We start from the raw sequence: 53,964 nt of genomic DNA, 5'->3' as shown, positions 1-53,964 counted from the left end.
CATCCAGCTCGGCACCCGCACCCCGGTGGCGATCGCGCAGACCGCGCTGACCCTTTCGGAGCTCTCCGGCGGCCGGTTCGCCCTCGGGCTCGGCGCGTCGGGGCCACAGGTGATCGAGGGGCTCCACGGGGTTCCGTTCGCCCGCCCGCTGACGCGGATGCGGGAAACGGTCGCGATCATCCGCCAGGCGTTCGCGGGGGAGAAGATCTCCTTCTCCGGCAAGGAATTCGAGATCCCGCTGCCGGGCGAGAGCAGGCCGATGCGGCTGTCGGCGGCGCCCAATCCGGATATCCCGATCCATCTGGCCACGCTCTCGCCGAAGCTGCTGGAGCTGACCGGCGAGGTCGCTGACGGCTGGCTGGGCACCAGTTTCGTCCCCGAGGGGGCGGAGGCCTACTTCTCGCATCTCGACGCCGGCCTGGCGAAAGCGGGCCGATCGCGGGCGGACCTCGAAGTGTGCCAAGGCGCCGAGGTCGCCTTCGCCGCGGACGAGGACGAGTTGCGCGGGATGGTCGCGGGCCGCAAGGCCGAACTCGCCTTCAGCCTCGGCGGGATGGGGTCGGCGAAGACGAACTTCTACAACAACGCCTACAGCAGGCAAGGCTGGGCCGAGGCGGCCGCGGCGGTGCGGGAGTGCTGGCAGGCGGGCGACCGGGAAGGCGCCGCCGCACTGGTGACCGACGAGATGGTGCTCGGCACGACGCTGATCGGCACCGAACCGATGGTCGCCGAACGTCTGCGCGTCTGGCGGGACGCCGGCGTCGACACGGTCCGGCTGTATCCGGCGGGCGAGACGGTCGCGGACCGGCTCGCCACGCTCGGCCGTGCGCTGGACCTGGTCCGGGCACTGGGCTGAATGTCGGCGCCGGTTGGGGTGACCGGCCGAGCGCGGCGGGTCCCGCCTGCTCCAAGCGGGTAGAACTTGTTTCACTTTTGCCGTCGGCTGGAGAACATGACCTCGCTCGATCCCCCACGCGAGGAGGATTCATGGGTCCCGATTCCGGTCTGTCCCGGCGCCAGGTCCTGCTCGGCACCGGGCTCGCGCTCGCTTCGGGACTGCCGTTGGCCGGGACCGCCGCGGCCGCCTCCGCGGTGCTCGGTGAGTACGACGTCGTCGTGGTCGGTGCGGGCGCGGCGGGGATGACCGCCGCGCTGACCGCGGCGAAACGCGGGCTCAGCTGCGTGGTGGTGGAGAAGGCGGCGAAATTCGGTGGTTCGGCCGCCCGGTCCGGGGCGGGGATCTGGATTCCGTGCAATTCGGTGCTGGCCGAGGCCGGCGTCCGGGACACCCCGGAACAGGCCGCACGGTACTTGGCCGCCGTGGTCGGCCCGTCGATCCCCGCCTCGCGGCAACAGGCGTTCCTCGCCAACGGCCCGGCGATGCTGTCGTTCGTGATGGCCAACAGTCCCCTGCGGTTCCGCTGGATGGAGGGCTACAGCGACTACTACCCGGAACTGCCCGGCGGGATGCCCGGCGGCCGCTCGATCGAACCCGACCAGCTCGACGGGAACGTCCTCGGCGCCGAACTGGCCAATCTGAACCCGCCGTACCTCGCCACGCCCGCGGGGATGGTCGTCTTCAGCGCCGACTACAAATGGCTCGCGCTGGCCGCGGTCAACCCGAAGGGCGCCGCGGTGGCGGCCGCCTGCCTCGCCCGGGGCACGGCCGCCGCGCTGGCCGGGCAGAAACCGCTCACCATGGGGCAATCGCTGGCGGCGGGATTACGGGCCGGGTTGCAGCGCGCCGGGGTGCCGGTCTGGCTGAACACGCCGTTGACCGATCTCGTCGTCGAGAACGGGAAGGTCACCGGCGTGACCGTCGCGGCAGGCGTGGTTAAGGCCCGGCGCGGCGTCATCGTCGGCTCCGGCGGGTTCGAGCACAACGCCGCCATGCGGGCGGAGTACCAGCGCCAGCCCATCGGTACACAATGGACGGTCGGCGCCCGGTCGAACACCGGGGACGGGATCCTGGCGGGAAAGCGTGCCGGAGCGGCGCTGGACCTGATGGACGACGCCTGGTGGGGGCCGGCGATCCCGCTTCCTGGCGAGCCGTACTTCTGCCTCGCCGAGCGGACCCTGCCCGGCGGGCTGATGGTGGACGCGGCGGGCAAGCGCTTCGTCAACGAAGCGGCGCCCTACAGCGACGTCGTGCACACGATGTACGACCGGAACCCGACGTCGCCCGCCATTCCCGCGTGGCTCGTCGTCGATCAGCACTACCGCAACCGGTATCTCTTCCGCGACGTCGCGCCGCTGTTGCCGTTTCCCGACGAGTGGTATTCGTCGGGAGCGGTCAAGAAGGCGTGGACCGTGGAGTCGCTCGGCAGCGCGATCGGTGTCCCGCCACAGGCGTTGCGCGCCACGGTCACCCGGTTCAACGGCCAGGCACTGTCCGGTGTGGACAGTGATTTCCGCAGGGGCGCCAGCGCTTACGACCACTACTACACCGACCCGTACGTCCTGCCGAACTCGTGCCTCGCACCGCTCTGGGAGCCGCCCTTCCATGCCTTCAAGATCGTCCCGGGCGATCTCGGCACCAAGGGCGGGATGCGCACCGACGCACGGGCGCGGGTCCTGCGGGCGGACGGCTCGGTGATCCCGGGCCTGTACGCCGCCGGGAACGCCAGCGCGGCGGTGATGGGCAACAGCTACGCGGGGGCCGGGTCGACGATCGGGCCGGCGATGACCTTCGGGTATGTCGCGGCGAACGATCTCGCGGATCAGCCCGGCTGAGCCGCGAGGACGCGGTCGGCGAGCTTGAGCCGTGAAACGGCGATGACGAGCACGAAAGCGGCGAGCGCGGCGACGGTCCGGACGACGTTGTAGGTCTCCCAGCGATCGAGGATCGCCACGTGGTCGGCCGGTGCGGAGGTGGCCGCCCAGATCTTGATCTGGCCGTTGATGGGCACGTTCCCGAAGCGGGTGACCAGGAACGACGTCACCGCCAGGGCCGCGGCGACACCGGCCAGTCGTCGTGCCCGCCCTCGGCTCAAGACGGCGAGTGCGAGGGAGCTGATCGCCGCGAGGGTCATCGCGGTCTGCATGACGACGCCGTTGCGCTGCATGAGCGCGGAGTGGAAGGTCAGCCGCACGTCGAGCGGGACGACGTCGAACGTGGCGGCGACGTTGACCATGCCGTACCCGAACGCCCCCGCGAGTAGACCTGTCGACAGGAGAGCGACACCGGTTACGAGGCTTATCTTTGACATGCTGTCAAACATAGTGGGCTGGGTTAAGGTTGACAACATGTCTGAGGTAGCCGAGGGACGGCAGAGGCGACGGCGGACCGACGCCGATCGCAGTGTCGCTTCGATCCTCGCCGCGGCCAAGGAAGTCCTTGGCGCACAAGCCCAGGCGAGCGTCGAGGACATCGCGAAAGCGGCCGGGGTGAGCAGGCAGACCGTCTACGCGCACTTCAAGACCCGCGAGGCGCTCCTGAGCGCGGTGATCGACGCGGTGTCCGAGGAGGCCGCGAGTGAGATGGACGCCGCGCGGCTCGGCGAAGGTCCCGCCGCCGACGCCATGCTGCGCCTGCTCGACGTCGGCTGGCGGATGTTCCGGCGCTACCCGCTGCTGCCCGCCGGCGCCGCCGAGGAGAACGACCCCGAGGCCGACCGGGAGCGCCATTCGGCGGTGGCCGATCATCTGGACCGGCTGCTCACCCGGGGCAAGGCGTCGGGCGAGTTCGACCGGCGATTCGAGAACCCCTGGCTCGTCAGCGCGATCGTGGCGCTCGGTCACGCCGCCGGACAGGCCGTGGACGCGAAACAGCTGACGCTCGAAGACGGCGTCGACTCGCTCGCCGAGAGTGTGCTGCGGCTCTGTGGTGCCGCTCGGCGGGACTGACGGACACGGAACGCCCCGAAGCGCTCACGGCCGGTTCCGCACCCGTTAAGGTGGGGCGTTCGCGTGGCATCAAGGGCTGGGGGGTCCGCCATGATCATCAAACGTGCCTATCACCACGGGGATCTTCGTCGTGCGCTCGTCCTCGCCGCACGGGAGCTCCTCGTCGAACGAGGTCCGGAGGGAGTGAGTCTGCGCGCGGCGGTCGCGAAGGTGGGTGCGTCCACCGCGGCGCCGTACCGGCATTTCCGCGACAAGGACGCGCTGCTGGTGGCGGTCGCGCTGGAGGGGCACGCCGAGGTGCAAGACCGGCTGCGTGACTGCGGCACCGGGACCGTCACCGCGCTCGGGCGGTCCTACCTCGGCTTCGCGCTGGAGCATCCCGCGCTGTACCGCTTGATGGCGGGCGCCGGCATCGGTGACCGCGCCGCGTATCCGGAACTGGCCGAGGCCCACCGGGTGACCTGTGCGCTGCTGGCCGACCGGGTGGGGGAGCGGAACGATCCGGATGGCTTCGCCGTCACGCTCTGGTGCCTGCTCCACGGGCTGGCGACGCTCGTGATCGACGGTCACGTCGAGCGTGAAGCCGCGGTCGCGGAAGTGGAGCGCAGCCTCGGGCTGCTGGTGGGGTAAGGACAGGTGGGTGCTTCCGCCTAAGGGGGCACTGTGTGGATTTTGGGGCGTTGGAGTGCCCCAGTGAGACGTGGAGGTGTGTGGAAATAGGGACGTTGAACGTCCCTATTTCCACACACCCCTCACCCGCGGTAACACCTGTGCGCCCACCGGTCACGTCGAGTAATCATATGGGGTGAAGGGGTGGGCCCTCAGCGATCGGTCGTGGGTGATCCGGAGCCCGGGTCACCCACGACCCCCGGTTCAGCCGATGGACGGGATGAAGGTCGGCAGCCGCCGTACCTTCGTGTCCTGCTCGAAGGCGTAAGCGATCGCCAGCAGCGACGGTTCGCTGAACCGCCCGCCCATGATCGACAGCCCCAGCGGCAACGGTCCGGCGTACGCCATCGGCACGGTCATGTTGGCGTAGCCCGACACGGCCGCCGGGCCGGACGAGTCGATCAGCAACGCGCCGTCGCCGACACCGAGCTGCGTCTTCCACGCGGCGTTGTTCGTCGGCGCCACGATCGCGTCGAGCTTCTCGCCGCGCAGCGTTTCGTCGAGGCCTCGCCGGGCGGCGCTCGTCGCGGCTTCCCGCATCGCGCGGTACGCCGGATCGTTGAGATCGCCGGTGGTCGCCTGCGACCGGTCCCAGAGGTTGTGCGTCCAGTACGGCATTTCGATCGCCGCGTTGTCCAGGTTGTACTGGATCAGTCCCGCCAGGTCGGCGGGATGCTTGCCGCCGGTGGAAGCGAGGTAGGCGTTGATGTCGTGTTTGAACTCGGTCCTGATCGCGGGGAACTCGTTGGCCGCGATCACGTCCAGATAAGGGATGGTGATCTCGACCGTGGTCGCGCCGAGCTTCCGGAGCCTGCTCAGTGCCTGCTCGAACGCCGCCTTCGTCGTGTCGTCCGGGGTGTAGACCTCGCGCCAGACGCCGATCCGCTTCCCGCGCAAAGCGTTGGGGCGCAGGAATCGCGTGTAGTCGTCGAGTGACTGGCGGGCGGCGTCGACGGTGATCGGGTCACGACGGTCGGCCCCGTTGAGGGCCGCGAGCAGGATCGCGGCGTCGACCACGTTGCGCGCCATCGGGCCCGCCGTGTCCTGTTGTTTCGACACCGGCACGATCCCGCTGCGGCTGACGAGCCCGAGGCTCGGCTTGACCCCGACGATGCCGTTGGCGCCGGACGGGCAGCTGATCGAACCGTCCGTCTCGGTCCCCACGGCGACGGTCGCCAGATGCGCCGCGACGGCCACGCCCGGGCCGGACGACGAGCCGCATGGGTTGCGGTCGAGGACGTAGGGGTTGGCGGTCTGCCCGGCGAGCGGGCTCCAGCCGTTCGACGAGCTGGTGGAGCGGTAACTCGACCATTCCGAAAGGTTGGCCTTGCCGAGGATGACCGCCCCGGCCTCACGCAGGTTTTCGACCACTCCGGCGTCGCGGTAGGGGCGGGATTCCAGCAGCGCCGTCGAGCCCGCCGTGGTCGGCTGCCGGTCCGCGGTGTCGATGTTGTCCTTGAGCAGCACCGGAATCCCGTCCATGGGGCCCTTCGACCGGTGCCGGTACCGCCGCACGTCGCTCTCCGCGGCGAGCCGCAGCGCGTCCGGGTTCGTGGTGAGCACCGCGTGGAGCGTCGGGTTCAGCTTGCGGATCCGCTGCAGGTAGAAGGCGGTCAGCTGGACCGAGGACAGCCGTCCGGAGCGCATCGCCCGCTGCAGATCGGGGATCGTCGCCCGCTCCAGGTCGATCCCGGCCACCACGGGGCGGCCGGAAGCGCCCCCGGCCGACGCCGGGACGGCCGTGGTGGCGGATGCCGCCGACGCCATGACGAGAAACGCGGCGACGGCCACGCCCCGCCTTTTCCAGGAATGTCTTCTCAAGGAATTCCCTCCTTGTCCGAAAGAATTCCTGAACAGTACGTGCGCCGCTCCGGTTCGGAACCACCGTGGAAAACGGGGAAACGGTGATTTGATCGACGCGGGGACGCCGGTCCCGTAGGCGATCGCTTACGGAAACAGCCTGTGGATCTTGGTTTCGGCACTGTACGGCGCCGGTCGCGGACGCACGGTGAGACGATATTCGTGATCCCGTCGGAAATATTCCGCCCGATTTCGGTTCGCCCCCCGTTTTCGCGTTGATCGGCTTTTGTTCGCGGTTCGCCGATCATCCGGCCCGCGCGCATTCGGCGAGCGCGGCGCCGAAGGAGCGTGCGGTGCTCGCCAGCCCGGCCACCGCGGAAACCGGGTCGCGGCGGGCGGGCAGGACGGCGGCGAGTGCCGCACCGACCCGGCCGTCCGGGGTTCTGATGCCGACGGCGGCGCAGCCGAGCCCGGCGGTGATCGTCTCCGATTCGGCCGCGTATCCGGCCTCGCGGATCTCCAGCGCGTCCGTGGCCGGTTCGGCGAGCGCCGGGTGATGGGCGGCGAGGAGCCGTCCGGCGGCGGTCCCCGGCGGAAGCGGGCGGCCCGGCCACACGGGGACGTCGTCGGCGGGCAGGACGGCGCCCGCGGCGACCAGCGCGCGACCTTCCCTCGGGACCACGAGCACCAGGCTCGCGCGCATCCGCGCCGACAGCGCCGGCAGCCGTTCCTTGGCCAGGTCCCGGAGTTCGGGCTGCCAGAACCGTCCGAGACGGAACACCCGCGAACCGATCCGGTAGCCGCGGCCCGCCCGCTCGACCGCGCCCAGGCCGGCCAGCTGGTCCAGCAGCCGGTGCACGGTGGTCTTCGGCAGCCCGGTCGCCCGCACGAGCTGGGTCAGCCCGGCCTGCCCGCCGTGTTCGTCGAGTGCTTCGAGCAACGCGAACGCGCCTTCGAGCACGCCGCGTCCGCCGATGGTTTCCCGCATCGCCGCCCTTTCCCGGAAACAGGTCACACCGGAGAAGTAAAGTGCGCCCACGGCGGGACGGGATACGAACTTCCGGGCAGCCGATGGGGCGGGGTTCCGCTGAACGGTCCAGCGGGCGACGTGACCGACACCGCCCCGGAAACCACCCTGCCGGGTCCTGCCCCCCGGCGCGTTCCTGGCATGCTGGCAAGGTTCGCGCGAACACCACAGCTCCAGGGGGACGTCGATAATGGAGGAGATCCGCCGCCTCGCCGACCGGTTCGATCTCATCGAGCCCGTCGGCGGTGGCTCCATGGGCACCGTGTGGCGGGCACGCGACGAGAACCTGGAGCGCACGGTCGCGGTCAAGGAACTCCTTCTGCCGCACGGGGCCGGTGAGCAGAAGGCCGACGAGGCCAAGAACCGCGCGCTGCGCGAGGCGCGGATCGCCGCGCGGCTGGTGCATCCGCACGCCATCACCGTCTTCGGCGTGATCGACGAGCAGGACCGCCCGTGGATCATCATGGAGTACTTGCCCTCGACCAGTCTCGCGGACAAACTGCGCGAAGGGCCGATGGAGGTCGACGACGTCATCCGCCTCGGCATCCAGCTGTGTTCGGCGCTGGCGGCCGCGCACCGGGCGGGCATCGTCCACCGCGACATCAAGCCCGGCAACGTCCTGCTCGGCGAGGACGACACCGTCAAGATCACCGACTTCGGGATTTCGCGGGCGATGGGCGACGTCCAGCTCACCGCGACCGGCGAGATCTCCGGGACGCCGGCGTTCCTGGCGCCGGAGGTGGCCCGCGGCGAGGACGCCACGTCCGCCTCCGACGTGTTCTCGCTCGGCGCGACGCTGTACACCGCTCTCGAAGGCGGCACGCCGTACGGCACGGCCGAGAACCCGATCGCGTTGCTGTACCGGGCGTCGAGCGGCGAGATCACCCCGCCGGCCAAGTCGGGGATCCTGACGCCGCTGCTGAACCGGCTCCTCGACGTCCGGCCCGACAGCAGGCCGACGATGGCCGAGACCGAGCGTGAGTTGCGGGCGCTCGCGGCGGGGGAGCCGACGACGCTCGTCGCCGAGGAACCGCCGCCGAAGGCGCGCAAGGGAATGCTGGTCGGTGTGATCGCCGTGTTCCTCGTGCTCGCGGCGGCCGCCGCCGCGGCCGTGGTCGTGGTGCTCAACCGCGACGAGGACACCCCGTCCGGCCAGGCGCCGCCGCCGGCCTCCCTGTCGCAGTCCGCCGCCCCGACCACGTCGGAGCCGGCCGCGCCACCGCCTCCGCCGTCTTCCTCGCCGCCCTCGACACCGTCGTCGTCGGCCGCGCCGCCTCCCGCGCAGACGCCGGGGCAGGCGCTCGCGGCGTACTACGCGCTCATCCCGGGGAATCTCGAGGCCGGGTTCGCGACACTGAGCGGCAACTTCAAGCAGACCAGGAACCAGAGCTTCGAGCGGTATTCGAACTACTGGAAGCAGTTCAGCGCGGTGACCGTGTCGAACGTGACCGAATCCGGCAACACGGTGACGGCGACGCTCACCTACGTGCGGGCCTCCGGCGGGACCACGACCGGCAGGGAGACCTTCGTCCTGGTCCAGCAGGACGGCCGGTACCTCATCGACTCCCAGCGGGCAGGCTGAGTTTCCCGGCGAGGCGCTGAAGCCAGGCCTCGACCTCTTCGGGGGAGCGGTCCGGGAGGCCGAAGATCGTCTCGGTGACTCCGGCCGCCTCCAGCTTGGCCAGGTTCTCCGGATCGGGGCGGACGCCGAGCGCCGAGATCTCCGGCTCGCCGGCGCGGCCCGCTTCGCGCCAGATCTCGCGTAGCCGCCGGGCTTTGTCCTCGATGCCGGTGTCGCCGGGCGTGGTGAGCCAGCCGTCGGCCGACTTCGCGATCCAGCGGAACGTCTTCTCCGTCGCGCCCGCGCCGACGATCACGGGGATATGCGCTTGAGCGGGTTTCGGCCACGCCCAGCTGGCGCCGAACGAGACGAACTCGCCCGCGTACGAGGCTTCGTCCTGGGTCCAGAGCGCGCGCATCGCCTCCAGGTACTCGCGCAGGACCGTTCGCCGCTTGCCGCCGGGGACGCCGTGATCGGCCAGTTCGTCGACGTTCCAGCCGAAACCGACGCCGAGGGTGACCCGCCCGGCCGAGAGGTGATCGAGGCTGGCGATCGTCTTCGCCAGCGTGATCGGATCGCTCTCGACCGGGAGGGCCACCGCCGTCGCGAGCCGGATCCGGGAGGTCACCGAGGCCGCGGTCGCCAGCGCGACCCACGGGTCCAGCGTCCGCAGGTAGCGGTCGTCGGGCAGCGACGAATCGCCGGTGCGCGGATGCGGAGCCTCCCGTTTGACCGGGATATGCGTGTGTTCCGGCACGTGGAAGGTATCGAAGCCCGCCGCTTCGGCCGCTCGAGCGGCCGCCGCCGGACTGATCCCCCGGTCACTGGTGAACAGCACTATCCCGTGTCTCACAGCCGCTCACGCTATTAGAACGTGTTTCAGTTCGCAACCGTGGCGTGCAGGGTGACCGGCAGGGCGTTCAGTCGCCAGGTGCCCGGGTCCGGGATCCGCAGCAGGCCGTCGGCGAGGGCGAGATCGGGGAGTCTGCGCAGTAGTACGGTGAGCGCGACCTCGACCTGAATCCTGGCCAGGGAAGCGCCGAGACAGAAGTGCGGCCCGTGAGCGAAGGCGAGATGCCATGCCGGTCCCGCCGCGCGCCGGATGTCGAAGACGTCCGGGTCTTGGAACGCTCGGGGGTCCCGGTTCGCCGCCGCGATCGCGACGGTAACAGGTTCTCCTTCGGGAATGAGGACGTCGCCGATCCGGACGTCCGTGGTGGCGAACCGGGGGATCGTCAGCAGCTGCGGGCTCTGCCAGCGCATCACCTCCTCGACCGCGCCGGGCATGAGCGCCGGGTCTTCGCGGAGCTCGGCCAGCTGTGCGGGGTGGGAGAGCAGGATTTCGACGGCGTTGGCGATGAGGTTGCCGGGCACCTGGCCGCCCAGCACGAGTTGCCAGACCAGGGCGACCAGTTCGGTTTCGCTGAGCCTGTCGCCGTCTTCGGCCTGGATCCGGAGCAGTTGCGAGACGACGTCCTCGCCCGCTTCGAGTTTCCGGTCCGCGATGGCGGCGAGCGCGCCCTCGACGATCCCGGGGACCGCCTTCGCGAGACCCGCGCCGTCACCCGCCGAGACCAGGGCGCCGTACTCGCGCCACCGCGGACGGTCGGCCGCGGGGATGCCGACCAGCGCGCAGATCACGTCGACCGGCAGTGGTCGCGCGAAGGCGGTGACCAGGTCGATCCGGTCCTCGCCGGAGAGTTCGTCGAGAAGCTCGTCCACGAGCCGCTCGATCCCAGGGCGTAGCGCGGCGGCCTTGCGCGGGGTGAACGCGGGGGCGACGAGCCGCCGGAGCCGGAGGTGTTCCGGGCCCTCGACCTCCTGCATCGTCCGCATGTACGGGCGGCAGTGGTCGGGGATGTCCATGTGCTGGTAGCTGTTCGCGCTCAGGGCGAATCGCTGGTCGCTCAGCATCTTCCGCGCCTCTTCGTGGCGCAGCACCGCCCACATGGCGAACCCGGGTGCGCTGAGCTTGGCGATCGGGGAGCGTTCGCGGGCCGGTGCGTAGGCGGTGAACGGATCGCGCAGGACCTCGGGGTCGGTCAGGAGGATCTCGGGAACGTCGGACAAGGTGGCTCTCCCAGTTCGGATGTTCAAATCAGATGTTCTCATCATCTGAATGGTCAAGGTATCTTGATCCGGGTCCGAGGGCAACGTGCCGGCAGACGGGAGGCCGATGGTCCGGCTGAGCAGGGCGGAGACACAGGAGCGCAATCGCGCGAAGGTGCTGGCCGCCGCGCGTGACGAGTTCGCGGAGCAGGGCTTCCGGGACGCCAAGATCGACGTCATCGCCGAGCGGGCGGAGCTCACCCGCGGCGCGGTCTACTCGAACTTCCCGGGAAAACGCGCGCTGTACTTCGCCGTCCTTGCCGAATTGGCCGAGCGGTCCGCGGGCGCGCCCCACGCGGCGCCCGGCGAGACGCTCCAGAGCGCGCTGGGCGCAGTGGCCAGGTCGAGAGTGGCCGCGTTTCCCCTGGACGACGACCAGGCGGGCCTCTCGCGCGACCTGATGCCGGAGGTGCTGGCGGACGAGCGCGTCCGGCGGCCGTTCGCTCAGCTGGTGAAGCTCAACGGCCTTCTGCTGGGGCTCGCACTGGAACGGCTCGACCCGCCGGAGCGGCCGCCGGGGTCGCCGATCCCGCGCCGGGTCCGGCTCGCGGAGACCGTGCTGACCACGCTGCACGGCGCCGGCCAGCTGGCGGCCACCGCGCCGGGGCTCATCGAGCCCTTCGATGTCGTGAGCGCGTGCGAACGGCTGGCTGGGCTGGCCTTCAACGACTGGTGGGCGCCGCCGGTGATCGCTCCCGTGGCGCAGGCGGCCGACCGGCCCTGGTCACCGCCGGGAGCTGTCGACCTCGTGCGCGCCGAATCCTTCGTACCCGCCGACGGCGTGGTCGTCGTCCTGGGCACGCATCGGCTGGCCGCCGCGGAAGAGGCCGTCCGGGCTCACGACGGCGATGTCACCGTCGTCGTCGTGACCAGTGAGCCCGCCGAGCTGGTGCCCTTGACCCGGCTGATCGTCGCGGAAGTCTGCGGCGGCCTGCGGCAGGCCTTCCCGGAGCCGTCTTGGCCGCGCCTGCGCGTGGTGTGCGACGCGACCGGGACACTGGCGGCGGCCGCGGGGGTGCTCGCGGTCAGCGACGAGACCGAGGCCGCGATCCGGGCCGAACGGGGCCGCATCGTCGCCACGGCGGACGGGCGCGGCGCGGGACACGCCGTCTCGGGCGAAGTGTCCCGTGTGGACACGGCCTAGACGATGTCGGTGTGCCGGATCCGGTACACCTGCAGGCGAAGCCCGTAGTACTTGTCGGTTTCCCCGACCCAGACCATCCCGAGCCGTTTCGCGGTCGCGATGGCGCGGGTGTTGTTCGGCCGCGCGACGGCGAAAAGCTCGTCCGTGTCCTGGGTGAAGGCCCAGCCGATCAGCGCGCGGGCGGCCTCGGAGGCATACCCCTCGCCCCAGGCGTCCGGATGGAGCTGCCAGCTGATCTCCAGGTCCTCTTCGTACGGTGGCAGCAGGTGGATGCCCAGCCCGCCGACGACAACGCCGTCCTCCTTGCGCTGCACCGCCCATCTCCCGCGCGGCGGTACGAGATTCGGCTGCGCCTGTTGCCAGGCCTGCAGAACCGAACGCATGGCCGCGGCGTCGGTCACGCGGTCCATCGCCGGGGTGAGCCAGCGGGTCACGTCGGTGGTGCCGTAGATCGCCAGCGCGGCTTCGGCGTCGTCCTCGGACCACTCACGGACGACGAGCCTTTCGGTGGTCAAGTCCATAACAGAACGTTACGCGCCCCGGCGCGGCCGTGGGGTGTCCGGATCATGACAACTCGGCAACCCGGCGTACCTTGGCCCTATGCGCGCCGACGCCTCGACGACCCCCGAACAGGCTTGCCCGATCGCCCCGGTGGTCGACCTCGTCTTCAGCCGCTGGACCACGCCGATCCTGTGGGCGCTCAACGAATTCGGCAGGCAGCGGTTCGTCGAACTCGAACGGCGCATCGGTTCGATCACGCCGAAGGTGCTGACGCAACGGCTGCGGCAGCTGGAACGCGACGGTCTGCTCACCCGGACCTATCACGCCGAGGTCCCGCCCCGGGTCGAGTACGAGATCAGCGACCTCGGCCGGAGCCTGGCGCCGCTTTTCGCGACCCTCGCGGACTGGTCGACGGAGAACCTGCCGAAGGTGGAAGAGGCCCGGTCGGCCTACGACTCCGCTTCCTGAGCCTGGCCGCTGGCTTCCTTGCAGGCTCCCTGAGCCCTTCACTTCGCCCGGCGTGAAGGTTGCGAAAGCCACTTTCGCAACCTTCAACGTTGCGAAAGTGGCTTTCGCAACGTCGGCCGTGGCCGGGCCAGGCACCGCCCTGGCGGCACCACCCGCGCTTCATCGACCGGGCTGGAACCAAGGCCAACAGAAGGTCGCTTTCTTGACCGATCGGTCCAGATGCGGCTAGGCTTCTCTCGTGTCCCGGGTGAAGGAATTCGACGTCGACGCGGCCTGCGAAGCCGCACTGGAACTGTTCTGGCGGCAGGGGTACGAGGCCACCTCGGTCAGTGACCTGGTCGCCGAGCTCGGCATCGGCAAGGCGAGTCTCTACGCCACGTTCGGCACCAAGCACGAGCTGTACCTGACGGCCTTGAACCGCTACATCGCCCGGGGCAACGAGCGGTTCGTCGAGGACTTCGCCGGCCCGGGGCCGGCGCTCGCGGGTGTGCGGCGGCTCATCGACCGGTTCCTCGCCGAAATACTGGGCGAATCGGGACGCAAAGGCTGCTTCGTGGTCAACGCCGCCATGGAGATGATGCCGAGGGATCCCGAGGTCGCGCGGGTGGTCGAGCGCAGCTGGGACGCGCTCGAGCTGGCCGTGCGGATGGCGTTGAGCCGCGCGAAGGCGCAGGGCGAACTCGACGCCGCCGCGGATCCGGAAGAGCTGGCGGGCTTCCTGCTCACCGTCCTGCAGGGGATGCGGGTGCTGAGCAAGGGGCCGGATCCCGCGGCGCGCGCCAAGGCGACGGCGAAGCAGGCCATCGCGGTCCTCGAAGCCGCTCGCAAACGCTGATAATGGAACGATCGGACCAGAAAGTGGTAGCTATTGTGGGGAAGCGATTCAGCGGCAAGGTCGTCCTGGTCACCGGAGGAGGTTCCGGGATCGGCCGCGCCACGGCGGCGGCCTTCGCGCGCGAAGGCGCTCAGGTCGTCGTCTCCGGGCGTGACGGCGAGAAGCTCCGCCAGACGGTGAAGGAGATCGAGGCCGACGGCGGAACCGCCGTCGCGGTGACCGCCGACGTGAGTGCCGGCGCGGAAGTCGAGCGTCTCGTGGCCGAGACCGTGCGGCGGCACGGCAAACTCGACATCGCGTTCAACAACGCCGGTGTGCTCGGCAGTCCCGCCCCGACGGCGGATCTGGACGAAGAGGGCTTCGACGCCGTCGTGCGGACGAACCTCGCGGGCACCTGGCTGTCGATGAAGCACGAGATCGCCCAGATGCGGGCGAGCGGCGGGGGAGTCATCGTCAACATGTCCTCCAACATCGGCTCGCACCACCGCCTGCCGGGAATGGCCGCCTACGCCGCTTCGAAGGCCGCCGTGGACGTGCTGACCCGCACCGCGGCCCGTGACCACATCGCCGAGGGCATCCGGATCAACGCGGTCAGCCCCGGCGCCACCGACACCGGGATGTCGTTCCGGCCCGGCGAATCCGAGGCCGACCGCGCCGAACGGCTCGGTTCGGTCATCCCGCTCGGCCGGATCGGCGCGGTCGAGGAGATCGCCGCGGCCGTGCTCTGGCTGGCTTCGGACGAGTCCTCGTACGTCGTGGGGCACGACATCGTCCTCGACGGCGGAGCCAGCGCCTGAGCCTCAGCGGCGCGAGGGCAGCAGCTCCTGCATCTTCGTCTTGATCCCCTGCGTCACCAGGTGCCAGGCGTCGGGCTCACCCTTCAGGACGGCCTCGGTCATGGCCCTCACCTGCTCGAAGGTGGCGTGCGGCGGAATCGGTGGCACCTCGGGATCGCAGCGGACGTCGAGCACGGTCGGCACGTCGGTCGACAGCGCGACGTCCCACGCCTCGCCGAGCAGGGCGGGATCGTCGACGGCGATCCCGCCGAGGCCGATCTCCAGTGCGAAGTCCGAATAGGACACTTCCGGCAAGGACTGCGACGGTTCGAACTTCGGCGAACCGCCCATGGCGCGCAGTTCCCAGGTGACCTGGTTCAGGTCGCCGTTGTGAAACACGCAGACGACGCAGCGCTGGTCGGCCCACAGTTCGCGGTACCGGGCGATGGTCAGCAGTTCCGCCATCCCGTTCATCTGCATCGCGCCGTCGCCGACCAGGGCGATCACCGGCCGGTCGGGATGGGCGAACTTCGCGCCGATCGCGTACGGGACGCCGGAGCCCATCGTCGCGAGGGTGCCGGAGAGGGTGCCCCGCATGCGGCCGCGCATCCGGAGGTTCCTGGCGTACCAATTGGTGGCCGAACCGGAGTCCGCGGTGACGATGGCGTCCTCGGGGATCCGCTCGGACAGCTCGTGCACGATCCGCATCGGGTTGACCGGTTTCGCGTCCAGCATCGCCTGGCGGGTCAGGGTCTCCTGCCATTCGCCGACGTTCTTCTCGATCTTTTCGCGCCAGCCGCGGCCGGTTTTGCGCTCCAGCGAAGGGATCAACTGCTGCAGCGTGCCCTTCGCGTCGCCGAGCAGGTTGACCTCGGTCGGATAGCGCAGTCCGAGGAACCGGGGGTCGATGTCGATCTGGACCGCCCGCGCCTGACCGAATTCCGGCAGGAACTGCGCGTACGGCATGTTCGAGCCGACGATCAGGAGGGTGTCGCAATCCCGCATCATCTCGTACGTCGGCCGCGTGCCGAGCAGCCCGATGGAGCCGGTGACGTACGGCAGGTCGTCGGGCAGGACATCCTTGCCCAGCAACGCTTTCGCCACTCCGGCGCCGGTGAGCTCGGCGATCTCGCGCAACTCGGTGACGGCGTTGCGCGCGCCCTGCCCGACCAGGATCGCGACCTTTTCGCCCGCGTTCAGCACCTCGGCGGCGCGGGCGACCTCTTCCGCGGGCGGGATGACGCTGGCCCGCGGATGATCGGGCGGCGAGGACGGCACGTGCTTGAACTCGTGCTGCGGCGGCTGATAGGTCTCCTCCTGCAGATCCGCCGGGATGATCAGCGCCGTGGGCGCACGCTGCGCGATGGCCGTGCGGAGGGCGCGGTCGAGCGCGTTCGGCAGCTGTTCGGGGACGTTCACCTCGACGAGGTACTCACTCGCGACGTCCTTGAACAACGCCTGCAGATCCACCTCCTGCTGATAGCTGCCGCCCATCGCGCTGCGTGCCGTCTGGCCCACGATCGCCACCACCGGCACGTGGTCGAGTTTGGCGTCGTAGAGGCCGTTGAGCAGGTGGATCGCCCCCGGGCCGGACGTCGCCATGCAGACCCCGGGCCGTCCGCTCAGCTTCGCGTAGCCCACGGCCGCGAACGCCGCCATCTCCTCGTGCCGCGTCTGCACGAAACGGGGTTTGTTCTCCGCCGCGCCGAACGCGCCCACCAGCCCGTTGATCCCGTCCCCGGGATAGGCGAAGACCTGCTCCACGTCCCATTCGCGCAGCCTGGTCAGAACATGGTCCGCAACGGTTTCGCTCATGGTCGCCGGATACCGCGGCCCTCCGGCGGCTAAACGTCCTCGAGGATCTTGGTGATCCCCGCGACGACGTCCGGATGCCCGAGCGGCAGCGGCGGTGGCACCCGGTTGTACGGTTCACCGGTGCTGTGGGGGAGCACGGCCACGGCGGTCCCGGCCGAGCGCACCCGTTCGGCGAGGTTGGACGACCCGTCCGGCACCGGGTCGACCAGCAGGACATGGGACGCGGCTCCGGGATGGCGTTCGGCCAGCCGCAGCGCGTCCGCGGCCGAGTCTCCGGCGGCCACGACGTCGATCGGCGGGCCACCGGGTTCCGCCTCGCCGAGCACGTCTTCGGCCTGGCTGAGCGCGCCGTCCACCGGCAGCCTGCACCAGATGACCTGGCGCTGGGAAGCGAGCGGGCGCCACGTCGCCGGGAGTTCACCGTGTTTGCCCTCGCCCGCCGGGTCGAGGACCAGCAGCTTCGCCCCTTCGTCGCCGCCGTCGATGACGACCGAGGGGCCTTCGGCGCGGACAGGATCGGATCCGGTGGTCATGGGCGTCTCTCCTCTAGCAGTTGGTGCGGGGGAGCTCGGGGGAATCCGTGTCCAGCGGCACCGAACCCGATCGAACGAGTCCTAATTGGACTGTCTGTCGCTTCGTCACCGCTTCGAGCGCCCAGTCGGTGGCGGTGCGCAGCCGGTTGCCCGGCATGGCCAGCAGGTGGTAACCGCGGGTCACCGCCTTGGCGGCGAACCCGGAAAGCGGGATGTGCAAGGGATTCGCCGCGGCCTGGCGGGCGCCGAGGTCGACGACGAAGCCGAGGTCGTGGTGCCGGTAGGTGCCGTGCGACCCGTACCCGAGCGACGCGGCCACGTTCCGCCCGGCGAGTTTGCCCTGTCGTTCGGCGTGCTGGGCCGTCATCGGCGTGTATTCGCCGGGCCTGGTCAGATCGGGGACGGCGGCCGCGTCTCCGCACGCGTAGACGTCGCGCCGTCCGGGGACGTTCAATTGCGCTGTCACGACCAGCCTGCCCTTGACCGTCTTCAGCCCCAGGTCCTCGATGAGCGGGTCCGGCCGGACCCCGACGCACCACACCAGGGTGTGGGTCGGCACGGATTCACCCGAGGTGAGCGTGACCCCCTTTTCGCCGGCGTCGTCGATCGACGTCTTCATCAGTACCTCGACGCCGCGTTCGCGCAGCACCGTGTCCGCCGTGGCGCCGAGCCGCCGGTCGAGTTCCGGCAGGACCCGCTCGGCGACGTCCAGCAGCAGCCACCGGATCTTCTGGTCCTTCAGCTCGGGGTGCCGGGCGGCGAGCGCGGCCGTGAACGCCGGCCCCTGCGCGGCGACCTCCGTGCCGGTGTAACCGGCGCCGACCACGACGAACGTGCAGCGCGCGTCGCGTTCGGCCGGGTCCTGCGCCGAGGCGGCGAGTTCTATCTGCCGGGTGACGTGATCCCGCAGGTAGAGGGCCTCGGGCAGGCCGCGGAAGCCGTGGGCGTACTCGGGCACGCCGGGGATCGGCAGCAGTTTGTTCACACTGCCCGCGGCGAGCACGAGCCGGTCGTAGCCGAGGGAGCGCTCGCGGCCCTCGGGGTCGGTGTAACCCACGCTGCGATCTTCGAAGTCAACCGATTTGGCCGTGCCGAGCACCAGGCGCACGCCGCGCAACGTGCCGGGGATGGACACCGAAATCCGCCGCGGTTCGAGGATCCCGGCGGCGACTTCGGGGAGCAGGGGGAGATAGAGGAAGTAGTCGGTCGGGTTCAGCACGACTACTTCCGTGTCGTCGCCTGCCGACTTGAGGAGGGTTTTGGCCGCGTTGTAACCGGCGAACCCACCTCCGATGATCACCACGCGCATGGTCAGTCCTCCGTGGGCCAGTCGCCGGTCGCCTTGCGGTAGCCGACCGCGCCCGCCCGTTCGGTGGCGGCCTTCACCGCGCCGAAGATCGCCCCCTGCGCGGCGGCCGCGACGATCACCTGGGTCCAGGTGAAGTCCCGGTCGGTGGCGTCCGGCGCCTCTTCGTCCCCGCTCACGCGTTTCCAGATCTGCTTGAACGCGATCCCGGCGAGCACGCCGCCCGCGGCGCTCACGACCATGCTGAGCGGCTTGTAAAGAACCTTGTTCACGAGGAAGACCTCTTTCGCATGATGAGCCGGATGGTGACGAGCAACGCCAGGAGACCGGCGAAGATCGGCACGGGGTTCGCGCGGACGACTTCGGTGCCCTGCCGGAACTTCTGCGCCGCGGGCTCGGAGACCTTCTCGGAGATCTTGGCGCTCGCCTCGTCGACCTTGGCGTCGAGGTTGTCGTTGACCCTCGCCTTGACGTCCATCTTCTTGCCCAGCGCGTCGAGGGTTTCGGTGAGTTCATCCCGCGTCACGTCGCGATCGGCGCGGGCTTCTTCGGCGTTCTTGGGGAAATCGGTCATGACCGCACTCCTTGCTTGACGGTGTCGACGTCCTCGCGGACACCCTCGATGGCCTCTTCCGGCACCGGCGGGGTCGCGCTGGAGACCTCCTTCTTGCCGACGACGGCCGAAAGCCCGGCGATCAGCAGCAGCGCCGCGCCCGTCACCACGGCCGCCAGCCACGCGGGCATCACCAGCGCGAGTGCCAGCACCACCGCGGCGATCAGGGTCGCCAGCCCGAAAAGCGCGAAAACACCCGCGGCGCCGAACAATCCGGCACCGAAGCCCATCTTCTTCCCTTTGCGCTGCAATTCGAACACGGCCAGCCGCATCTCGTCGCGGACGAGGTGTTTGACCTCGTCGCTGAGATCGGAAACCAGTTCGCCGACCGACTTTTCTCCGGACGGCTTCCGGTGGGTCTCTTCGATCATGGGGCACCTCCTCGGAGCGTTCTGCCCGCCGGGTACCCGGCGGCCCGGCCGGTCAATCACAGCGTGTTTCGCCCCGCTGAGCGCCGGGTAGCCGGGGGGTGCCGGCTCGAAAAGCACCCAACCGACAGGAGGATGCATGAGCACGATCACCGAAATGGTGGACGTCGAAGTCCCGGTGAAGACCGTGTACAACCAGTGGACTCAGTTCGAGAGCTTCCCGCAGTTCATGGAAGGTGTCGAGGAGATCCGTCAGATCGACGCGACCCACACCCACTGGGTGACCAAATTCGGTGGGGTGAGCCGGGAATTCGACGCGACGATCACCGAACAACATCCCGACGAGCGCGTCGCGTGGACGTCGGACTCCGGTCCCGACCACGCGGGCGTCATCACGTTCCATCGCCTGGACGACAACAAGACCCGGGTCACCGCGCAGATGGAGATCGATCCGGAGGGTTTCGCCGAGAACGTCGCCGACAAACTCGGCGTACTCGACCGCCGGATCAAGGGCGACATGAAGCGGTTCAAGGAGTTCATCGAGAGCCGCGGCCACGAGTCCGGCGCCTGGCGCGGTGACGTGGACCGCCCCGGCAGCTGACCGATGACCCGGGACCTCCCCTGGAAGACGCGTTTTCCCGGGGGAGGTCCCGGGTATCTCTCGGGGTGAGGTCCATTACGAAGGGAGCGTTCCGGCATGACTACCAACGCATACGTGGCCTTCCTCGTCATCGGGGTGGCGCTGGTCATGCTCGACGGTCTGATCATCTACCAGAGCGGTAAGCGCTACCTGCGGGGTTCCCACGGCGATCCGGCCGCGGGCGCTTCCATGACGTGGCTCGTCACGGTGCTGTTCCATCTCGCGACGCTGGGCGTTTTGGCGCTGCTGTCGACCGTCGACATCGGGGGCAGCGACCTTCCTGGGGTGGTGGGCAGGCTGGGTGTCCTGCTGCTGGTACTGGCCGTCGCCCACGCGATCACGCTCAGCGTGCTTTCGCGGATCCGTGGTGAGCAGGAGGCCGAAGCGGTCATCAACCGGCCGAGGCGCGTCGAGCCCGAGCAGCAGGGTACGACGGTGACGCCGGTGCCCGGGCAGGAGGGCCGCTACCCGACCACGAGCCCGTCCATCGAACAGCAGGCTCCGTACACGACACCGTAAGAAGTCGAGTGCTGGCAGGAGGTTTCGCCGTGCACGAGATCGATGACGAACTATGGGACGAATTCCATCGCGTGGTCAACATGACCTCGCGGGAACTGGCCGACTGGCTGCGGACGAGGTCGGCCGACGACGAGGACGAGGCATTGCCGGACCAGGCGGGCACCCCGACCGGACGGCATGTGCTGGGCATCCTCGGCAAGCGCAGGACCGACCTCACGGCCGAGGACGAGCGGGTGATGCGCTCGGTCGTCCGGCGGGTCGAGGACCAGCGTCGTGACGACCTCGAACCGGTCGCGGGCGAGGCGCACTGGCGGCACAAGCTGATGTCGATGGGACACGACCCGCTGAAACCCGTGTGAGCCCGAAGTACGTGAAGGCCCCCTTCACTGCGCTGGACGCAGTGAAGGGGGCCTGGCTCGTTCTCGACTGTCCACAGGGGACATTGACGTGTGTGTGGGCGTCCGGTGCCCCCAATGTGGCATTGGGGACGCTCAGTGTCCCCAATGCCACATTGGGCGCAGCATCGCGACCAGCAGATATGCGACTTTGTCCCTTCGCGTAACTTCAGGGCCGGGTGCGAAGCCGTAACACGCGCGGGCTGGACGACCGTTACTCCGAGAGCTTCCCGCGCAGCTGGTCCAGCGTCTGCGACAGGAGCCGCGAAACGTGCATCTGCGAGATGCCGATCCGTTCCGCGATCTGGGTCTGGGTGTAGCCCCCGAAGAAGCGCATCACGAGGATCGCGCGTTCCCGCTTGGGGAGCTCCCGCAGCAGCGGTTGCAGCGCCTCGTGGTTTTCCACCAACGCCATCTCGTGGTCTTCCTCGCCGATCGTGTCGGCGAGCGAGAGGGCCTCGGTGGCGTTGTCGTGGACCGGTTTGTCGACCGACAACGTCTGGTACGCCTGGCCGGCGAGCAGTCCTTCCCGCACGTCGTTGACCTCGAGCCCGAGGTATTCGGCGAGTTCGGTCGGAGTCGGCGCACGGCCGAGTCGCTGGGACAACGCGGCCGTGCCCTGACTGAGCGAGACGTGCAGCTCCTTGAGCCGCCGCGGCACCCGGACCGACCAGCCGGTGTCCCGGAAATGCCGCCGGACCTCGCCCATGATCGTGGGCACGGCGAACGAGAGGAAGTCGTGCCCACGGCCGGGATCGAACCGGTCGACCGCGTTGATCAGGCCGATCCGCGCCACCTGGACGAGGTCTTCGCGAGGCTCACCCCGTCCGGAGAACCTGGTGGCGATGTGCTCGGCGAGCGGCAGGAGTTCGGTGACGAGGCGGGCGCGCAGCTCCCGGCGGCCCGGCGAATCCTCCGGCAGGGAGGACATCTCCTCGAAGAGCGGTTCGCAATGGGCGTAGTCGTCCGCCTGCCGGGTGAGAGTCTTGCGCTCCCCACTCACCCGTCGCTCGTTCCCGGGGCCAACACGAGATCGATCGTCGTCGTGCCCCCTGCCTCCCCGGGGATCGGTTCGCACCGCGCCCGGACCGAATGGGTCAGCGTCGTCAGGACGTGCCAGCCGAACGTCGTCTCGCTCGGCAGGTAGGGCCTGTTCGTCCGCGTCGAGATCGAGACGGCGATTCCTTCCGGTATCTCGTGAAAGACACAACAAAGAACGGCTCCCAGTTCAGCGGGCTGGACAAGTTGGGAACAGGCTTCGTCGACGGCCATCTTCGCGTCTGAAATGGCGTCCAAGCCGAAGTCCGCACGGGCCACCACACCATGGGTGAGCGTGCGGACGAGAGGGATCTGCTCCGCCTCGGCGGGAAGGCAGAGTTCGACCCGGTCGGACAGACCGTCCGACTGAGGCCGGGTCTGGGGGGTGAGGCCGCCCCGTCCGTGTGCATCCATTACGAAACCCATCCGTCCGTGGCCGTGGGGTGACCGCGGCGGTGCTCCGCCGCGTGACGCGTGATCAACGGCCCAGGGCTCGCTGAAGCTCCTTTTTGGACATCTTCGACCTGCCCTCGACGTTGCGCTGCTTCGCTTCGTTGTAGAGCTGGTCCTTGGTCGGGCCGTTCGGGCCCAATCGGTTCCCCGACCGCTTGCCACCCCGCCGCTGAGGTGACATGTCCTCGAGGGACGTGCGGCTCGCTTCGCGTGATTCGCCGGCCTGCGCGCGGTTCTTGTTGACCGTGCGGGCGGCGATCTCCTCGGCCCGGCCGGTGCTCGCGCCCCGCTCCTCCGTCGAATCCTTGATGTGTTCGTACTGACGTTCTCGTTTGTCGCTCCAAGCCTGCTGCGGCATCGCGGCTCCTTCCTTTCCCCGGTCAGGTACCCCGTTCGATTCGCCGGATAAACGTCCGGTTGATCCCGGGCCCGGGCGGGTACGCGGGGGTCGACGCGAAGGAGGCATCGATGCGCATCGGCTACACCCTCATGACCGAACAAGCCGGGCCGAAAGACCTGGTGGGATACGCCGCCGGGGCGGAGAAGGCGGGTTTCGACTTCGAGGTCATGAGCGACCACTTTTCGCCCTGGCTGGACGAGCAGGGGCATTCGCCGTACGCGTGGAGCGTGCTGGGAGCGGTCACCCAGAGCACCGAACGGGTCGAACTGATGACCTTCGTGACGTGCCCGACCATGCGTTATCACCCCGCGGTGGTGGCGCAGAAGGCGGCGACCGTCCAGGCGTTGTCGGACGGCCGGTTCACCCTGGGTCTCGGCGCGGGGGAGAACCTCAACGAGCACGTCGTCGGCCGCGGCTGGCCACCGGCGAACGTCCGGCACGAGATGCTCGCCGAAGCGGTCCAGATCATCGGCGGGTTGTTCGACGGCGGCTATTTCAACTACAAGGGTGACCACTTCCGGGTGGACTCGGCGAAACTCTGGGATCTGCCGGAGCAGCGGGTGCCGATCGCGGTCGCGGTGTCCGGGTCGCAGTCGGTGACCCGGTTCGCGCCGATCGCCGACGCGATGATCGCGGTGGAACCGGACGAGGCGCTGAGCCGGGAGTGGGACGCCACCAAACTCGGCCCGCCCAGCAGGAAGATCGCCCAGCTGCCGGTGTCGTGGGGTGAGGATCGCGACGCCGCGGTCCGGCGCGCGCACGAGCAGTTCCGCTGGTTCGCCGGCGGCTGGAAGGTCAACGCCGAACTGCCGGGCCCCGCGGGGTTCGCCGGGGCGACGCAGTTCGTCAAACCGGAGGACGTCGCCGAGGCGATCCCGTGCGGGCCGGACGTCGACCGGATCGTGAAGCAGGTGGGCGAATTCGAGGCGGCCGGATTCACGGATCTGGCGCTGATCCAGATCGGCGGCGACCAGCAGGAAGGCTTCCTCCGCTTCGCGCGGGAAACGCTGCTCCCGGCGCTGCGGAGCTGATTCACACGGACGGAGTAAGGACTTTTGTGTCTCCGCCCACCCGAACGGGGGCACCTGTGTTCAAATCCGCCAACGCGGGTACCTGAGCGGCACATCCTTCAGCCAAGGGGGACCAGATGAGCAACGAACTCGGCCTTCATCCCGTACCGGACCTGCTGGAAGGCCACGACACGCCGGAGCAGGAAGCGATCCGGCGGAAGGCGGCCATCGCCGTCGCTTCGCGGGCCAGGAGCCCCGAAGACTGCGCGACCCTGCTGGAGATGCTGGGCCTGCACGACGGCGGCCGCAGCTCCGAAGTAGCGTGATTCAGCGGTCGCCGCGCGCCGCCACGAGATCCGCGACGAAGGCCCGGTAGGCCTCGTCGCGGTCCGGCGCGCGTAGCACCGCCGACGGGTGCACGGTGGCGACGGCGGTGGTGGCGAACTCGGCGAGGTCGATCCGCTCGCCACGGCTGCGGGTGATGCGGAAGTCGTCGCCCAGCAGCGCCTTCGCCGCCGTCGCACCGAGGAAGACGAGCAGCTCCGGGTGAACCGCCTCCAGTTCGGCGTGCAGCCATGGACGGCAGGCGACGATCTCGGTCTTGGACGGTGTCTTGTGGATCCGCCGTTTGCCGCGTTCGTCCCGTTTGAACTTGAAGTGCTTGACCGCGTTGGTGACGTAGATCTTCCGGCGGTCGAAGCCCGCTTCGTCGAGGGCCCGGTCGAGCAGCCGTCCGGCGGGCCCCACGAACGGGGCGCCCTGCCGATCCTCCTGATCGCCGGGTTGTTCGCCGACCACCATGATCTCCGCCTCGCGGGAGCCTTCGCCGAAAACGGTCTGGGTGGCGTCGCGGTAGAGAACGCAGCCGTGGCAGCCGGATGCCGCCGAACGAAGCCTCTCCAGGTCCACGGTCGCGGGCGGATCCGCCCCGGGTGCCTTGGTCGCCATGGCGGCCGGATTCCCCGCCCGGTGGTGGGACAAACCGGTTACGTGCGCGCCGCGCCGGGTAGCCAGCGGGTATGGCGATTTCGACCGAACCGGCCACCGCTTCCGTCCAGGACACCGTGCGTGTCGCGCTGCGGGTCGTCCTACCCACTCTCGCCGGCGGGGTGATCAAACGGCGGCCGCTGGGGATGGCCGCGGCCCAGAAACTCCAGTTCGACCGTTCCGCCGTGCGACTGCTGGGACGGCTCCGCTCCCGGTACGGTCCCGGCCCGCTGCGCCTGCGGATGCCCGGCCGCACGATCGACCTGGCGCTGTCCGGGGAAGACGTCGGCGAGGTGCTCGCCGCCGCGCCGGTGCCGTTCAGCCCGTCGACCAAGGAGAAGCGGGCGGCGCTGGGCCATTTCCAGCCGCACGGTGTGCTGATCTCGGATGCCGTGGAGCGCGCGCCGCGCCGCCGGTTCAACGAGGACATCCTCGAACCGGGGCAGCCGCTGCACGACCTCGCCGCACCCTTCGCCGCGGCGATCGCAGAAGAGGCGGCGTCGCTCTGGGACGGCGGCACGCTGGACTGGGACACCTTCACCGTGGCCTGGTGGCGGATGGTCCGGAGGGTCACGCTCGGCGAGTCCGCGGCGGGCGACGACGGCCTCACCGACGCGCTCGCCCGGCTGCGGAAGGACGCGAACTGGGCGTACGCGCACCCGCGGCGCGACCGGCTCCACGATCAGTTCCGCACCCGGCTCATCGGTCACCTGGAACGGGCGGAGCCGGGGAGCCTCGCCGAAGCCATCGCGTCGGCAGGCCCGTCGGGGGAGCGGTCGATGGACGTCGTCGCCGACCAGGTCGCCCACTGGCTCTTCGCGTTCGACGCCGCCGGGATCGTCACCTTCCGCGCGCTCGCGTTGCTGGCCACCCACCCCGCTGCGCGGGAACGGGCCGACGAGGAGGTCGCGGCCGCCGACCTGACCGCGCCCGGCCAATTCACGTATCTGCGCGCCTGTGCCCTCGAATCGGTCCGGCTGTGGCCGACGACGCCCGCGCTACTGCGCGAGAGCACGGCCGAAACCGCCTGGGGACCCGCGGGGACCACGGTGCTGATCTTCACCCCGTTCTTCCACCGCGACCCCGAATCCCTGCCCTACGCCGACCGGTTCGAACCCGGGATCTGGCTGGACGGCAGCGCGGCGGCCAATCCGGCGCTGGTCCCGTTCAGTGCCGGACCGGCCATCTGCCCGGGCCGGGACCTCGTGCTGTTCTGCGTGAGCACGATCCTGGCGCATGCGATCAAGGACCGGCGTTTCGAGCTGGTCTCCGGGGCCGTCCTCGGGCCGGAGCGGCCGCTGCCCGCGACGCTCGACAACTTCCACCTGAAGTTCTCGGTGGTCCCGGACTAGTCTTCGACCCATTCGAGCAGGTCGCCGGGCTGGCATTCGAGCACCCGGCACATCGCTTCGAGGGTGCTGAACCGGACGGCCTTGGCACGGCCGTTCTTCAGCACCGCCACGTTCGCCGGGGTGAGCCCGACGAGTTCGGCGAATTCGCCGACACTCATCTTGCGTTTGGCCAGCTCGACGTCGATGCGGACGACGATCGGCATCAGATCACCTGTTCCAGGTCGGATCGCAGGGTGGTGGCCTGCCGGAGCAACGTGCGCAGTACGACCATGAGCAGGCCCAGCACGGTGACGCCGACCAACCCCAGGAACAACAGCAGGGGCAGGCCCGGGTCTTCGGCGTTGAAGCCGACGTAGAGGAACACGCCCACCAGCACCACCCAGCCGGCGAGGATCGCCCACACGATGGCGTCCACCCATCTCAGGGACGCCTCGGTGAAGATCCGGTCCTTCTTGACCAGGGTCAGCAGTTGCCAGGTGGCGACGATCACGACCTGGCCGCAGAGCACCCAGAAGATGGAGATCGCCGTCGCGGGCCAGCGCAGGTACGCCATTTCGGGGTCCTGCCGAGCCATGTGCGCGAACTGCCCCGGCAGGGACATGGTCTGGAAGAGGACGAGGACCCCGAACAGCAGCACGAGGAACACTCGGAGAGGCGCGACCGCCCGTTGACCTGTGATCATGCATCGAGTTTCGCGTGTTATCTATCGAAAGTCAATCGGTAGTTATCGGGTTTCGGTGGACTGGAAGCGTCCTTCGCCGCATCTGGCGCGGGGAGGGGCCCTTCGGGGCGCGATGGTCGGCGTGTGGCCTGTGGGGCGTTGCGAAAGCCACTTTCGCAACCCTCAACGTTGCGAAAGTGGCTTTCGCAACCTCAGCTCACCCCGCACGGAGGTCGGGTGCGTCCCGGCGCGGCCGGGTGCGTCCCGGCACGTCGGAGGGCGTTGCGAAAGCCACTTTCGCAACGCTCAACGTTGCGAAAGTGGCTTTCGCGACATGTCCGGGGGCTCACGAGCCGGTGCGCAGATCGAGCCGCATCAGCCAGCGCGGCTTCCGGTCCGAGCGTGCCTTGGTCTCTTCGACGAGTTCGAACCCCGCGGCGGCGAACAGCCCGATGGTCCCGACGTGCGCCGCGGAGGAGTTGATCCGTCCCCGGCCGGGATCGACGGGGTAGCCCTCGATGACGGGGGCGCCGTGCGACCGGGCGTAGGAGACCGCGCCGTCCAGCAGCGCGTGCGCCACGCCCTTGCGGCGATGTCCGGACCGGACGACGAAACAGATGACCGTCCACACCGGAATGTCGTCGATCGCCGGCATCGTGCGGGAACGCGTCAGGCGATGCAGCTGGGCGCGCGGGTCGACACCGCACCAGCCGACCGGCCTGGTGCCGTCGTAGGCGAGCACGCCGGGCGCGGGGTCCGCCGCGCAGAGGCCGCGGACGTGCTCCGCGCGTTCGTCGCCGCGCAACCGGCTGTAGTCCGCGGGTTTCGCGCGATAGGCGAGACATCAGCAGGCGCGGTCGTTCCCCTTCGGATCGAGGATCGTCGCGACGTCGCCGAACCGGTCGGCCGTCGCGGGGTGGAGGGCATACGGGGACCCTAAAGCGGCGTTCGCGAAATTGCCCCACCGCGTTCGGTGAACGGGGTTGAATTTTTGGTGCGCGAAGGAATTCACCCGGCGGTAGTCATGCCGTTGTCGCGCCGGGAGGCGTCTGCCAGGATGCTCGTGACCCGACCAGAAGGAGTGTTCCAGTGGCTTCCCGTCTCAATCCCTACCTCAGCTTCGCCGGCGACGCCCGGCAGGCCATGGAGTTCTACAAGTCGGTGTTCGGCGGAGAACTGACGCTGAATACGTTCGGAGAGTCCGGGATGGCCGGAACCCCGGCGGAGGACCAGATCATGCACAGTCAGCTCGATTCCCCGAGCGGCTACACGATCATGGCCTCGGACACGCCGCCGGGAATGGAGCACAATCCGGGCACCAACGTGTCGATCAGCCTAAGTGGCGAAGACGGCGAGGAATTGCGCGGCTACTGGGAGAAACTCTCCGCCGACGGCACCGTTTCGGTTCCCTTCGAAAAGCAGATGTGGGGCGACGAATTCGGTGCCTGCATCGACAAGTTCGGCATCTCGTGGATGGTGAACGTCGTTCTGTCCTAGGGCTTCCGGCCTATGCGCGAGTGTCGTTTCGCGTGCTTGGACGGACGACTCGCGTGATTGGATGGACGACACGTGTGATTGGACGGACGACACACGCCGGAGCCCTGGCCGCGGCCGTGTCGTCCATTCCATCACGCGTGTCGTCCGTCTGATCACGCGTGTCGTCCGCGCGGTCACGTGAAGTCGCCGGCCTCACGGACTCTGAGTACTCAGGCGCCAGCAAAAACCCCGGTGCCGAGCCGTCTCGTGAGTGGTAAGGACGGTTAGAACCGTCCTTACCACTCACGACCGGGCGCGCGGTCAGACGGGCCGGAACCGGACGTCGAGCACGCCTCGCGGATCTTCCCGGCCGAGTCCCCGCAGATGGATCGGCGCGCCGCCGGGGTTGTCGTACAGCCGGATGCCGTCGCCGAGCAGGACCGGCGCGATGTGCAGGTCGATCTCGTCGATCAACCCCAGCGCGAGCAGCTGGCGGCCGATGTCCGGCGAGAACACCTCGAGGTTCTTCCCGTTCGCCGCCTCCAGCCCGATCCGGACGGCTTCGTCCGCGCCGCAGTTCAGGAACGTCACCCCGTCGGTGGGCGTGGCGTCTTCGGGGTGGTGGGTCAGCACGAACAGCGGGCCTTTCCAGGCGCCGCCGTAGATCCCGCTCGGGTCGGGGTAGGCGTCCCAGCCGTCGCGGCCGCCGAGGACGGCGCCGGTGGTCGTGGCGTATTCGTCGATCAGGTCCGGCCGGGAGGTGATCCCGGTCATCCAGTCCATGCCGTGGCCAGGGCCCGCGACGAAACCGTCGAGCGACATCGTGAAATGCCACAGCACTTTCCCGTCGGCGGTCTGTGGTTCGAGCATCCCGGCCTCCTGGTGGTTGCGCTATGCAATCGGTCAGCTCAAGATAAAGTGGGCGATGGTAGATTGCAACCACTTCTGGTGGAGGTGAGGGAATGGCGGAACCCGCCCGTTCCGGCTGCCCGATCAACGCCGCGGTCGAGGCGTTCGGCGACAGCTGGAGCCTGCTCGTGCTGCGGGACATCATGTTCGGCACCCGGCGCTATTTCCGGGAACTGCTCGCCGGATCCGAAGAGGGGATCGCGTCCAACATCCTCGCCGACCGGCTGAAGCGGCTGGTCAAGGCCGGTCTGCTGACCCGCGAGGACGCCGGGCCCGGCAAACGGGCCGCCTACAGCCTGACCGAGGCGTCGATCCAGCTGGTGCCCGTGTTCGCGCACCTCGGGGCCTGGGGCCTCGAGCATCGTCCGACGACCGAGCGCCTGCGGGTCCGGGCCGAACTGCTCGCCGCGGGCGGGCCGGAACTGTGGTCGGAGTTCATGGCCGAGCTCCGGGTCGTCCACCTCGGTGAGCCGGCACCGGAGAAGGACGGCCCCGGCGTGCTGGAGCGCCTCGCCGCCGCGTACGAAGCGGCCCTCTGAAGCCACGCCCTCGTTGATTGTTCTTCCCGAATCAAGGGTTCCGGTCAACCCGCCCCCGGGATGTAGTAGCCCGCGACGGAGCGACGGGCTGGTAGGGAGAGGGAATGAGCTCAGCGGAGGGTGTTGTCCTGGTGATCGGCTGCGGGTCGCGGCCGTACCGGGAGTACCTGTTGGCGTCGGCCGGGCATCGGCATCCCTTGTGGTTGTTCACCGGGACCGAGCCGACCTGGCAGGAGCGCTACATCACCGGCGCGACGGTGTTGGACACACAGGACCAGGACGCCGTGCTGGCCGCGGCCCGTGCGCTCGCCGCCACGACACCGGTACTCGGCGTGGTGTCCTGGGACGAGGCGCTGATCGTGGCGGCGGCACATGTCGCGGACGAACTCGGGGTGCCGGGCGCCGGGATCTCCGCGATCGAAGGCTGCCGTGACAAGTGGTTCAGCCGCCGGACGCTCACCGCGGCCGGCGTCGCGCAGCCCGATTTCGGGTTCGTGCACGACGACGACCAAGCCGTCCGCGTGGCCGAGCGGATCGGGTACCCGGTGGTGGTCAAGCCTCGCGGGGGCGGCGCCAGCATCGGCGTCAGTCTCGCGGAAGACGCCGAGGCGGTGCGGAAGGCGTTCCGGACAGCGGAGGACGCCAGCTTCGGCGGCTCTCCCGCCTACAAGGGCGGGGCGCTGGTCGAGGAGTATCTGAGCGGCCCGGAGATCAGCGTGGACGGCGCGATCGTGGACGGCGAGTACACGCCGATGTTCGTGGCCCGCAAGACGGTCGGCATGCATCCGTACTTCGAAGAACTCGGCCACCTGGTCAGCTCCGCGGATGAACTGCTCGCCGACCCGGTCCTGCGGTCGACGCTGATCCGTGCGCACGGCGCGATCGACTTCCGGTACGGCATCACGCATACCGAGCTCAAGCTCACCGAACGAGGACCGGTGATCGTGGAGATCAACGGCAGGCTCGGCGGCGACCTGATCCCGTTGCTCGCCAAGTTCGCGACCGGGGTCGACCCGGGCGCGGCCGCGGTCGACGTCGCGCTCGGCATGCGCCCCCATATCCCGCACGAGGCCGAACCCCGGTGGGTCGGCGTACGGTTCGGCTACCCGAAACAGGACTGTGTCGTCGAGTCCGTGTCCGTACCGGATACCTTGCGGGACAACGGAATCCTCGCCGCGGGCAGGCTCGTCGAGCCGGGTGCGCGCCTGCGGCTGCCGCCGGCGGAGTTCATCTCGCGGCACGCGTACGTGATCTGCGCGGGCACCGACCCCGAAGACTGCGAAGCGGTGCTGGACAAGGCCATGGCCCAGGTCCAGCTGACCGCGCATCCCCTGTTGCCCTCGGTGGCCGCCGGCGCCTGACCGCGCACCGGCACCGCAGCACACCTTCCCAGCACTCTCAAACGATGGCGGAGCGAACAAATGGCGAACCGTGATGTCGAGCTGCTCGCAGTCGGAGCAGGACCGTCCAATCTGGCACTGGCAGTGGCGCTGGAAGAGCTCGCGCCCGGCCTGGCCCGCGAATCGGTCCTGCTCGAACGGGACGAAGAGGTCTCCTGGCAGCGGGGCATGCTCCTGCCGGAGGCGCTGTCGCAGGTCTCGTTCCTCAAGGACCTGGTGACCCTGCGCAACCCGCGCAGCCGCTTCTCGTTCCTGAACTACCTGCACGCCACGAACCGGCTCAACGAATTCGTGAACATGGGCAGTTTCGTCCCGTACCGGGTGGAACTCGCCGACTATCTCAAGTGGACGGCCGACTCGCTTTCCCTGGTGGACCTGCAGCGTGGCCGGGAATGCCGTGAGATCACTCCCGTGTGGACGGACGGCACACTCACCGGATGGGATACGCACGTCGCCGACGGCGAGGTCATCCGCAGCCGCTACCTGGTGGTCGGTGCCGGGCGCGACGCACGGATCCCCGACCTGCTCCGCACGGTGAACCAGGAGCGCGTCATCCACAGCACCCAGTATCTGCCGAGGATCGCGAAGCTGCGCAAGGACCTTCCGTACCGCGTCGCGGTGATCGGCGCCGGGCAGAGCGCGGCGGAACTGTTCAGCTCGGTGCAGAACGATCTGCCCGAATGCAAACCGACCATGGTGATGCGTTCGATCGGCCTGAACTACTACGAGAGCAGCAAGTTCAACAACGAGCTGTTCTTCCCGTCCCATGTGGACACCTTCTTCGATTCCCGGCCGGAAGCACGCGAGCAGATGCTCAAGGAGATGCACCACACGAACTACTCCGGGCTGGCGCCGGGCACGATGGACGCGCTCTACCGCTCGATCTATCTGGACCGTCTTTCCGGCCGTTCCCGGCTGAAGATGATCACGATGAACGACCTCACCGACGCCCGTGACGATGGCGAGGAGATCGTGCTGGAGCTGACCGACCGGCGCACCGGCGAGAGCCAGGAACTGCGGACCGACCTCGTGCTGCTCGGCACCGGTTTCTCCCCGGAGATGCCGAGGATGGTCCAGGAGATCGCGAAGTCGATCGGCCTGTCGGAGATCAAGGTGACCCGCGACTACCGGCTGGAGATCGACCAGCCCGCCACCGCGGCCGTCTACCTCCAGGGCGTCAACGAGGCCACGCACGGCATCGCGGACTCGCTGCTGAGCGTCCTCGCCCCGCGGGCCAACGACATCCTGCAGGACCTCCTCGCCCACCGTGGCGAAAACCCTTCGGTGCCGCCGCAACCGACTTCGGAAACCACCCCCATCGTCGCCACCCGCTGACCCACGAGAAGGAAGAGGAAGTCATGGAGATCCGTCCGCTCGAGCGGGAAAAGATGGTCTTCGAGAACGGTGCCTACGGCCAGCGGCTGCTGCCGTGGGCGGCACTGAACGCGCCGTTCGAAGGCGCCTGGGTGACGGTGCCGGCGCACGGCGCGACGGGTGCGCATTCCCACCACGAGTACGAGATCTTCATCGCCGTCAACGGCGAGGCCGTCGTCGAGTCCGGGGGAGAACGCCGTGCCTTCCGGCCCGGCGACATCGAGTTCCACAAGCCCGGTACCGAGCACCGCATCCTCAACGACGGTGCGGAGGACTTCGAGATGTACGCGATCTGGTGGGACTCCGACATGACGGTGAAGTTCGCCGCCCGGCATGAGGCGGAGGCGTGAGCATGGCCGACACGCGACCGGTGGTGATCATCGGCGGCCCGCCGACGTCGAACGGGGATCTGCACATCGGGCATATCGCCGGCCCGTACCTCGGTGCCGACGTGCACCGGCGGTATCTGCGCGCGGCCGGCCGCGAGGCCGTGTTCGCCTCCTGTACCGACGACAGCCAGACCTACCTCGTCACCAGCGCGGCCAGGGTCGGGCTGACGCCGCCCGAACTGGTGAAGCAGTCGACGGAGAACATCCAACGCACGTTCAAGGCGATGGGGGTCGAGGTCGACGGCTTCTCGCCGACCGACGAAGGCTACAAGGCGCTGGTCTACGACTACGTCAAACGCTTGTACGACAAGGGAAAGCTGCGCCTGCGGAAGGTGCGTCTGCCCTACAGCGAGAGCAAGGGCGAGTTCCTGGTCGAAGGGTTCGTCGGCGGTGGCTGCCCGACCTGTCTCGCCGACAGCCGCGGTGGTTTCTGCGAGGGCTGCGGGCATCCGATCGACTTCGACGCGCTCATCGAGCCGTACTCGGTGCTCGACCCGGCCGACGAGGTGACCTACCGCGAGACCGAGATCATGGTCTTCCCGGTTTCGGAGTACCGCGAACAGCTCCTGGCCTACTACGAAGGGCGCGGTCCCGCGTGGCGGCCGCACGTGCTCGGGCTGATGCGGGAACTGCTGGCCGGGCCGTTGCCCGACTTCGCGATCACGTATCCGGTGAAATGGGGCCTGCCGGCGCCGTTCCTCCAGACGCCGGGGCAACGGCTCAACGCCTGGGTCGAGGGGATGCCCGCCTCGATGTACTGCACCGAGTACGCGTTGCGGCGCAACGGGAAGCCGAAGGTCGCCGACGACGACGCCTGGCTCGCGGAGAACGACGCGCGGGTCGTGGTGTTCATGGGGTTCGACCCGCTGTTCACCTGGGGCGTGGTCCACGTCGCCGAGCTGATGGCCCTCGAAGGTCGTTACGTCCTCCCGGACACCTTGCTGGTCAACGAGTTCTACGAACTGGAGAACGAGAAGTTCTCCACCAGCAAGGGACACGTGGTCTGGGCCCGTGAGCTGGCGGCCGAGGTGCCCCGCGACATCGCGCGGTTCCACCTCAACCTCACCGCTCCGGAGTTCGCGCGGACCAACTTCTCCCGCGCGGCACTGGAAAAGGTCGCGGGGGAGCGGCTCGTCACGCCCTGGAACGAAGTCGCCGAGACGCTGGCCAAACTCACCGCCGAGGTCGGCGGCGAGAACGGTTCGCTCCCGGTGTCGACCGAGGCCACGGAACGCGCGGCGGCGATGGTCTCCCGGTTCGCCCTGAACTACGAACTCGAGGACTTCAGCCTCAGCCGGGCCGCCGATCTGGTGGTGCAGCACGTCGAACGCCTGCGCGCGGCGACGGAACGCACGCTGAAGGGCAACCTCGACCAGGAGATGCTCCGTGCGCGGCTCGGCGATCTCTTCCTCGAACTGCGGGCGCTGATCGGCTGTGCCTCGCCGATCCTGATCGACCTCGCCGAGCGTGCCGCCGAAGCGGGCGGATTCGAACTCCGGATCACCGCGGCCGCCTTCGACGTCACGCACACCACGGCTTTCCCCGTGCCATCACTGGAATTCCCCCCGACGAGCGAGGTCTGAGACCCCATGTCACTCGACAGCACCCTCTCCACCGACGCGGCCCGGAGTTCCCGGCTCGCCGAACGCCTGCTGGTCCCGGCGGGATTCGTCACCACGGCGGGCAACGCGTTCCAGATCACCGCCGCCGCGATCCTGGTCTTCCACGCCGAACAGACCACCCTCGCGGTCGGCTGGCTGTTCATCGCGGTGTCGATCCCGCAGGTCGCGCTCGCGGTCCTGTTCGGGAAACTGGTCGACAAGGTCGATCGCCGGATGCTGTGCGTGGCGGCGGACCTGGTGAGCGCGATGACCGCGTTCGCGCTGCCGGTGTGGCTGTGGATCGGCGGTCCGGCGAACCTCGGCTCCTACATAGCGAACTTCATGCTCGCCTGCACCGCGGCGTTGTTCATGCCCGCGAGCAACGGCCTGATCAAGGAACGGATCCGCGACGAGCGGCTAGGGAAGTTCAACTCCCACTTCGAGATGGCGAGCAACTCCGGCATGCTGCTGGCGTCTTCGCTGGCCGGCTTCCTGGTGATCTGGTTCGGCGCCACGCCGTTGTTCGTGTTCAACTCGCTGAGCTTCGTCCTCTCGGCCGTGCTGGTCTACGCGATCGGCCGCAAGCCCGCCAAGGCGCCGGTGACCGAGAAGACCACGGCCACCGACCCGTCGGCGCCGGTCGAAGTCCCCGTGCGCCAGCCCGTCAAGCGGCTCGCGCTGCTGTACGCCAACGGCAACATCGGCCTGATGGTCGCCAACGTCATCCTGACGACGCTGATCCTGCAGACGTTCAACCAGGGCGCGTGGATGATCGGCGTGGTCGACGCGCTGGCCGGGGTCGGGTTCATCGTCGGCGCCGCGGCGTACGGCAAGGTCAGCAAACGGTTCAAGGGGATCCACCTCGCGGTGCTCGGCACGCTCGGGAACCTGATCTGCCTCGCGATTCAGCCCCTGCACTACATCGCGCTGATGGCGGCGATCCCGTTCGCCGGGTTCTGCTTCGCGCAGGGCCGGATCGCGGCCCGCACGCTGCTGATGCGGGCCAGCCCGGAGGAACGCGTCGGCCGGATCTTCGGTGGCACCCAGGCCCTCGGTCTCGGGCTCGGCGTCGGCGCGACGGTCGCGTTGTCTTCGCTGGCGGACGCGACGGCGGTGCCCTATGCCTTCTGGGGACTGGCGATCCTGCAGGGCGCGATCGTGATCGGCACCTACTTCAGCTTGGCGAAACCGCTGTCGGCGCAGGAGAAGCGGCCGGCCGAGGTTCTCGAGGCGACCGCCGCGTAAGTGGTCACCATCGGAAGTCCTCCGGAGGTCTCGACGGCCCAGCTTCCCGCTGGACGCACGGCCGCGAGGCCCGAGGACAACCCCGGTACGAGGACCTCACGACCGCACGCCCAGCGAAACCTGGATCCGCCGAATACCCCCGAAGGACATCCGATGGCAACCACTAAGCGCGGCCGACATGCGGAGGAAGCGAAAGTCATGACGGACAAGCCGATCAAGGGTGGCGTCGCCACCTGGGCCTGCCTTCCCGGGTTCCCGCCCGCGGTGATCTTCCCCTTCACCCCGGGCGAACGCTTCGGCGTGCGGAGCCTCTACGAGTTCCAGATGCTGATGTACCGGCCGCTCTACTGGCTGGGCCGGGACGGCGCGCCCGAGATCGACTGGGACCTCAGCGTCGGCGAGGAACCGGTGTGGGATGAGACCGGCCGCACCTGCACGGTCCGGATCAAACCGTGGAAGTGGTCCAACGGCGAGACGGTGTGCGCGGACAACGTCGTCTTCTGGATGAACATGCTGAAGGTGAAGGGGCCGAGGTTCGGTGCCTACTCCGAGGGCTACTTCCCGGACAACCTGGTGTCGTTCGGGAAGGTCGCCGAGGACAAGGTGAGCTTCACCTTCGACAAGGCGTACTCGAAGAACTGGGTGCTGCTGAACCAGCTCACCATGATCACGCCGATGCCGAAGGCGTGGGACCGCACCGCGGACGGCCCGGCCGACGCGACGCACGACATCGAGCAGGCCGAAGCGGTCTACGAGTTCTTGATGGCGGAGAACGGCGACGTCGTCGAGGAGGACAACTCGCACCGCACGCGCTGGGCCGACAGTCCCGTGTGGAGTGTGGTGAACGGGCCGTGGCGGCTCAAGAGCTACACCGAGGAAGGTGTCGTCACCTTCGTCCCGAACGAGCACTACAGCGGCCCCAACCCGGCGCATCTCGACGAGCTGCGCCAGGTTTCGACGACCTCGGACGAGCAGCAGTACGAACTGCTGCAGTCCGGTGACGTCCAGGTCGGCTTCCTGCCGCCGGGGATGGGGGTCCAGCCGGACGGCGATCCGACCCAGGGCGGGCCGAACCCGCTGGGCGACGGTTTCCAGCTGGAACCGCAGATCCTGTTCAACATCAACTTCATGGCGGTCAACTTCAGCAACCCGACCATCGCCGGGAAGCTGATCAGGCAGCCCTATGTCCGCCAGGCGCTCCAGAGCTGCTTCGACCAGGAGTACGGTGCGCGCGAGGTCTACCAGGGTTATGGGTGGAGCCAGACCGGGTCGATCCCGGTGCTGCCCAAGAGCGACCTGGTGTCGCCGAAGATCGCCGAGCGCGGCGGGTTCTGGCCGTTCGACCTGGAGAAGGCGCGGCAGCTGCTCGCCGACAACGGCTGGGACGTCACCGCTTCGCCCGCGGTGTGCGTGCGGCCCGGCACCGGCCCCGGTGAAGCAGGCGAAGGCATCCCGGCGGGCACGGAGCTGAGCTTCTCCCTGCGCTACTGGGAGGGGCGGCCGTCGCTGGCGCGGCTCATGGCGCAGTTCCGGGACGACGCGGCCAAGGCCGGCATCGAGATCCGCCTCGAAGAGGTGATGGGGTCGGTCCTGGTGGCGGAGGACGGTCCCGGCGAGAAGCGGATGTGGCAGCTGTCCTGCTGGGGCGGCGGCTGGGTCTACAACTATCCGACCGGGGAGAACCTCTTCCAGAGCGGCGCCGCCTGCAACTTCAGCAACTGGCGTGACGCCAAGGCCGACGAGCTCATCGCGAAGACCGTCACCACCGACTCGCTCGAAGCGCTGTACGAGTACCAGGAGTACATCGCCGAGCAGGCGCCGGTGATCTTCATGCCGACGTTCCCGCGACGGCTGTTCGAGGTCGCGGGGAACCTGCGCGGCTTCTCGCCGATCAACCCGTACGGCTTGATCAACCCGGAGAACTGGTATTACGTAGAGGAGCAGTCATGACGCGCCCGGTGGTGCTGGTCGGGTTCGTGGCCGCCGCGCTGGGTTCGTCCATCAAGGACTTCCAGCCGGACGGTTCGGTCATCTTCGTCGAAGAGCCCGACGTCGTCCGCAAACGCGACGCGCGGAAGACGGTGGCCGGTTCGGCGCTGGTGCGCGAGCTCATCGAGTGGGAGTTCCATCTGCCCGGCAAGGCGGACGAGTTCTATCACGTCCACCACGACCTCGACCCGGCCGCCGTCGTGCCGCTGACCGAGTACGCGACCCCGTTCGCGGCCCGGCTCGCGGAACGCTACGGGCTGCCGGGCGCGGGGTTCGGCGCGGCGCAGATCCTGCGGGACAAGGCGGTGCTGCGCCTGGTCAGCCGGGCGGCGGGGATAGCGAATCCGGCGTCGGCGCGCGTCGAAAGCCCGGCGCAGGTCCGCGAGTTCATGGCGCGGCATCCGGGGAAGATCGTGCTGAAGCCCGCGAACCGGCAGGCGTCGGTGGGGACGCAGGTGCTCACCGACCCGGCCGAGGCCGAGCAGGCGTGGACGAACTGCGTCGTGCAGGACGAGGGGATCTTCGTCCCGGACCGCGCGATGGAACTGAAGATGCTGGCCGAGAGCTTCGTCGAGGGAGACGAGTTCAGCGTCGAGATGCTGCTGCGGGACGGCGAGCCGCTGTTCGCCAACGTCACCGGCAAACGGCTGTTCCCCGGTCCGCGCCCGATCGAGCTCGCGCATATCGTGCCCGCCGACATCCCGGACGAGCTGACCGCGACGCTGACCGAAGAGACCCGGCGCCTCACCTCGGCGGCCGGGTTCCGCACCGGGATCGTCCACTGCGAATGGATCGTCTCGGACGGCGTCCCGTATCTGGTCGAATGCGCCGGCCGGTTCGCGGGCGACGGCATCATCGAGCTGATCCAGCGCGCCTATCCGGTGGAGCTGAACCGCGCCTACTTCTCGGTGATGAAGGACGAGCCGGTCGTGGACCTGTTGCCGCGCAAGGCCGAAGGCGGTGCCGCGGTCCGGTTCCTCTCGATCGAGCCCGGCCTGATCGAGGACGTGCGCGGCGTGGAGAAGGCGTCGCAGGCCGAGGGCGTGTTCCTGTGCGACGTCAGCGTCTCGGCGGGTGACCGGTTCGACGGGCTGCGCAGTTCGTGGGACCGCGTCGGCGACCTGATGGTGACCGCGGACAGCCCGGCGGAGGCGTCGCGCCTGGCCGAAGAGGCGGTCGCGCTGATCGAGATCGACGTGCGGCCGGACCGAGGAGAGAGGGAGAACGCCGCACCATGACCATCGAAGCCGTCCAGCCCACGCTCCCGGACGCCGGTCTCGACGTGCTCGTCACCGGGCTCTCGTCCGACGCGCACACCTGGAACCTGGTGTACCTGGAGCTGCTGCTGGAGGAACTGGGTTGCCGGGTCACCAACCTCGGCGCCTGCGTCCCGGACGCGACGATCGTGCGCGAATGCGTCACCCGGCGGCCGGATCTGCTGGTGATCAGCAGCCTCAACGGGCACGGCCGCCAGGACGGCGTCCGGCTGATGGAGTCCTTCCGTGCGCGGGCCGAACTGGTCACGATGCCGGTCGTCATCGGCGGGAAGCTCGACGTGACGGGCGGCAGTAACGCGGCGCGGCTGCTGGAGGCCGGCTTCGACGCGGTGTTCGAGGACTCCGGCGGACTGACGCCGTTCCGGACGTTCCTCCGCACCCTGTCCGTGCGCGCCCCCGGTGTCCCGCTGGGCGCCGGATGAGCGTGCTCACCCCTCGGCGGGGACATTCGTTCGGCGAGGTGGTCGCGCGCCACCACGCCAGGGGAGAGCTGGTCGTGCAGCCCCGGATGGGGTTCGCCGATCCGGGCCGGATGACCCGGGGACTGCTGGCGACCAGGGCGGCGCGGGCCGCGACGGTCGGCACGATCACGATCGACAGCTACACCAGGGTCGGTGACCACGAGGCGGCTCGCGCGGCCCTGGCGGCCGGCGCCGACCTCAACGGGTACCCGCTCGTCGACCACGATCCCGCGACGACGACGGCGTTGCTCGGTGGCGTGCTGACCGGGGACTTCCCGGTGCAGGTCCGGCACGGTTCGGCGGATCCCCGGCGGATCGTCCGGGCGCTGCTGGACTTCGGGCTGCACGCGACCGAGGGCGGCCCTGTGTCGTATTGCCTGCCGTACAGCCGGATGTCGCTTTCGGCGGCCGTCGACAACTGGCGGCGCTCCTGCGAGACGCTGGCCGAGGCCCGTGGTCCCGAACTGGAGCCGCATCTGGAGACCTTCGGCGGCTGCATGATGGGCCAGCTGTGCCCGCCGGCGCTGCTGGTCGCGCTGAGCGTGCTGGAAGGGATGTTCTTCTGGCGGCACGGGATCCGCTGCCTGTCCTTCAGCTACGCGCAGCAGACCCACGCCGGTCAGGACGAGGAGGCCGTCGCCGCGCTGCACGCGCTGATCGGGGAGTACGTGCCGCACGCGCGGACGCATGTGGTGATCTACGGCTACATGGGTGTCCACCCGAGGACACCGGGCGGCGCGCTGGAGCTGATCGCGGAGTCCGCGCGGCTGGCCGCCCGAACCGGGGCGAGCAGGCTGATCGTCAAGACCACCGCCGAAGCGCACCGGCTACCGACCGTCGCGGAGAACGTGACCGCGCTGGAACACGCCGCCGAGTCCGCGCGGGGGGTGTCCCGGATCGGCAGGCTCGGCGACACCGGGATCCACGCGCAGGCGAAAGCATTGGTGGACAACGTTCTTTCGCTCGACACCGATCTCGGCCGGGCGCTGGTCACCGCGTTCGCGCGGGGGCAGCTGGACGTCCCGTTCTGCCTGCACCCGGACAACGCGGGCCGCGCGCGCGGGCGGCTGGACGCCGGTGGCCGCCTGGAGTGGCAGCGGATCGGCGCGATGCCGCTGGGCGACCTCGTCGACCTGCCCGCGGAACGGCGGATGACCTCGGGCGATCTGCTGGACGCGCTCCGGTACGTCGAGCGGTCGTTCGACGAGAAATACGGGCTGCCGGGAATCGAGACCGTGAACCGGCCGACACAGGGGAGTAGGACATGACCGGACCATCGGACGCGGCGCTGCCGCCGGGCACCCGCGAGCATCTGACGTCACCGGTGACGCAGGCGGCGTTGCGCATCCAGAACAGCATCACCGCGGGCACCCGCGAGTACCTCGGCATGAACGGGTTCGTGGAACTGCAACCCCCGCTGATCGGACCGGTCACCGACCCGGGATGCCGTGGGGCCAAGCAGGTCGACGTCGACTACTACGGGCACAAGTACAAGATGATGACCAGCGTCATCCTGTACAAGCAGGCGTCGCTGCTCGCGTTCGACAAGATCTTCTACGTCGCGCCGAACGTGCGGCTGGAGCCGCTGGAGACCTCGGCCACCGGGCGGCATCTGGTCGAGTTCACCCAGATCGACGTCGAGGTAGCGCGGGCGAGCCGCGAGGAGGTCCTCGACATCGCGCAGGGCCTGCTGCGGCACGTGGTCTCCCACACCCTGCGGGAGTCCAAAGTGGACCTCGCCACGCTGGGCCGGGACCAGGCGGCGTTCACGGCGCTGCTGGAAGAGGACTTCGAGCGGATGACGCACCGCGAGGCGGTGTCGCGGCTCCAAGGGCTCCGGCACGGGCAGAGCGCCGACGCGGAGATCGACTGGCAGGGCGAGCGGATCATCTCCGAGCAGACGAACCGGCCGTTCTTCATCGTCGACTACCCCAAGGGATCGCGCGGGTTCACCGACGGCGAGTCCAGTACGGAACCGGGAGTGCTGCGGAACTTCGACCTCATCGCCTCGGACGGGTTCGGGGAACTGTGCAGTGGCGGTGAGCGCACGCACGAGTACCGGCGGTTGATCGAGCGGATGCGGGAGACGGGGGAGAACCCGGCGAAGTACGCCTGGTACCTCGACCTCGCGCGTGAAGGGCTGCCGCCGAGCGCGGGCTTCGGGATGGGGTTGGAGCGGGTGACGCGCTACATCGCCGGGCTGGACGCGATCTGGCAGGCGAACGCGTATCCGAAGCTGCCCGGGATCGCGACGCCGTGATCACCGCGCGGCAGCTCCCCGAGGACGCGATCCGGGCCAGGGCGAGGGAAGGCAGCGCGGCGATCTTCCCCGACGTCGCGGGATACGGGCGGTCGCTGTTCGGCGCGGACGCCGACACCCCGCCGGACGAACTCGACCGCGCGCGGATCGTGCCGCCGGTGTTCGTTCCGCGGCGCCTGGAGAAGATGTTCGACCTCGCGCGTGAACCGGTGTACGGCGACGTCGGGCTGTCGACCGTGCTCGGCGGGTTCACCGCTCCGTCGCCGGTGTTCCTGTGCGCGTTCGGTTCCACGCAGGTCGCGGGCAGCGGGCTCGGGATCGCGGCGAGCGAGCAGGCGGGCAGGCTCGGGATGCCGATGGTGATCGGCGAGAACGTCGTGCCCATGCACGGATACGGCCGGATGGGCGAAAGCGCCGAAGACGGTCTGCTCGGCCGGATCCGCGCGTACGCCGGCGCCGTACCGGACGGGCTCGGCGGCGTCGTCGTGCAGCAGAGCACCGAAGACGCCGACGCGGAGGTGTGGAACCTCGTCTACAGCGACCCGTCCGCGACGAAACTGCTGGAGACCGGGCGGCTGGCGTTCGAGCTCAAGGTCGGCCAGGGCGCCAAGCCGGGCCTCGGCGGGATGACGGTGCTCTCGCGCGCGGCCGCCGGCGAGGTCGCGGAACAGTACACAGTGGACGAAGCCTTCGGCAGGGACCAGGCCATGGTGCTGCGGTCCAGCAGTCCCGGCACCTTCACCGGGGAGATCCTGCGCCAGCAGATCCACCTGATGCGCAACAACTACCCGCGGGCCCGCGCCTGGGTGAAGCTGCACCCAGGCCGTGACGTCGGCGAGGCGGCGCGGGTCGCGTGGGCGGCGGGAGCGGACGCCGTCACCGTGGACGGTGCCGAGGGCGGCACCGGCTGGGCACCGTCGGTGTTCCTCGACCAGGTGGGGTTGCCGCTGGTGGAATGCCTGCGCCGGGTCGGCAAGCACGACGCGTCGCTGCTGGTGTCCGGGCGGATCTGGGAGGGGGCCCGTGCGCTGAAGTGCCTGGCGATGGGGGCTTCCGCGGTCGGCCTCGGCCGGGCGGCGCTGCTCGCGGTCGACGAGGACGCGGACGAAGGGCTCGTGCGGCTGGTGCGGTGCCTCGAACTCGAACTGCGGCTGCTCGCCAGCGCGCTCGGGAAGTACGACCTCGCGGAGCTGACCTCGGACGACCTTTGGTTCCCGACTCGGACGGAGCTGGACGGATGATCAACTACGACGGGAAACGGTTCCGCAAGGTCAGTACCGATCCCCACGCGCCGGTCACCCTGTACCGGCAGAAGGACGATCTGGTGTGGGCCGAGCTGACCGGCGGCGGGGTGCGGCTCGGCTCGCTGACCGGGAAGTGCGGTGAGGACGGGACGATCCACATGGCCTACACGATGGTGCTGGCCAGTGGTCAGGTGATCGCGGGGCACAGCACGAACACGCCGGAGTTCCTGCCGGACGGACGGATCCGGCTGAACGAGGTGTGGGAGCGATACGGGAACCCCGGCTCCCGCGGCACTTCGGCCATCGAAGAGGTGGCGGAGTAGCGGCTGAAGTACATGAAGGCCCCCTTCCTTGCGCCAGGCGCAAGGAAGGGGGCCTTCATGTACTTCCGGGGTGCGGGTCCGTGAAGGCCTCCTTGCCTACCCTCAGGGTAGGGAAGGAGGCCTTCACGGATCGGGCCGGGGCGGCACCGGATTTCTACCGGCGTTCGCCGCCCGACAAGCGAATTCACGCGACCGAAAAGGGCAAGCGAGGGGGCTGAACGGCGCACGCCGAAAGGAGTAGTTCAGCTCGGGTTCTTTTCGAGGTATTCCGTCCAGATCTTCTTCGGCACGCACATTCGCCACGAGTCGACGATCAACTCTCGTAACTCTTCGTAATCGATCGCGGACAGCCGGACGCGGACCCACTGATAGCGCATATCGGACGGAATCGGCATCATGAACTTCTCCGGCTCGCCGGCCACGAGCGCTTCCCGCTCCTCTTTGGGATAGCCGAATCCCATCACGGTTTCGTCCGGTGAGAGCGAAAGAAAGACGATTCGCCCCACGCGGAACTTCGCCCGGTCACGGACCAGTGCCTCATAGGCACGAGGCAGGTCCGAAACGATCCGTCTGACGTCATCCCCGGTTACCATCTTTCCACCATTCTCCGCTGTTTGTTCCCCAGTCACCCGTGGCGCCCATGGTGAAGGCGACGTAGAGGTATTCGTCGAGGATCTTCGCCAGTGACACAGGCCTGCCCACCAGTGCGGGGATTCCCGCCCCGCCGTCCCCCGCCTCGGCGATCACCGCGGCGGCCCACGCGCGGCCGAGTCGCAGGTGCGCACCGAACGCGGCGCCGTCACGGGCGCCGTGGAGCGCGGCCGCGATGGCGGCGTCCCACGGCATGATCGTGTTGGGCCGCAACGCATACAGCGCCTTGGCCGCGGCGGTCGGGCCCAGCGTACGCCTGGTCCGTCCCGCCGAGACGACGACACCCGAGAGGTCCGCGTAGGACTTCGCGGCGGTGTCGATCTCCGCGTCGGTCAAGCCGGCCAGGTCGGCCGACGGGAGCGTGGTCCCCCAGGTCTCCCACCAGGACCGGACGCCGTCGTCGAAAGGCGCCGGCTCGCCGTCCCGCGGGTACCGGATACGGCATCCCCACGAGTTCAGCCAGCGAAGAAGAATTGTGCGATGTGCGGGCTGTGACAGGTCGATCGCGGACTGCGTTTCCTGGCGCAGCCGGAACCAAGAGGCGTCCACATTCGCGAAGCCGTTGAACACTTCGGCGGCTCGCCGTAGTTCGGCGAGCGGGGGCAGGGGGTCAGACATGAGCGAACCCTATCCGGTGCCACCAAGGGGGTGAATTTCCACGTCCAACTATTGGACTTTGTACATTGAGTCACCTATTTGTATCTGCTGCATCCTTCATTGGTCCTTTAGGGTTGTGGCCAGGAAGGTCACAAGGATGGCGGTCACGCAGCGCGATTGCGTTACCCCATCCAGGGGAGGGAGAGGGCATGGGCAGACCCGAGCGACCGTTGGACGGCTCCACTGGTCCGATCGCCGCATTCGCTCACGATCTGCGCGTTTTGAGGAACCGGGCGGGAAACCCGAGTTACCGGGAACTCGCCAGGACCGCACTGTTCGCACCTTCCGTGCTGTCCAGCGCGGCGAGCGGCCACCGCTTGCCGACGCTCGCCGTGACGTTGGCGTTCGTCTCCGCGTGCGGTGGGGACCGTGCGGTGTGGGAACGGCGTTGGCGCAGTGTCGCCGGACAACCGGGGACCGGCGCCGAGACACGGGAAGATCGTGCGGCCGACACTCCGCCGGACGGCACGCACGCGACGGCGTCCGGCGTCATCCGCCTCGCCCGTCCGGCCCAGCTGCCGATGGGATCGCGGACTTTCGTCGGCAGGGAAAGGGATCTGGCCGACGCCGCCGAGATGATCGGCGCGAGCGGGCCGGTCAAGGTGCCATTGCTCGTCAGCGGCCCGATCGGGGTGGGGAAGACGGCTTTCGCCTTGCGGCTGGCGGAAGAGGTGGCGGCGGACTTCCCGGACGGGCAGCTCTACGCCGAACTGGGCGACAGCGGCTCCGGCGGCCGGTCGGCCAACGGGATCGTGCGCGGATTCCTGCGCGCGCTCGGCGTGCCGGCGCATCTCGTGCCGGACGATCCGATGCAGCGGATCGGGCTTTACCGATCCCTGCTGGCGGAACGCAGGTTGTTCGTGCTCCTGACCGGCGTCCGGGACGAGGGTCAGGTGCGGCCGCTGCTCGGCCAGGCCCCGCACAGCCAGGTCGTGGTCACCAGCCGCGCCCGGCTGCTCGGTTTGGAGGACACGAACCGCATCGACCTCGACACGTTCTCCCGCAAGGAATCGCTGGCCTTGATCGGCCGGATCGCCGGACCGGGCCGGGTGCGGGCCGAGCACGACGCCACCGACACGATCGCCGAACTGTGCGGGGATCTTCCGCTGGCGGTCAACATCGTCGGCCGCAAGATCGCCGCGCGCCCGGAATGGGCGATCGCGTACACCGCGGGCCAGCTCGCCGATCGCGAACGGCTCATGGACAGTCTCTGCGTCGGCGACGTCAACGTGCGGGACCGGTTCTCCGCGGCGTACGAGCAGCTGTCGCCCGCCGAACGGGAAGCCGTCCAGCACTTCGGGCAGAGCGGCGCGGGCTGGACGACGTCGATCGGCGTCGCCGCCGCGATGGGCATCATGATCGAGACCGCCGACGAACTCCTCGAATCCGTGGTGGACGCCGGACTTCTCCAGCGTGCCAACGTCGCCGGGCGCTACGCGGTCTCCCGGTTGGTCAGCGCCTTCGCCGCCGAACGGCAACGGGAGCCGGGCCCGCTGGCCGCCGCCGTCCCGATGGCGGGCCGCAGGACGCGGAAGAACGCGTTCGAATCGCTGCGGCACGAGGCGGTGCGCACTCTGCCGGGCGGCTCGTCCGAAGGTTGATTGTTCTCCCCGCGCGGCGCTTCCGGTCAACGGACCGCGCGGCTTGAATGAGTCGACGAATGAAGGCGAGCGAAATTCGGTGACACAATGCTGATTCTGTCGATGAAAGAGGGTCACGATGGCGGGATCGTGGCGATCGAGGACGGCAAGCTGCTGTTCGCGCTGGAGTCGGAAAAGGACAACTACCCGCGCTACGACCGGATCACCGGCGAGCTGATGGCGCGCGCTGCGGGCATGCTGGACTCCCGTCCCGACGTGGTCGCGCTCGGTGGCTGGGTCAAGGGGGAGTTCTCGGTGGAACCGCCGTCCCGCACCGGATACTTCGGTGTCGGCGAAGGCGCGATCTCCGACGAGGCTGGCAAGTTCTTCGGCAAGGACGTGCGGTACTTCTCCTCGACCCACGAGCGCTCGCATATCTACACTTCCCTCGGGATGGCCCCCGCGGCACCCGGCCAGGCGTACTACTCCCTGGTGTGGGAAGGGAACATCGGTGACTTCTACCGGATCGACGAGCGCGGCGAGGCCACCCATCTTCAGCACGTCCTGACCGACCCGGGCGCGAAGTACGCGTATCTCTTCGCGCTGGCCGACCCGGGCTTCCCGCTGGGCAAGGGGAAATTCCGGTTCAACGACGCCGGCAAGCAGATGGCGCTGACCGGGTTCGCCGAGCCGGGCCCGCTCACGCCGGACGAGCAGAAGACGATCGACTTCATCCTCGACCGCGACGGCATCATCCTCGGTCTGTCCAAAGAGGAGATGTCCTGGTCCCATCTGTACAACGCCGGTGTCTGGTCACAGGAATACCGCAACGCGGCGGCGAAGCACTCTCAGGCGATCTTCAACCGGTTCCACGACTACGCCGAGAAGAACCTGACCGAAGGCCTGCCGCTGCTGATCTCCGGCGGCTGCGGCCTGAATTGCGACTGGAACCGTCTGTGGCGGGAGAGCGGCCTGTTCTCCTCGGTGTTCGTGCCGCCGTGCCCCAACGACAGTGGCTCCGCACTGGGCACCGCGATCGACGCGCAATGGTTCTACACCGGGCAGGCGACCATCGAATGGGACGTCTACGCGGGGGAGAACTTCGTGGAGGACGTCGTCCCGGATCCCGCCAAGTACGAGACACGGCCGCTCGTCGCGAGCGAAGTCGCGAAGTACATCAAGGACGGCAACATCATCGGCTGGGCGCGCGGCCGGTACGAGATGGGCCCGCGGGCGCTGGGCAACCGGTCGATCCTGGCCGCGCCGTTCACCGTGGACACCACCGTGCGGCTCAACAAGATCAAGCGCCGCGAGGACTATCGCCCGATCGCCCCGATCGCGCTGGAATCCGATGCCCCCCAGTGGTTCGTCGGTTCAGTGGAAGACCCGTACATGCTGTACTTCAACCACGTCACGTCCGACGAGTTGAAGGCCATCACGCATGTCGACGGCACCGCGCGCACCCAGACGGTGACGCGGGAGCGCAACGCCGGCATCACCGACCTGCTCGAGGCGTTCCGCGAGCAGACCGGGTTCAGCGTGCTGTGCAACACCTCGCTGAACAACAACGGCCGTGGTTTCCTCAACCGCACCAGCGATCTCATCGAGTACGGGGAGACGTACGGCCTCGACGGCTACGTCATCAACGACACGTTCGTGACCCCGCGTACCGCCTGAATCCTTGCCCGACGGGGGTAAGGCCCGGATGCCACCACCCAGCAGTGGCATCCGGGTACCTCGTGGTGCCCGAACGAAGTCTCGCCCGGAGGGGGAAGACCATGCGAGTCGTGTTCGCGGGCGGTGGTGTCATCGCGCTGCTGACCGCGCTGGAGTGTGTGTCGGCCGGGCACGAAGTGGTAGTCGCCGACCAGGCGGACATCCCGTTCTCCGGCGCTACCTCGTTCGACCGGCACCGCGTGCTGCGCGCGTTGCACGCCGGCGACGCGGCCACCACGGTGGCCGCCGTCGGCGCGCATCACGCGTGGATCGAGCTCGAACACCAGCTGTCCACGTCGTTCTACGAACAGGTCGGCGCGCTGACCGCGCTTCCGGCGTCCGAGGCGGCGGCGGCGCGGGAGTTGCTTTCCGCGGCCGGATCGAAGGCTGAAGTGCTCGGCGCGGACGCACTCGCGGCGGAATTCCCGCACGCCGGGTTCGTGCCCGCGACGGGCGCGGTCTTCGAGTCGCACGCCGGTGTCCTGCTCGCCGATCGCGTACTGACCGCGTGTGCCACCCGGTTGCGATGGCACGCGAACGCGGAACTCCATCCGCACCGCAAGGTCGCCGGCATCGACGCCGACCGGGCCGAGGTCCGGCTGGCCGACGGGGACACCCTCCGCGGTGACGCCGTCCTGGTGGCGGCGGGCCCGTGGTCGCGGGATCTGCTGGCCCCCGCGCTGGCCAGGGAACTCGTGCTGCACCGGCAGACGATGCTCTACTGCGACGTCCCGCCCGCCGACGCCGCCGCGTGGGCCGCGACCCCGGCGATCACGTCGCTCGGCGCGGGAGGGGGCGCGTGGCTGGTGCCGCCCGTCGCCGGGACGCCGTTGAAGCTCAGCGCCGCGAGCGCGTGCCGCGTCGTCGACGAGATCGGCGGCGCCTCGGTGCCCTCGTGGTGGCGTGAGCACCTGATCGACACGTTCGCCACGCTGATCCCGGGGTTTCGCCGGGACTGGCTGGTCGACACCCGGGACTGCCACTACCTGGCCCGGCGCTCCACCCTCGGCCCGATGCTCGCCGTGCTCGGTGACCGGGTGCTGACCTACGCGGCGTGCGGCGGCTCGTCGTTCAAGTTCGCCCCGGTGATCGCCCGGTCCCTCGCGGCGCGCCTGACCGGCGCCGGTCCGGTCCCGACCGGACTCGAACCGCTCGACCGGCCGCTCGTGCGAGCGGGCGGTGTCCACCCGATCCGTCCTGCCCTGCGAGGTGTGTCGTGAAACTGCTCGCGCTGGAAGCCAGCCAGAACTCCTACTACTACCTGCCCCGGTATCAGCAGATCGAGGACTTCGGCGGGGTGCTGTACGTGCTCAACGGGATCGGGACCGAGGATCTCTGGCCGTCCGAGCGCTACCGGATCGCCGGCAGCGACCACATCGACGACCTGATCCGGCACGCGAAGGCCTGGCACGCCGAAGAGTCGTTCGACGGTGTGCTCACCTTCTCCGAGTCCGGCGTGGTCCTGGTCGCCGCGGTCGCGGAAGCGCTCGGCCTGCCCGGTATCGGCGTCGACGCGGCGCGGACCAGCCGGAACAAGCTGATCATGCGGCAGGCGCACGAGAAGGGCGGCGCCGCTCATCCGGACTTCCGGTTCGTCGAAGACCTCGATTCGGCCCTGCAAGCCGCCGAGGACTTCGGCTATCCGGTGATCCTCAAACCGACTCTCGGCGCGGCCAGCAACTTCGTCTTCCGGGTCGACGACGAAGAGAAGATGCGGGAGCGGTACGCGCAGGCGCGTGCGGGCATCGACGGGATGTCCTGGTACAACATGGAGGCCGAAGGGCTGGATCTCGGTCCGCACGGCCTGCTCGTCGAGTCCTTTCTGGACGGTCACGAGCATCTCATCGAAGCGGTGGCCTGGGACGGCGAGGTGTACCTCGGGTCCATTGTGGACAGGGTGACGTCGGAGGGCGAGACCTTCGACGACGACGTGCACCACGCGCCCACGTCGCTCACCACGGAGCAGGTGGCCGAAGTGCACGCGGTGGTGGCCGCCGGCGTGCGGGCACAAGGGCTCACCCGTGGCGCCTTGCACGCCGAGGTCCGGTTCCACCAGGGCAAACCGTTCCTGCTGGAGATCGCCGTCCGCCCCGGCGGCGGGGGACTCGACCACATGGCGCGGCTTTCGGCCGGGTACGACCCGATCAGGGGACTCATGGACGTCTCCCGCGGCGTGCGGCCGGACGTCCGGCACTTCAGCCCGACCGGGCTGCACACCGCCGCGATGTGCCTGATCTGTCCCGGCGGCGTGATCGCCTCGATCGACGTCCCGCCCGCGGTGAACGAATCGGACTCCCTGTACTACCTCAAGATCTTCGCCAAACCGGGTGACCTGATCAAACGCCCGCCGCTCGGCAACAACATCTTCGGCGGCATCGGCGCGCTCGGCGCGTCCTTCGACGAAGCCATGCGCAACGCGAACGACCTGGCCGGGAAGATCGAGGTCAAACTCTCCGAAACCCAGAAACAGCACTGAATTCCGCGTGGAGGAAGCGTGTCACGGACTGTCACCCAACGGCACTACCTGATGGTCAGACCGACGTACTTCGACGTCGAGTACTCGATCAATCCCTGGATGGATCCGAAGAAACCGACGGACACCGAGCTTGCCATCGCGCAGTGGGAATGGCTGCACGACCTGTACGCCGACCTGGGCCATCGTGTCGAGCTGCTCGAGCCGCTGCCCGGTCTGCCCGACATGGTGTTCGCGGCCAACGGCGCCACCGTGGTCGACGGGCAGGCGCTCGTCGCGCGCTTCCACCACGTGCAACGCGCCGGCGAGTCCGCCGCGTACCTGAAATGGTTCCGGGACAACGGATACCGCTACGTGCGGCAGGCGCAGTGGGTCAACGAGGGGGAGGGCGACTACCTCGTCGCCGGGAAGACGATCCTCGCCGGGACCGGGTTCCGCACCAACCCGGAGGCGCACAACGAATCGCGTGAGTTCTTCGGCCGTCCGGTGACCCGGCTGACGCTGATCGACCCGCGGTACTACCACCTCGACACGGCGCTCGCCGTCCTCGACGAGGACACGGTCATGTACTACCCGGGCGCGTTCTCCGAGGAAAGCCTTCTGCTGCTGAAGGAGCTGTATCCCGACGCGATCCTGGCCTCCGAGAGCGACGCCGCGGTCTTCGGGCTCAACGCCGTCTCCGACGGCAAGCACGTCGTGCTCCCGCAGGCGGCCACCGAGCTGACCGCTCAGCTGCGGGAGCACGGCTTCGAACCGATCGGGGCCGACCTGTCCGAATTGCTCAAGGCGGGCGGCAGCGTCAAGTGCTGCACGCTGGAACTGCGTGCCGGTTAGGGAGAATCGATGGATTCGGCTGTCACGCTGCGCCGGGTCGTCGTTGGGACGGCGTTGATCGCGGTTCCGGCGGTGGTCGTCGTCGCGGTGCTCGGCCTGGGGTCGGCCTACGCGCCTGTCGCGAGCACGGGCGCCAAGGCCGCCGGCGGCGGGCCCGACACCTACGCACGTCTCCTGGTCGCCCTTCCGGTGATCCTGGGCGCGTGTCACCTGGCGGGCGTCCTGGCCCGGCGGCTCGGCCAGCCCGCGGTGATCGGCGAGATCGTCGCCGGCATCCTGCTGGGGCCGTCACTGTTCGGGCTGCTCTGGCCCGCCGCGTTCGGCTGGCTGTTCCCCAGCGGGGTGGTCTCGGCGATCAACATCCTTTCGCAGCTGGGCCTGATCTTCTTCATGTACCTGGTCGGTTCGGAGATCGATCTCGGCGCGGTGCGGAGGCGCGGGTTCACCGCGGTGACGGTCAGCCAGGTCAGCATCGCGCTGCCGATGGTCTGCGGCATCGTGCTCGCGCTCGGCATGTACCCGGCCTTCGGCGGTGACGTCGGCTTCCTCGCCTTCGGGCTGTTCATCGCGGTCTCCATGAGCGTGACGGCGTTCCCGGTGCTGGCGCGGATCCTGACCGACCGCGGCCTGTCGAAGACGCCGCTGGGGGCGCTGGCGCTCACCTGCGCCGCCGTCGACGACGTCGCCGCGTGGTGCCTGCTGGCCGTCGTGGTCGCCGTCAGCCAGGGCGGGACACCGTCGGAGGTCCTCCTGACCTCCGGGCTGACGCTGGTGTTCGTCGTGGTCATGCTCTACGTCGTCCGGCCGCTGCTGGCGAAGGCGCTCGCCCGCGTGCCGGAGTCGGCGGTGCTGGCGATCCTGCTCGGCGGGATCATGCTGTCGGCGCTGGCCACCAACGAGATCGGCATCCACGCGATCTTCGGCGCCTTCCTCTTCGGGGTGATCGCGCCGAGGAACGATCCGGTCGTCACCCGCGCGGCCGGGAAGCTCGGCAGCGTGACCCTGACGTTGCTGCTGCCGCTGTTCTTCGCCTACACCGGGCTGCACACCGAGTTCAGCCTGCTCGGCTCCGGCTCGCTGTGGCTGTGGACCGTGGTGATCACGGCGGTGGCGGTGTTCGGGAAATGGGTGGGCAGCACTACGGCGGCCCGGCTGACCGGGGTCGGCTGGCGCGAATCGCTGTCGCTCGGGGCGCTCATGAACTGCCGGGGGCTGACGGAACTGGTGGTGCTCAACGTCGGCCTCCAGCTGAAGGTGATCAGCCCGGCGGTGTTCGCGATGCTCGTGATCATGACGCTCGTGTCGACGATCGCGACCGCCCCCGCGCTCAGTCTCATCGCCAGGTTCAAGACGAGACCGCCGGTCCAGCGGCGGCGGAAAGTGGATAGGACGCCATGACCAGCAAAGAAACCCTAGTCAGCACCTTCGTCGAGGTCGTCCTCGACGACGAAGTCCGGGACATCATCGGGAGCGACCTGCGGTCCTTCCCGAACCCCGTCGACGACATCGACCGTTCGCTGGCGATGCTCCGCGTCGCGTTCTCGAAGCTGCCGATCGACCAGCTGCAGACGATCCTGGACTTCGGCAGGCATGTCGACACCCCCGGTGTCGCGCTCGTGCGCAACCTGCCGGTGGACCCGGAGCTGCCGGAGACGCCGATCGACGGCGAGCCCAGCAAGGACAAGAAGACGTTCGTCGCCGAGACCGTCCTTTTGGGACTGAGCCAGCTGCTCGGCGAGCCCGTCGGGTTCACCACCGAGAAGAGCGGGCGGCTCGTGCACGACGTCGTCCCGGTGTCGGCGGGGGCGCGGAGCCAGACCAACCAGAGCTCGCACGTGTTCCTGAACTTCCACAACGACATCGTGCACGACGAGGTGGGCCGGTACGACGTGTCCAATCCGGACTTCCTGGTGCTGAACTGCGTCCGCCAGGACGGGAACAAGGAAGCCGTCACCTACTACGCCGACGGCAGGGACATCTCGGCCGCGTTGGCGCCGGAGGTGCTCGACGTCCTGCGCCGCCCGCTGTTCCGGCTCAACGCGCCCGGCAGTTACGTGCGTGACGTGGCCAAGGGGGCCGACGTGCTTTCCGACCTCGTGGCGGTCATCTCGGGGCCGGCGGACTCTCCGGAGGTGGCGATCTCGGCCAACGGCGTGGTGGGGGAGACCGTCGAGGCGGAACAGGCGCTGGAGGAGTTGCAGCGGGTCTGCCGCGAGGTCGCGCACCAGGTCAAACTGGAGCCGGGGACGGCGTTGCTGATCAACAACCGGAAGGGCCTGCACGCGCGGTCGCAGTTCTTCGCGCGGCACAACGGGCGGGACCGGTGGTTGCAGCGCACGTACATCCGGCGCAGCCTGTGGACGATCCGGTACCGGGGGACGGCGGAGGACCGGCGGGTGCACTGAGGCCTCCCGCCCGCTGTCGCGCCGTGCCTGGATGGACGACACACGTGACTGGATGGACGACACGCGTGACTGGATGGACGACACGCGTGATCCGGCGGACGACACGCGTGATTGGACGGACGACTCACGTGCGGCCCGGGTCCGACGTGTGTCGTCCGTCTGGACACGCGTGTCGTCCGTCCAATCACGAGAGTCGTCCATCCAGTCACGCGAGGGTGGCCGTCCAATCACGAGAGTCGTCCATCCAGTCACGTGAAGCCGCACCTGGCGCGGGGGTTGGGGAAAGCCCATTAGGCACCCAGAAACATTGGGAAATGGGGTTAGGCACCGTGGGT

General features: G+C 68.9%; 58 protein-coding genes (1 of these 58 cut by a window edge). 36 read left to right on the top strand and 22 right to left on the bottom strand.

Annotated elements, in window-relative coordinates; genetic code table 11:
* Both ACZ3HL_RS40640 and kstD read left to right on the top strand, forming a co-directional pair.
* Positions 1 to 856, top strand: the 3' portion of a protein-coding gene (locus ACZ3HL_RS40640; RefSeq protein ID WP_465537051.1) for an LLM class flavin-dependent oxidoreductase. Its footprint begins 182 nt before the window's first position; 856 of the gene's 1,038 nt are visible here — the last part of the coding sequence; its start codon lies off the left edge, out of view; the stop codon is at positions 854 to 856.
* 131 nt (positions 857 to 987) lie between these two features.
* On the top strand, positions 988 to 2,733 hold the full coding sequence (kstD, locus tag ACZ3HL_RS40635) for a 3-oxosteroid 1-dehydrogenase (RefSeq protein ID WP_465537049.1): 1,746 nt from the start codon (positions 988 to 990) through the stop codon (positions 2,731 to 2,733).
* Here the strand turns inward: kstD and ACZ3HL_RS40630 are convergent.
* Positions 2,721 to 3,209, bottom strand: a complete 489-nt coding sequence (locus tag ACZ3HL_RS40630; RefSeq protein WP_465537048.1) for an anthrone oxygenase family protein — start codon at positions 3,207 to 3,209, stop codon at positions 2,721 to 2,723. The two genes, kstD and ACZ3HL_RS40630, sit on opposite strands and share 13 nt — an antisense overlap.
* A gap of 37 nt (positions 3,210 to 3,246) precedes the next feature.
* On the opposite strand from ACZ3HL_RS40630, the gene ACZ3HL_RS40625 reads away from it, so the two are divergent.
* Both ACZ3HL_RS40625 and ACZ3HL_RS40620 read left to right on the top strand, forming a co-directional pair.
* Entirely contained in the window at positions 3,247 to 3,846 is a 600-nt protein-coding gene (locus ACZ3HL_RS40625; RefSeq protein ID WP_465537046.1) for a TetR/AcrR family transcriptional regulator, read from the top strand.
* Between the two features lie 90 nt (positions 3,847 to 3,936).
* Entirely contained in the window at positions 3,937 to 4,476 is a 540-nt protein-coding gene (locus tag ACZ3HL_RS40620) for a TetR/AcrR family transcriptional regulator (RefSeq protein WP_465417990.1), read from the top strand.
* Positions 4,477 to 4,719: 243 nt separating this feature from the next.
* On the opposite strand, the gene ACZ3HL_RS40615 is transcribed toward ACZ3HL_RS40620, so the two are convergent.
* Positions 4,720 to 6,162 (bottom strand): amidase, encoded by a 1,443-nt coding sequence (locus ACZ3HL_RS40615; RefSeq protein ID WP_465537096.1) that lies wholly within the window; start codon positions 6,160 to 6,162, stop codon positions 4,720 to 4,722.
* Positions 6,163 to 6,619: 457 nt separating this feature from the next.
* Positions 6,620 to 7,354 carry an IclR family transcriptional regulator gene (locus ACZ3HL_RS40610; RefSeq protein WP_465417987.1) on the bottom strand — a complete coding sequence of 245 codons (735 nt, stop codon included), beginning with the start codon at positions 7,352 to 7,354 and terminating at the stop codon, positions 6,620 to 6,622.
* A 178-nt stretch (positions 7,355 to 7,532) separates the two neighbouring features.
* Here ACZ3HL_RS40610 and ACZ3HL_RS40605 point away from each other — a divergent pair, with 178 nt between their 5' ends.
* Entirely contained in the window at positions 7,533 to 8,924 is a 1,392-nt protein-coding gene (locus ACZ3HL_RS40605) for a serine/threonine-protein kinase (RefSeq protein WP_465537045.1), read from the top strand.
* On the opposite strand, the gene ACZ3HL_RS40600 is transcribed toward ACZ3HL_RS40605, so the two are convergent.
* Both ACZ3HL_RS40600 and ACZ3HL_RS40595 read right to left on the bottom strand, forming a co-directional pair.
* A complete protein-coding gene (locus ACZ3HL_RS40600) occupies positions 8,899 to 9,756 on the bottom strand; it encodes an LLM class F420-dependent oxidoreductase (RefSeq protein ID WP_465537043.1) in 858 nt (285 codons plus the stop codon). The genes ACZ3HL_RS40605 and ACZ3HL_RS40600 overlap by 26 nt on opposite strands.
* A 26-nt stretch (positions 9,757 to 9,782) precedes the next feature.
* Positions 9,783 to 10,973 carry a cytochrome P450 family protein gene (locus ACZ3HL_RS40595; protein ID WP_465537040.1) on the bottom strand — a complete coding sequence of 397 codons (1,191 nt, stop codon included), beginning with the start codon at positions 10,971 to 10,973 and terminating at the stop codon, positions 9,783 to 9,785.
* A 106-nt stretch (positions 10,974 to 11,079) separates the two neighbouring features.
* On the opposite strand from ACZ3HL_RS40595, the gene ACZ3HL_RS40590 reads away from it, so the two are divergent.
* Positions 11,080 to 12,156, top strand: coding sequence for a TetR/AcrR family transcriptional regulator (locus ACZ3HL_RS40590; RefSeq protein WP_465537038.1), 1,077 nt, complete (start codon positions 11,080 to 11,082; stop codon positions 12,154 to 12,156).
* Here ACZ3HL_RS40590 and ACZ3HL_RS40585 read toward each other — a convergent pair.
* On the bottom strand, positions 12,153 to 12,677 hold the full coding sequence (locus tag ACZ3HL_RS40585) for a GNAT family N-acetyltransferase (RefSeq protein ID WP_465417976.1): 525 nt from the start codon (positions 12,675 to 12,677) through the stop codon (positions 12,153 to 12,155). The genes ACZ3HL_RS40590 and ACZ3HL_RS40585 overlap by 4 nt on opposite strands.
* 79 nt (positions 12,678 to 12,756) lie before the next feature.
* Between ACZ3HL_RS40585 and ACZ3HL_RS40580 the strand changes: the two genes are divergently transcribed.
* From ACZ3HL_RS40580 to ACZ3HL_RS40570, 3 genes are all read left to right on the top strand, one after another.
* Positions 12,757 to 13,125 (top strand): winged helix-turn-helix transcriptional regulator, encoded by a 369-nt coding sequence (locus ACZ3HL_RS40580; RefSeq protein WP_125674622.1) that lies wholly within the window; start codon positions 12,757 to 12,759, stop codon positions 13,123 to 13,125.
* A 238-nt stretch (positions 13,126 to 13,363) separates the two neighbouring features.
* Entirely contained in the window at positions 13,364 to 13,960 is a 597-nt protein-coding gene (locus tag ACZ3HL_RS40575; protein ID WP_465537037.1) for a TetR/AcrR family transcriptional regulator, read from the top strand.
* Positions 13,961 to 13,995: 35 nt separating this feature from the next.
* A complete protein-coding gene (locus ACZ3HL_RS40570) occupies positions 13,996 to 14,757 on the top strand; it encodes an SDR family NAD(P)-dependent oxidoreductase (protein WP_465537035.1) in 762 nt (253 codons plus the stop codon).
* Between the two features lie 3 nt (positions 14,758 to 14,760).
* Here the strand turns inward: ACZ3HL_RS40570 and ACZ3HL_RS40565 are convergent, their stop codons facing one another.
* The 6 genes from ACZ3HL_RS40565 to ACZ3HL_RS40540 are packed head-to-tail and all read right to left on the bottom strand — an operon-like array spanning position 14,761 to position 19,374.
* Complete coding sequence (locus tag ACZ3HL_RS40565; RefSeq protein ID WP_465537034.1) at positions 14,761 to 16,551, bottom strand: thiamine pyrophosphate-requiring protein; 1,791 nt, start codon at positions 16,549 to 16,551, stop codon at positions 14,761 to 14,763.
* 29 nt (positions 16,552 to 16,580) lie between these two features.
* Positions 16,581 to 17,084, bottom strand: coding sequence for a hypothetical protein (locus ACZ3HL_RS40560; protein WP_465537033.1), 504 nt, complete (start codon positions 17,082 to 17,084; stop codon positions 16,581 to 16,583).
* Positions 17,085 to 17,097: 13 nt separating this feature from the next.
* Positions 17,098 to 18,393 (bottom strand): NAD(P)/FAD-dependent oxidoreductase, encoded by a 1,296-nt coding sequence (locus ACZ3HL_RS40555; RefSeq protein ID WP_465537032.1) that lies wholly within the window; start codon positions 18,391 to 18,393, stop codon positions 17,098 to 17,100.
* A 2-nt stretch (positions 18,394 to 18,395) separates the two neighbouring features.
* Positions 18,396 to 18,662: a DUF4235 domain-containing protein gene (locus tag ACZ3HL_RS40550; RefSeq protein WP_465417963.1), complete on the bottom strand. Its 267-nt coding sequence runs from the start codon at positions 18,660 to 18,662 to the stop codon at positions 18,396 to 18,398.
* The gene (locus ACZ3HL_RS40545; RefSeq protein ID WP_465537030.1) at positions 18,659 to 18,964 is read right to left on the bottom strand and encodes a DUF3618 domain-containing protein; all 306 of its coding nucleotides are present in this window, start codon (positions 18,962 to 18,964) and stop codon (positions 18,659 to 18,661) included. Before ACZ3HL_RS40545 ends, ACZ3HL_RS40550 begins: the two co-directional genes overlap by 4 nt.
* The gene (locus ACZ3HL_RS40540) at positions 18,961 to 19,374 is read right to left on the bottom strand and encodes a phage holin family protein (protein WP_465417961.1); all 414 of its coding nucleotides are present in this window, start codon (positions 19,372 to 19,374) and stop codon (positions 18,961 to 18,963) included. The genes ACZ3HL_RS40545 and ACZ3HL_RS40540 overlap by 4 nt, the downstream gene beginning before the upstream one ends.
* Before the next feature lie 136 nt (positions 19,375 to 19,510).
* On the opposite strand from ACZ3HL_RS40540, the gene ACZ3HL_RS40535 reads away from it, so the two are divergent.
* The 3 genes from ACZ3HL_RS40535 to ACZ3HL_RS40525 all read left to right on the top strand — a co-directional run bounded on the left by ACZ3HL_RS40535 (position 19,511) and on the right by ACZ3HL_RS40525 (position 20,889).
* Positions 19,511 to 19,972 carry an SRPBCC family protein gene (locus ACZ3HL_RS40535; RefSeq protein ID WP_465537028.1) on the top strand — a complete coding sequence of 154 codons (462 nt, stop codon included), beginning with the start codon at positions 19,511 to 19,513 and terminating at the stop codon, positions 19,970 to 19,972.
* Positions 19,973 to 20,068: 96 nt separating this feature from the next.
* Positions 20,069 to 20,530 carry a hypothetical protein gene (locus ACZ3HL_RS40530; RefSeq protein ID WP_465417958.1) on the top strand — a complete coding sequence of 154 codons (462 nt, stop codon included), beginning with the start codon at positions 20,069 to 20,071 and terminating at the stop codon, positions 20,528 to 20,530.
* Between the two features lie 29 nt (positions 20,531 to 20,559).
* Positions 20,560 to 20,889 (top strand): DUF3140 domain-containing protein, encoded by a 330-nt coding sequence (locus ACZ3HL_RS40525; protein ID WP_007030250.1) that lies wholly within the window; start codon positions 20,560 to 20,562, stop codon positions 20,887 to 20,889.
* Between the two features lie 250 nt (positions 20,890 to 21,139).
* On the opposite strand, the gene ACZ3HL_RS40520 is transcribed toward ACZ3HL_RS40525, so the two are convergent.
* The 3 genes from ACZ3HL_RS40520 to ACZ3HL_RS40510 all read right to left on the bottom strand — a co-directional run bounded on the left by ACZ3HL_RS40520 (position 21,140) and on the right by ACZ3HL_RS40510 (position 22,774).
* Positions 21,140 to 21,928 (bottom strand): SigB/SigF/SigG family RNA polymerase sigma factor, encoded by a 789-nt coding sequence (locus ACZ3HL_RS40520; RefSeq protein ID WP_465417956.1) that lies wholly within the window; start codon positions 21,926 to 21,928, stop codon positions 21,140 to 21,142.
* Positions 21,925 to 22,377 (bottom strand): ATP-binding protein, encoded by a 453-nt coding sequence (locus ACZ3HL_RS40515; RefSeq protein WP_465537026.1) that lies wholly within the window; start codon positions 22,375 to 22,377, stop codon positions 21,925 to 21,927. The genes ACZ3HL_RS40520 and ACZ3HL_RS40515 overlap by 4 nt, the downstream gene beginning before the upstream one ends.
* Positions 22,378 to 22,441: 64 nt before the next feature.
* On the bottom strand, positions 22,442 to 22,774 hold the full coding sequence (locus ACZ3HL_RS40510; RefSeq protein WP_465537025.1) for a plasmid stabilization protein: 333 nt from the start codon (positions 22,772 to 22,774) through the stop codon (positions 22,442 to 22,444).
* Positions 22,775 to 22,884: 110 nt separating this feature from the next.
* Between ACZ3HL_RS40510 and ACZ3HL_RS40505 the strand changes: the two genes are divergently transcribed.
* Positions 22,885 to 23,847, top strand: coding sequence for a TIGR03557 family F420-dependent LLM class oxidoreductase (locus ACZ3HL_RS40505; protein ID WP_465417948.1), 963 nt, complete (start codon positions 22,885 to 22,887; stop codon positions 23,845 to 23,847).
* A 116-nt stretch (positions 23,848 to 23,963) separates the two neighbouring features.
* Positions 23,964 to 24,152 carry a hypothetical protein gene (locus ACZ3HL_RS40500; protein ID WP_465417946.1) on the top strand — a complete coding sequence of 63 codons (189 nt, stop codon included), beginning with the start codon at positions 23,964 to 23,966 and terminating at the stop codon, positions 24,150 to 24,152.
* Position 24,153: 1 nt separating this feature from the next.
* Here the strand turns inward: ACZ3HL_RS40500 and ACZ3HL_RS40495 are convergent, their stop codons facing one another.
* Positions 24,154 to 24,774: a UdgX family uracil-DNA binding protein gene (locus ACZ3HL_RS40495; RefSeq protein WP_465537023.1), complete on the bottom strand. Its 621-nt coding sequence runs from the start codon at positions 24,772 to 24,774 to the stop codon at positions 24,154 to 24,156.
* Positions 24,775 to 24,845: 71 nt separating this feature from the next.
* On the opposite strand from ACZ3HL_RS40495, the gene ACZ3HL_RS40490 reads away from it, so the two are divergent.
* Positions 24,846 to 26,165 carry a cytochrome P450 gene (locus ACZ3HL_RS40490; RefSeq protein ID WP_465537020.1) on the top strand — a complete coding sequence of 440 codons (1,320 nt, stop codon included), beginning with the start codon at positions 24,846 to 24,848 and terminating at the stop codon, positions 26,163 to 26,165.
* Here ACZ3HL_RS40490 and ACZ3HL_RS40485 read toward each other — a convergent pair.
* From ACZ3HL_RS40485 to ACZ3HL_RS40475, 3 genes are all read right to left on the bottom strand, one after another.
* Positions 26,162 to 26,368: a helix-turn-helix domain-containing protein gene (locus tag ACZ3HL_RS40485; RefSeq protein WP_034319648.1), complete on the bottom strand. Its 207-nt coding sequence runs from the start codon at positions 26,366 to 26,368 to the stop codon at positions 26,162 to 26,164. The two genes, ACZ3HL_RS40490 and ACZ3HL_RS40485, sit on opposite strands and share 4 nt — an antisense overlap.
* Positions 26,368 to 26,847, bottom strand: coding sequence for a DUF2975 domain-containing protein (locus ACZ3HL_RS40480; RefSeq protein ID WP_465537018.1), 480 nt, complete (start codon positions 26,845 to 26,847; stop codon positions 26,368 to 26,370). The genes ACZ3HL_RS40485 and ACZ3HL_RS40480 overlap by 1 nt, the downstream gene beginning before the upstream one ends.
* 325 nt (positions 26,848 to 27,172) lie before the next feature.
* Positions 27,173 to 27,631, bottom strand: a complete 459-nt coding sequence (locus tag ACZ3HL_RS40475) for a GNAT family N-acetyltransferase (protein WP_465537016.1) — start codon at positions 27,629 to 27,631, stop codon at positions 27,173 to 27,175.
* Positions 27,632 to 27,915: 284 nt separating this feature from the next.
* On the opposite strand from ACZ3HL_RS40475, the gene ACZ3HL_RS40470 reads away from it, so the two are divergent.
* Complete coding sequence (locus ACZ3HL_RS40470) at positions 27,916 to 28,323, top strand: VOC family protein (protein WP_465417936.1); 408 nt, start codon at positions 27,916 to 27,918, stop codon at positions 28,321 to 28,323.
* Between the two features lie 300 nt (positions 28,324 to 28,623).
* On the opposite strand, the gene ACZ3HL_RS40465 is transcribed toward ACZ3HL_RS40470, so the two are convergent.
* Entirely contained in the window at positions 28,624 to 29,172 is a 549-nt protein-coding gene (locus ACZ3HL_RS40465) for a dihydrofolate reductase family protein (protein ID WP_465537014.1), read from the bottom strand.
* A 92-nt stretch (positions 29,173 to 29,264) separates the two neighbouring features.
* Between ACZ3HL_RS40465 and ACZ3HL_RS40460 the strand changes: the two genes are divergently transcribed.
* From ACZ3HL_RS40460 to ACZ3HL_RS40400, 13 genes are all read left to right on the top strand, one after another.
* A complete protein-coding gene (locus ACZ3HL_RS40460) occupies positions 29,265 to 29,750 on the top strand; it encodes a winged helix-turn-helix transcriptional regulator (RefSeq protein ID WP_465417932.1) in 486 nt (161 codons plus the stop codon).
* Between the two features lie 104 nt (positions 29,751 to 29,854).
* Complete coding sequence (locus ACZ3HL_RS40455; RefSeq protein ID WP_465537011.1) at positions 29,855 to 31,111, top strand: ATP-grasp domain-containing protein; 1,257 nt, start codon at positions 29,855 to 29,857, stop codon at positions 31,109 to 31,111.
* A 60-nt stretch (positions 31,112 to 31,171) separates the two neighbouring features.
* Positions 31,172 to 32,485: a lysine N(6)-hydroxylase/L-ornithine N(5)-oxygenase family protein gene (locus ACZ3HL_RS40450; RefSeq protein WP_465537010.1), complete on the top strand. Its 1,314-nt coding sequence runs from the start codon at positions 31,172 to 31,174 to the stop codon at positions 32,483 to 32,485.
* 23 nt (positions 32,486 to 32,508) lie between these two features.
* Positions 32,509 to 32,874, top strand: coding sequence for a cupin domain-containing protein (locus tag ACZ3HL_RS40445; protein ID WP_465374115.1), 366 nt, complete (start codon positions 32,509 to 32,511; stop codon positions 32,872 to 32,874).
* Between the two features lie 2 nt (positions 32,875 to 32,876).
* A complete protein-coding gene (locus ACZ3HL_RS40440; protein ID WP_465537008.1) occupies positions 32,877 to 34,496 on the top strand; it encodes a class I tRNA ligase family protein in 1,620 nt (539 codons plus the stop codon).
* Positions 34,497 to 34,502: 6 nt separating this feature from the next.
* Positions 34,503 to 35,759, top strand: coding sequence for an MFS transporter (locus tag ACZ3HL_RS40435; RefSeq protein WP_465537007.1), 1,257 nt, complete (start codon positions 34,503 to 34,505; stop codon positions 35,757 to 35,759).
* 198 nt (positions 35,760 to 35,957) lie between these two features.
* Positions 35,958 to 37,709 (top strand): ABC transporter substrate-binding protein, encoded by a 1,752-nt coding sequence (locus ACZ3HL_RS40430; protein WP_465537005.1) that lies wholly within the window; start codon positions 35,958 to 35,960, stop codon positions 37,707 to 37,709.
* The gene (locus ACZ3HL_RS40425) at positions 37,706 to 38,986 is read left to right on the top strand and encodes an ATP-grasp domain-containing protein (protein ID WP_465537003.1); all 1,281 of its coding nucleotides are present in this window, start codon (positions 37,706 to 37,708) and stop codon (positions 38,984 to 38,986) included. The genes ACZ3HL_RS40430 and ACZ3HL_RS40425 overlap by 4 nt, the downstream gene beginning before the upstream one ends.
* Positions 38,983 to 39,447 carry a cobalamin B12-binding domain-containing protein gene (locus tag ACZ3HL_RS40420; RefSeq protein ID WP_126730803.1) on the top strand — a complete coding sequence of 155 codons (465 nt, stop codon included), beginning with the start codon at positions 38,983 to 38,985 and terminating at the stop codon, positions 39,445 to 39,447. Before ACZ3HL_RS40425 ends, ACZ3HL_RS40420 begins: the two co-directional genes overlap by 4 nt.
* Positions 39,444 to 40,754 carry a methylaspartate mutase gene (locus ACZ3HL_RS40415; protein ID WP_465537001.1) on the top strand — a complete coding sequence of 437 codons (1,311 nt, stop codon included), beginning with the start codon at positions 39,444 to 39,446 and terminating at the stop codon, positions 40,752 to 40,754. The genes ACZ3HL_RS40420 and ACZ3HL_RS40415 overlap by 4 nt, the downstream gene beginning before the upstream one ends.
* Positions 40,751 to 41,746: an asparagine synthetase A gene (locus ACZ3HL_RS40410; RefSeq protein ID WP_465536998.1), complete on the top strand. Its 996-nt coding sequence runs from the start codon at positions 40,751 to 40,753 to the stop codon at positions 41,744 to 41,746. Before ACZ3HL_RS40415 ends, ACZ3HL_RS40410 begins: the two co-directional genes overlap by 4 nt.
* Positions 41,743 to 42,987: a glutamate synthase-related protein gene (locus ACZ3HL_RS40405; protein ID WP_465536994.1), complete on the top strand. Its 1,245-nt coding sequence runs from the start codon at positions 41,743 to 41,745 to the stop codon at positions 42,985 to 42,987. The genes ACZ3HL_RS40410 and ACZ3HL_RS40405 overlap by 4 nt, the downstream gene beginning before the upstream one ends.
* Complete coding sequence (locus tag ACZ3HL_RS40400) at positions 42,984 to 43,313, top strand: avidin-fold protein (RefSeq protein WP_465417909.1); 330 nt, start codon at positions 42,984 to 42,986, stop codon at positions 43,311 to 43,313. Before ACZ3HL_RS40405 ends, ACZ3HL_RS40400 begins: the two co-directional genes overlap by 4 nt.
* Positions 43,314 to 43,555: 242 nt before the next feature.
* Here the strand turns inward: ACZ3HL_RS40400 and ACZ3HL_RS40395 are convergent, their stop codons facing one another.
* Entirely contained in the window at positions 43,556 to 43,906 is a 351-nt protein-coding gene (locus ACZ3HL_RS40395) for an MmcQ/YjbR family DNA-binding protein (protein WP_465417907.1), read from the bottom strand.
* Complete coding sequence (locus tag ACZ3HL_RS40390) at positions 43,890 to 44,582, bottom strand: hypothetical protein (RefSeq protein WP_465536991.1); 693 nt, start codon at positions 44,580 to 44,582, stop codon at positions 43,890 to 43,892. The genes ACZ3HL_RS40395 and ACZ3HL_RS40390 overlap by 17 nt, the downstream gene beginning before the upstream one ends.
* Positions 44,583 to 44,770: 188 nt before the next feature.
* Here ACZ3HL_RS40390 and ACZ3HL_RS40385 point away from each other — a divergent pair, with 188 nt between their 5' ends.
* From ACZ3HL_RS40385 to ACZ3HL_RS40355, 7 genes are all read left to right on the top strand, one after another.
* Positions 44,771 to 46,222: an NB-ARC domain-containing protein gene (locus ACZ3HL_RS40385; RefSeq protein ID WP_465536989.1), complete on the top strand. Its 1,452-nt coding sequence runs from the start codon at positions 44,771 to 44,773 to the stop codon at positions 46,220 to 46,222.
* Between the two features lie 87 nt (positions 46,223 to 46,309).
* Entirely contained in the window at positions 46,310 to 47,878 is a 1,569-nt protein-coding gene (locus ACZ3HL_RS40380) for a carbamoyltransferase C-terminal domain-containing protein (protein WP_465536986.1), read from the top strand.
* A 101-nt stretch (positions 47,879 to 47,979) separates the two neighbouring features.
* Positions 47,980 to 49,137, top strand: a complete 1,158-nt coding sequence (locus ACZ3HL_RS40375) for an NAD(P)/FAD-dependent oxidoreductase (protein ID WP_465536985.1) — start codon at positions 47,980 to 47,982, stop codon at positions 49,135 to 49,137.
* Positions 49,134 to 50,393, top strand: coding sequence for an ATP-grasp domain-containing protein (locus ACZ3HL_RS40370; protein WP_465536984.1), 1,260 nt, complete (start codon positions 49,134 to 49,136; stop codon positions 50,391 to 50,393). The genes ACZ3HL_RS40375 and ACZ3HL_RS40370 overlap by 4 nt, the downstream gene beginning before the upstream one ends.
* A gap of 18 nt (positions 50,394 to 50,411) precedes the next feature.
* Positions 50,412 to 51,224, top strand: a complete 813-nt coding sequence (gene ddaH, locus ACZ3HL_RS40365; protein WP_465536983.1) for a dimethylargininase — start codon at positions 50,412 to 50,414, stop codon at positions 51,222 to 51,224.
* 9 nt (positions 51,225 to 51,233) lie between these two features.
* On the top strand, positions 51,234 to 52,622 hold the full coding sequence (locus ACZ3HL_RS40360) for a cation:proton antiporter domain-containing protein (RefSeq protein WP_465536982.1): 1,389 nt from the start codon (positions 51,234 to 51,236) through the stop codon (positions 52,620 to 52,622).
* A complete protein-coding gene (locus ACZ3HL_RS40355) occupies positions 52,619 to 53,629 on the top strand; it encodes a TauD/TfdA family dioxygenase (RefSeq protein WP_465536980.1) in 1,011 nt (336 codons plus the stop codon). Before ACZ3HL_RS40360 ends, ACZ3HL_RS40355 begins: the two co-directional genes overlap by 4 nt.
* Positions 53,630 to 53,964 lie beyond the last annotated feature (335 nt).

It is taken from the genome of Amycolatopsis sp. NPDC000009, assembly GCF_055563465.1.
This window is presented reverse-complemented; position numbering and strand designations above follow the sequence as displayed.

Bases quoted from the DNA above. Each gene is read 5' to 3' on its own strand.
- ACZ3HL_RS40355 (WP_465536980.1), top strand. From the start codon at position 52,619: ATGACCAGCAAAGAAACCCTAGTCAGCACCTTCGTCGAGGTCGTCCTC.
- ACZ3HL_RS40425 (WP_465537003.1), top strand. From the start codon at position 37,706: ATGACGCGCCCGGTGGTGCTGGTCGGGTTCGTGGCCGCCGCGCTGGGT.
- ACZ3HL_RS40390 (WP_465536991.1), bottom strand. From the start codon at position 44,582: ATGTCTGACCCCCTGCCCCCGCTCGCCGAACTACGGCGAGCCGCCGAA.
- ACZ3HL_RS40435 (WP_465537007.1), top strand. From the start codon at position 34,503: ATGTCACTCGACAGCACCCTCTCCACCGACGCGGCCCGGAGTTCCCGG.
- ACZ3HL_RS40375 (WP_465536985.1), top strand. From the start codon at position 47,980: ATGCGAGTCGTGTTCGCGGGCGGTGGTGTCATCGCGCTGCTGACCGCG.
- ACZ3HL_RS40580 (WP_125674622.1), top strand. From the start codon at position 12,757: ATGCGCGCCGACGCCTCGACGACCCCCGAACAGGCTTGCCCGATCGCC.
- ACZ3HL_RS40585 (WP_465417976.1), bottom strand. From the start codon at position 12,677: ATGGACTTGACCACCGAAAGGCTCGTCGTCCGTGAGTGGTCCGAGGAC.
- ACZ3HL_RS40455 (WP_465537011.1), top strand. From the start codon at position 29,855: ATGAGCTCAGCGGAGGGTGTTGTCCTGGTGATCGGCTGCGGGTCGCGG.
- ACZ3HL_RS40440 (WP_465537008.1), top strand. From the start codon at position 32,877: ATGGCCGACACGCGACCGGTGGTGATCATCGGCGGCCCGCCGACGTCG.
- ACZ3HL_RS40555 (WP_465537032.1), bottom strand. From the start codon at position 18,393: ATGCGCGTGGTGATCATCGGAGGTGGGTTCGCCGGTTACAACGCGGCC.
- ACZ3HL_RS40395 (WP_465417907.1), bottom strand. From the start codon at position 43,906: ATGGTAACCGGGGATGACGTCAGACGGATCGTTTCGGACCTGCCTCGT.
- ACZ3HL_RS40360 (WP_465536982.1), top strand. From the start codon at position 51,234: ATGGATTCGGCTGTCACGCTGCGCCGGGTCGTCGTTGGGACGGCGTTG.
- ACZ3HL_RS40385 (WP_465536989.1), top strand. From the start codon at position 44,771: ATGGGCAGACCCGAGCGACCGTTGGACGGCTCCACTGGTCCGATCGCC.
- ACZ3HL_RS40465 (WP_465537014.1), bottom strand. From the start codon at position 29,172: ATGCTCGAACCACAGACCGCCGACGGGAAAGTGCTGTGGCATTTCACG.
- ACZ3HL_RS40400 (WP_465417909.1), top strand. From the start codon at position 42,984: ATGATCAACTACGACGGGAAACGGTTCCGCAAGGTCAGTACCGATCCC.
- ACZ3HL_RS40480 (WP_465537018.1), bottom strand. From the start codon at position 26,847: ATGATCACAGGTCAACGGGCGGTCGCGCCTCTCCGAGTGTTCCTCGTG.
- ACZ3HL_RS40415 (WP_465537001.1), top strand. From the start codon at position 39,444: ATGAGCGTGCTCACCCCTCGGCGGGGACATTCGTTCGGCGAGGTGGTC.
- ACZ3HL_RS40565 (WP_465537034.1), bottom strand. From the start codon at position 16,551: ATGAGCGAAACCGTTGCGGACCATGTTCTGACCAGGCTGCGCGAATGG.
- ACZ3HL_RS40620 (WP_465417990.1), top strand. From the start codon at position 3,937: ATGATCATCAAACGTGCCTATCACCACGGGGATCTTCGTCGTGCGCTC.
- ACZ3HL_RS40510 (WP_465537025.1), bottom strand. From the start codon at position 22,774: ATGCCGCAGCAGGCTTGGAGCGACAAACGAGAACGTCAGTACGAACAC.
- ACZ3HL_RS40490 (WP_465537020.1), top strand. From the start codon at position 24,846: ATGGCGATTTCGACCGAACCGGCCACCGCTTCCGTCCAGGACACCGTG.
- ACZ3HL_RS40495 (WP_465537023.1), bottom strand. From the start codon at position 24,774: ATGGCGACCAAGGCACCCGGGGCGGATCCGCCCGCGACCGTGGACCTG.
- ACZ3HL_RS40530 (WP_465417958.1), top strand. From the start codon at position 20,069: ATGACTACCAACGCATACGTGGCCTTCCTCGTCATCGGGGTGGCGCTG.
- ACZ3HL_RS40535 (WP_465537028.1), top strand. From the start codon at position 19,511: ATGAGCACGATCACCGAAATGGTGGACGTCGAAGTCCCGGTGAAGACC.
- ACZ3HL_RS40505 (WP_465417948.1), top strand. From the start codon at position 22,885: ATGCGCATCGGCTACACCCTCATGACCGAACAAGCCGGGCCGAAAGAC.
- ACZ3HL_RS40515 (WP_465537026.1), bottom strand. From the start codon at position 22,377: ATGGATGCACACGGACGGGGCGGCCTCACCCCCCAGACCCGGCCTCAG.
- ACZ3HL_RS40625 (WP_465537046.1), top strand. From the start codon at position 3,247: ATGTCTGAGGTAGCCGAGGGACGGCAGAGGCGACGGCGGACCGACGCC.
- ACZ3HL_RS40380 (WP_465536986.1), top strand. From the start codon at position 46,310: ATGCTGATTCTGTCGATGAAAGAGGGTCACGATGGCGGGATCGTGGCG.
- ACZ3HL_RS40590 (WP_465537038.1), top strand. From the start codon at position 11,080: ATGGTCCGGCTGAGCAGGGCGGAGACACAGGAGCGCAATCGCGCGAAG.
- ACZ3HL_RS40420 (WP_126730803.1), top strand. From the start codon at position 38,983: ATGACCATCGAAGCCGTCCAGCCCACGCTCCCGGACGCCGGTCTCGAC.
- ACZ3HL_RS40500 (WP_465417946.1), top strand. From the start codon at position 23,964: ATGAGCAACGAACTCGGCCTTCATCCCGTACCGGACCTGCTGGAAGGC.
- ACZ3HL_RS40545 (WP_465537030.1), bottom strand. From the start codon at position 18,964: ATGACCGATTTCCCCAAGAACGCCGAAGAAGCCCGCGCCGATCGCGAC.
- ACZ3HL_RS40410 (WP_465536998.1), top strand. From the start codon at position 40,751: ATGACCGGACCATCGGACGCGGCGCTGCCGCCGGGCACCCGCGAGCAT.
- kstD (WP_465537049.1), top strand. From the start codon at position 988: ATGGGTCCCGATTCCGGTCTGTCCCGGCGCCAGGTCCTGCTCGGCACC.
- ACZ3HL_RS40615 (WP_465537096.1), bottom strand. From the start codon at position 6,162: ATGCGCTCCGGACGGCTGTCCTCGGTCCAGCTGACCGCCTTCTACCTG.
- ACZ3HL_RS40460 (WP_465417932.1), top strand. From the start codon at position 29,265: ATGGCGGAACCCGCCCGTTCCGGCTGCCCGATCAACGCCGCGGTCGAG.
- ACZ3HL_RS40605 (WP_465537045.1), top strand. From the start codon at position 7,533: ATGGAGGAGATCCGCCGCCTCGCCGACCGGTTCGATCTCATCGAGCCC.
- ACZ3HL_RS40445 (WP_465374115.1), top strand. From the start codon at position 32,509: ATGGAGATCCGTCCGCTCGAGCGGGAAAAGATGGTCTTCGAGAACGGT.
- ACZ3HL_RS40430 (WP_465537005.1), top strand. From the start codon at position 35,958: ATGACGGACAAGCCGATCAAGGGTGGCGTCGCCACCTGGGCCTGCCTT.
- ACZ3HL_RS40540 (WP_465417961.1), bottom strand. From the start codon at position 19,374: ATGATCGAAGAGACCCACCGGAAGCCGTCCGGAGAAAAGTCGGTCGGC.
- ACZ3HL_RS40630 (WP_465537048.1), bottom strand. From the start codon at position 3,209: ATGTCAAAGATAAGCCTCGTAACCGGTGTCGCTCTCCTGTCGACAGGT.
- ACZ3HL_RS40485 (WP_034319648.1), bottom strand. From the start codon at position 26,368: ATGCCGATCGTCGTCCGCATCGACGTCGAGCTGGCCAAACGCAAGATG.
- ACZ3HL_RS40450 (WP_465537010.1), top strand. From the start codon at position 31,172: ATGGCGAACCGTGATGTCGAGCTGCTCGCAGTCGGAGCAGGACCGTCC.
- ACZ3HL_RS40560 (WP_465537033.1), bottom strand. From the start codon at position 17,084: ATGACCACCGGATCCGATCCTGTCCGCGCCGAAGGCCCCTCGGTCGTC.